Below are 56,859 nucleotides of genomic sequence, written 5' to 3'. Positions count from 1 at the left end.
TTTTTGGAACAATCGCCGATCATTTAAAAGCAGACGGTTTAACGGATACGGAAGGCTTTGGCCGTCTTGTGATTGAAAAGCCGTTTGGCCATGACCTTCCTTCTGCTCAAGAGCTGAATGCCCAAATTCGTCAATCATTTGATGAAAAAGACATTTACCGAATTGACCATTATCTTGGCAAGGAAATGGTGCAGAACATCGAAACGATCCGTTTTGCAAATGCACTATTTGAACCGCTTTGGAATAACCGATATATTTCAAATATTCAAATTACATCCAGCGAAACGCTTGGTGTGGAAGAGCGCGGCGGCTATTATGAAACAAGCGGCGCATTAAAAGACATGGTTCAAAACCATATGCTCCAAATGGTAGCCCTTCTTGCTATGGAGCCGCCAATCAGCCTTCAGGATGAAGAAATCCGGCTGGAAAAAGTTCGGGCCTTCCGTTCTATGCGTCCGTTAACGCCTGAAACGGTCAATGATTATTTTGTCCGCGGCCAGTACGGTCCGAATGAAGGTGAACTTCTTCTTGGTTACCGCCAGGAGAGCAATGTGGATCCCCAGTCCAATACAGAAACATATGTAGCTGGAAAAATCATGTTTGATAATTTCCGCTGGGCGGGTGTGCCATTTTATATCCGCACAGGAAAACGGATGCCGATGAAATCAACGAAAATCGTGGTTCAGTTTAAAGATATCCCAATGAACCTGTATTATCGTCCGGATGATCAGGAATTGGAGCCAAACCTGCTCGTTATTCATATTCAGCCGGAAGAGGGTATTACGCTTCACTTGAATGCAAAGCGTGCCGGCCATCAGCTGGAAACAACACCGGTTAAGCTTAGCTACGCAAACAACGGTGTTGATATTATGAATACGCCTGAAGCATATGAAAAGCTTATTCATGATGCTATGCGCGGCGATTCGACGAACTTCACGCATTGGGACGAAGTATCTCTTTCCTGGAGCTTTGTGGATGTCATTTCAAAAGCATGGCGTGAGGAAAAAGCTTCGTTTCCAAATTACGCGGCCAATACGAAAGGACCACAGGCAGCCGATGCACTCCTTGAGAAAGACGGCTTCTTCTGGTGGCCGCTGAACATGCTTGATGTAGATGTATGTAACTAATCTTGCTTATGAAGACGCCTTTTAAAAGGCGTCTTTTTTCATGCCCTATCAATGTCGGTCTTTACGGTCAAACAGCGCCCGTCATGGCGTTCATTTTCTTATAATATACTATAAAGGCACCGTAAAACTATTATATTTCTTTATTTTTTATGAATGAGCCCATGTATGAAGATGCTTATCCCTTTTGTAAGAGAGACATTTGCGTGCGATGAGTAAAAAATAAAGACGCGGCAAGGCTGCATTATCCATAACAGCGCGGCTCCTTTCCCGCTCTCATCCAACTATTTTACGAAAGCAGAATGAATTTGCCTCACTTTTCACCAGCAAAAAATTCAGCACCAATGAGTCCTCTGAAAGAAATTTAAGGAATGGTTGAAGAAGTTGATCCGGCTGTTTTTAGGGGCAGGCGTCATTACAGAGGTGTGCGGCGGCCGCTTTAAAAAAAGAGATATTCCCTAACCTTATCCATATGGCTCTTATAGAAGCAAAAAGCAGCTGCCCGTTTCGGCAGCTGCTTTTTTATTCTGCTGTAATTTCTACAATAGCGACTGCCATTTCGGCAAGCTTGACTAATTCCTTTACCGGCATTTTTTCGTTCACTGTATGAATGTCTTCGTATCCGACAGCCAGGTTGACAGTCGGAATGCCAAAACCGGCAATGACATTGGCGTCGCTTCCGCCGCCGCTTGTTAAAAGCTCGGATGGCCGGCCGATTTTTGTGGCAGCTTTCTGTGCTACTTGTACAACATGATCGTCAGCACCAAATTTAAAGCCTGGATACATGACTTCAATTTCTACTTCTGCACGACCGCCCATTTCGGCTGCCACTTTCTCAAAAGCGGCTTTCATTTTACCCGCCTGCTCCTCCATTTTATCCGGTACAAGCGAGCGGGCTTCCGCCAAAATTTTAACATAATCACAAACGATATTGGTTGCCTGTCCGCCTTCAAAGCGGCCAATATTCGCAGTCGTTTCCTCATCAATCCGGCCAAGAGGCATGCGCGCAATCGCTTTAGCAGCCATTGTGATCGCTGAGACACCTTTTTCAGGTGCTACACCGGCGTGCGCTGTTTTCCCGTATACATGCGCCGTAATTTTGGCCTGCGTCGGTGCGGCTATAATAATATTGCCGACATCCCCGTCACTATCAAGAGCAAACCCATATTTAGCTTTGATAAGAGATGGATCAAGCACTTTCGCTCCTACAAGCCCGGACTCTTCCCCGACGGTAATGATAAATTGAATGTCTCCGTGCTCGATATTACGCTCTTTGAGCTGACGGATCATTTCAAACATAGCCGCAAGCCCGGCTTTATCATCCGCTCCTAAAATGGTTGTGCCGTCTGTTTTGACGATGCCGTTCTCTACAACAGGCTTTACCCCGTTGGCCGGAACCACTGTATCCATATGAGAGGTAAAATAAATCGGATCAACACCCGGTTTATTTCCCGTCAGGGTACAAATTAAATTGCCGGCTCCATGTCCTGTTTTTGCCGCTGCCTCGTCCTCATGAACATCCAAGCCGAGATCTTCAAATTTCTTTTTAAGCAGCTGGGCAATCACCTGTTCATGCTTTGTTTCTGAATCTGTTTGTACAAGTTCTAAAAATTCATTTACTAAACGTTCTTCATTCATCGCGCAGCACCTCCACATTTTCTCACTTTTTCATTATAAACATTTCAAACGGAAAAATCAGCCAGCACGCGCTGCAGCACCGTTTATAAAGGCATGTTTCCATGTTTTTTCTTTGGCCGGTCCTCTTGTTTTGTCCGCATCATATCAAGCGCTTGAATCAACTTAATGCGTGTTTCGCGCGGATCAATGATATCATCCACGATCCCATGGGCAGCCGCCACATAAGGGTGGGCGAATTTTCTGCGATACTCTTCTATTTTCGCCTGACGGGCCGCTTCCGGATTTGGACTTTCGGCAATTTCACGGGCAAAAATAATATTTGCAGCGCCTTCAGGCCCCATAACGGCAATTTCCGCATTCGGCCAGGCAAATACGAGGTCAGCGCCAATAGACTTTGAATTAAGGGCAACATAAGCACCGCCATACGCTTTTCTTAAAATCACCGTAATTTTCGGTACGGTCGCTTCTGAATAAGCGTACAGAATTTTGGCACCGTGGCGGATAATTCCGCCCAGCTCCTGCTTCACACCCGGAAAAAAGCCTGAAACATCTTCAAAGGTAATCAGGGGAATATTAAACGAATCACAAAAGCGGATAAACCGGGCTGCTTTATCAGATGAATCAATATCGAGCCCTCCTGCCATACATTTTGGCTGGTTGCAGACAAGGCCGACCGCTTCTCCTTTTATTCTGGCAAAGCCGACTACAATGTTTTTGGCGAATTCTTTTTGAACTTCCATAAAAGAGCCTGTATCGACAACTTCGCTGACAACGAGGCGCACATCATATGGACGAAGCCCGTCAAATGGCACTATATCCGCCAAGTCGTCTCGGTAATCGCTTTCATCTTTTACTGCAGAAAGAGGTGTTTTTTGATGATTGTTCTGAGGAAAATAGGTTAGTAATGTGCGCACGCCTTCTATTACTTCTTCTTCTGTACGGCCGCGAAAATGGGCATTGCCGCTGACGGTGTTATGTACCTTTGCCCCGCCTAAATCTTCGGCCGAAATTTTTTCACCTGTTACCGTTTGGATCACTTTAGGGCCTGTAATAAACATCTGGCTCGTTTGGTCGACCATAAAAACAAAATCAGTAATGGCCGGCGAATACACCGCGCCGCCCGCACATGGGCCTAAAATAACTGAGATTTGCGGAATCACTCCTGAATAAATCGCATTCCGATAAAAAATTTGGCCGTATCCATCAAGCGAAAGGACTCCCTCTTGAATACGTGCTCCTCCTGAGTCGTTTAAACCGACAAAAGGAGCACCATTTTTAGCCGCTAAGTCCATGACGTGAACAATTTTCTGTGCGTGCATTTCACCGAGAGCGCCTCCGAAAACGGTAAAATCCTGTGAGAACAAATAAATCGGACGGCCGTTTACTTTCCCGTATCCTGTGACAACTCCGTCTCCAGGTCCCTCAATGCGGTCAAGTCCAAAATCTATGCTTCGGTGTTTGGCAAATGGATTTAGTTCGACGAATGTACCTTCATCTACAAGCAGGTCAATCCGCTCACGCGCTGTTTGTTTTCCTTTTTCATGCTGCTTGTCAATTCGCTCGTCGCCGCCGCCCAATTCCACTTCCCGCCGTTTATCCTGCAAATAATGAATAGCATCAAACATATCCTTCATGCTTCGCCCTCCCCTTTTTCACAGAGTTCCATCAGCACGCTGCCTGTTGACTTCGGATGCATAAAAGCAATTTTAGCTCCTCCTGCACCGGCGGCCGGCTCCTCTTGAATCATCTCAATTCCCCGGCTTTTCATCTCCGCTATTCTCGTCTCGATATCTTTCACGTTAAACGCGATATGGTGGATCCCAGGCCCCCGTTTTTGGATAAACCGGGCGATTGGGCTGTCAGGCGCAGCCGGCTCTAATAATTCCAACTTTACATTACCGGCATCAATAAAAGCGACGCGCACCTTCTGTGACGCAACAGTTTCTGTTTTGATATGAGTCATGCCAAGCTGCCCGGCATACAGTAAAAGTGCTGCTTCCAATGATGAAACGGCTATGCCAATATGATCGACTTTATTCATGTTCCCATCCCCTTTGATGAAAATAGATAAGCGGTTAAATGGCGTTTCTTCTGCAGTGAGCCTGTTGAAAATCCGCTTCATTGCCGGTACAATAATACTCAACAACCCTTAAAGGAGAGTTTCATGCGTAATAAAACATTTCAAAAGATTGTTGTGTATTTAATGTTGTTTGCAATGTTGATTTCAACACTTATGTTTGGCTTAACGATGTTTATGTAACAGAAGGGCGGCGCCTACGGGCTGCTCTTTTTTTCATGCCCCGGAACCGTGCTTTAATACGGAGATATCGTTCCATTTCCCTTACAAACTGCAAAAGGGCAGCACGTGCTTCGAACTCTTCGCGTGTTTTCGGCAAAGGCATTTCTTCAAACTCCCGTTTTAAATCATTTAAATGGCTTAAGTGCAGCTTGGCAGTATTGCCCGGGTGAATATTCCCTTTTACTTCTTCCATAAAAGAAGCGATCATTTCCGCCTGTTCCGGACGGTGAGAAATGGAAATCACAACTGAAATAAGCCGTTCAATAATTTCAAACTGCTTTTCACGCATCGTGAAGTACTGATAAAACAAGCTGTTGTGACGGGTAAAATGGTTTTGTACGTCTTTGTAGGAAAGCGATTTTGCCTGTTTAAGCAGTTCGGCCGTTTCCGTCAGTTCTTTTCCGTCCCAAGTGTGTTCATTCGTTCGTAAGTAAGAGATAATTTCTTTGAAAATACGCTCGAACAGTTCTTCTGTCTGCTGCTGCATTTTTACAAGCTCGTTTTCTACGCTCGGCATGTAGGAATTAAGCACAAGTGCTATGCCCACCCCTATGATGACAAGAGCCATTTCATTTAAGAGAAGCGCTGTAGAAACTTCTTTTGCAGCATACATATGCAAAATAAGAACGGTGCTTGAAACAATGCCTTCCTGTACTTTAAGCGCCACGGTTGTCGGAATAAAGACGATTACAATCAGGCCGATCACAACTGCATGATAAGCAAGCAATTCAAAAAAAACGGCGGAATAAAAAAGAGCAAGCATCCCGGCTACAAGACGGGTCCAGGAAGCTTTTAAAGACTGCTGCTTCGTGTTTTGAATACACAAAATGGCAATAATGCCGGCAGAAGCCGAGTTGTGAAGGCCGATCCATTCAGCAATTAAAATAGACACCGCTATACCAAGAGCCGTTTTGGACGTTCGGTACCCGATTTTGATCATTACATTCACCTCGAATTAAAGAAAGCCCTGCCGCACACGGCAGGGCTTCAGGTCATCCTTACACTTCTTCGCAGTGCTCATCGAAGAGTGATTGCAGATGTTCAACGACAGACATCGGGTGATGCCCTTCAATTTCATGGCGTTCCACCATTGCTTGAATCTGTCCATCTTTTAATAAAGCAAAAGATGGAGAAGACGGCGGATAACCCGTGAAAAAGCTGCGCGCCTGAGCTGTCGCTTCTTTATCCTGCCCTGCGAACACAGTCACTAAACGGTCAGGACGCTTGTCATAGTGAATCGCATGCGCTGCTGCTGGACGGGCAATTCCTCCGGCACAGCCGCATACAGAATTCACCATTACAAGTGTTGTTCCTTTTTCGTTTAAAACTGCATCGACTTCCTCGGGTGTTGTAAGCTCTGAATAGCCGGCCGCTTTGATTTCATCGCGCGCCTGGCGAACAACATCATTCATGAAAAAATTAAAATTCATTCCCATGTTTTTCTCTCCTTTGTGATTAGTAGCTTAATCATAAGGGAAAAAAACGTTTATTTCAATAAAGCGGCATCTCTCTTTTACATGCTTTTAAAAATAATGTTTACTTTTTTAAAACACGGGTAGAATAATAAGGCAACTGGATCCATACCCCTAAACTCCCTGTATTGACCGGCTGAGTACAACTCGGCCGGTCCTTTTTTATTTATAAGCTTGAAACACTTTTTTACAAAGCACCCGGGCAGCCTGGGCCGGCGTTACACTGCCCGCCATGGACTGCTTTTCCCAGGAGTCGAGATGTTCCTTCACGTATGGATGATGGTAAAAATAACGCTCCAGCTCATCTGCAATCAACGTATGCATCCATGCTTTTACCTGGGTATGGCGCCGCTTATCAAACGTATCTGATTTTTGTGTAACGGATTGAAAAGCTTGGATCGCCTGCCACAGCATATCTATGCCTTCGTTTTCCAAAGCGGAGCACGTATAAGCTTTGGATTTCCATCCTTCCGTATAGGGCTTTATCGCATGAAGAAGCTGTTCGTATTCCTTTCTTGTTTGTTCAGCCAGCGGCTTATTCGGACCATCTGCTTTGTTGATTACAATGGCATCTGCCAGTTCCATAATTCCTTTTTTGATTCCCTGTAGGTCATCTCCGGCCCCCGTTAACACAAGCATCATAAAAAAATCAACCATATTGCGAACAATACCTTCACTTTGGCCTACGCCAACTGTTTCTACGAGGATGACATCAAAGCCGGCGGCTTCGCATAAAAGAATGGTTTCACGTGTTTTCCCGTGTACACCGCCAAGCGTTCCTCCGGATGGCGAAGGACGGATAAAAGCATTTGAATGCTTCGCCAGCTCTTCCATTCTTGTTTTATCTCCTAAAATAGAACCTCCTGAAATGGAAGAGCTCGGATCAATGGCCAAAACAGCAACCCGGCGGCCCTGTTCACACAGCATAAGGCCAAATGATTCAATAAACGTGCTTTTTCCGGCTCCCGGCACCCCCGTTATTCCAATCCGAATCGAGTTTCCTGTATGCGGCAGCAGCAGCTGAAGCAGCTGCTCGCTATATTCAAAATGAGCCGGATTGCTGCTTTCTATACAAGTAATCGCCTTTGCCAAATCCGTTACCGATCCGCTCTTTACTGCAGCAGCGAGTGATGCCGGCTCAGGCAGCGGACGGTTCTTTTTGCGAAACCGTTTGGGCGGCGATGCTGTCATGCCATCATGAGACGCGTTGCTTTTTTCCTCTCCTTCTTTTTGTTTACCGCTCATTCCGCCACTTCCTCATACCCAAGCCGTTCATAAATTTTTTCTAAGATTACTTGAGCAGAAACCGGAATAATGGTTCCCGGCCCAAAAATGGCAGCAGCGCCATGGCTTTTTAAAAAAGTATAATCTTTTGGCGGAATCACGCCGCCGACAAATACTACAATGTCTTCCCGCCCGCGGTCTCTCAATTCCTCTACCAGCGCAGGCAGCAGAGTTTTATGAGCAGCAGCAAGAGAACTAAAGCCAATGGCATGAACATCATTTTCAACTGCTTGTTTGGCTGTTTCTTCTGGTGTTTGAAAAAGCGGTCCGATATCCACGTCAAAGCCTAGGTCTGCATAAGCAGAAGCAATCACCTTCGCTCCCCGGTCATGGCCGTCCTGCCCCATTTTAGCAACTAAAATCCGTGGACGCCGCCCTTCCTGTTCTTTAAATTCTGCCGTCATCTTCCGAACCGCTTCTATTTGTTCTGCATCTGAGTAATGTTCACTGTACACACCGCTCACTGTCCGGATCACCGCCTTATGCCTTCCGCTTGCTGCTTCTACAGAAGCAGAGATTTCACCGAGCGTTGCCCGCAGTCTTGCCGCTTGAACAGCCAATTCAAGCAGGTTTCCCTTACCTGATCTAACAGCTGTTGTAATCGCTTCTAGTGATTGTTTAACCTGGTGATTGTCACGGTTTTGCCGCACGTTTCTCAACCGGTCCGTTTGTTCTAAACGGACAGCAGTATTGTCAATGTCCAGAATGTCGATCGCTTCCTCCTGTGAAAGCCGGTCCCGGTTTACGCCAATAATCACTTCTTCACCTGAATCGATTCTTGCCTGGCGGCGGGCGGCCGCCTCCTCGATTTTAGACTTCGGAAGCCCTGTTTCTATCGCTTTTGTCATCCCGCCAAGCGTTTCAATTTCTCTAATATGGGCTCTTGCACGTGTCATCAGCTCATCGGTGAGTGTTTCTACATAATACGAACCGCCCCACGGATCAATTACATTGGTAATACCTGTTTCCTCCTGTAAAAACAGCTGTGTGTTACGGGCAATCCGCGCCGAAAAATCGGTTGGAAGAGCGATGGCTTCATCAAGGGCATTCGTATGAAGGGACTGTGTATGCCCCATCGCTGCGGCATGCGCTTCAATCAACGTTCTTGTCACATTATTAAACGGGTCCTGTTCGGTTAAGCTCCAGCCGGATGTTTGCGAGTGGGCCCGCAGCATGCGCGATTTTGGATTTTTGGAGCCAAATGGCTTCATCAGCTCTGCCCACATCCGCCGGGCGGCACGCATTTTCGCCACTTCCATAAAATAATTCATGCCGACTGCCCAGAAAAAGGATAGCCGGGGAGCAAAAGAATCAATGTCAATGCCGGCAGCAAGTCCTGTACGGACATACTCCAATCCGTCAGCAAGCGTATAAGCAAGCTCCAGGTCAGCCGGTGCACCGGCTTCCTGCATATGATAGCCGGAGATGGAAATCGAATTGAACTTTGGCATATGAGCTGATGTATAGCCCAAAATGTCGGTGATAATCCGCATGGAGGTTTCCGGCGGATAAATATACGTGTTGCGCACCATATATTCCTTTAAAATGTCATTTTGAATCGTGCCGGCCAGTTTTTCCTTCGCTACTCCCTGCTCTTCTGCCGAAATAATATAAAAAGCCATAATGGGCAGGACAGCGCCATTCATGGTCATAGAAACCGACATTTGATCAAGCGGTATGCCTTTGAACAATATGTTGGTATCTTCTACAGAGTCAATGGCAACGCCAGCTTTGCCCACGTCCCCGACCACACGCGGATGATCGGAGTCATACCCCCGATGGGTCGGCAGATCAAACGCAACGGAAAGTCCCTTTTGCCCCATTGCTAAATTGCGCCGGTAAAACGCATTGCTTTCCTCGGCTGTTGAAAAGCCGGCATATTGGCGAATGGTCCACGGACGCGTGATGTACATGGTTGGATAAGGCCCGCGGGTAAACGGGACAATACCCGGATAATCATTTGTATGAGCAAGTCCCTCAGTCTCTTTTTCTGTGTAAAGGGCACGCAGGCGAATGGATTCGTTTGTTTGGAAGGATAGTGTGTCATACAGCTGCTTGATGCTGGCTGATGCTTGTTCCTGCTCCCGTTTTGATGACGGTTTGGACGGCCGGTTAAACGGGTTTTGCTTTTTTAAATTCATGCTGGACGGCCTCCCTTAAACACGGCAAGGATTTGTGTGAGTTTTTTTACCATGTCGTCTCCAGCCGCAATCCGTCCGTCAGTCCCCTCCACTGCCTTGCTTCCGGCACTGTCAATCACCGCACCGTTTGCTGCTTTTTTCAGCGAAGACGCCAGAGAGGAGCCGAATTGTTCATAGGTCTCATCGGAGCCGCAAATGCAATAGTAGCTTGTTGAGTGGCTTTGGATAAACTGAACAGCTTCCTCTATTGTGCGGCATCCCTCAGAACAAATTGTTTTAATTCCTCCCGCAGACAGAACACCTGCCGCATAATCGGCACGCTTTTGATAAGTTATCCGTTCACCGAAACAAATCAATCCGGCTGTAAGAGACTGTCCAGTTTGTTGCAGCTTTATAGCTTCTAATCGAAGTGCTTCAAATGGCTCTGCCGTTCTTTTTGGCACAACAGGCTGGATGGGTTCTCCCCGTGCTGCTTTTTGTACAGCCGGCTTCTTCGGCTGCTGGACATGCCCTCCTGGATCAGCGTAGTGGTTAACCCCAATCATTTTAATCCGGAGCTTCGCTGTATCTTGTTCTTTTTTAGCGCGGACCGCTTCTATATTTTTTTGAACCGTTCCAGCCGTCAGGGCCTGCTTGATCCCGCCGGCTTCTTCGATTTCCGCAAATAAATCCCAGGCTTTTCGGCCAATTTCTTCGGTAAGTAACTCAATATAATAAGAGCCGCCTGCAGGGTCTATTACTTTGTCAAGCAGTGCCTCGTGCTTTAAAATGGACGGTATGTTGCGGGCCATCCGCTCGGCAAGCTCTGAGGAAGCTCCTTCTTTTGTTTGATCAAATGGGGATACTTTTACATAATCAACATTTCCAACGACAGCAGCAAACACGGCGCTGCTTGTACGTAACAGGTTTACATGAGGATCTATGACAGACAGCATTGATTCACTCGTTTCCATACTCAGCACCGGCTTTTGGTGGCCTTCAAGCTGATATATATCCACAAAGGCAGACCAAAGTGTGCGGAAAGCCCGGATTTTCGCTATTTCTGTAAAAAAGCTAGTGCCGGCGGCAAAATGAAACAGCCACTTTGAGACCGTCTCCCATTTTTTTCTTTCCGCATTTAAAAAGCAGGCCGCCTCTGAAAGCGCCAACGCGAGTTCCTGAACCGCATTCGCTCCGGCTGTATGGTAAGGAACCGTATTAACGGTAATCCTTTCTCCTTTTCGTACAGCTTGAAGAGCGGAATCTTCTGGAAAGAAGCCGGCTGCAGCACCGGAAGAAATAGGGTCGATCCCGAGCTCAGCATTTGTTTCCGGAAAAGACCACATCGGTCGAAATCCTCTTGTAAACGGCTTTTCACCTGGAAAAGGTAAAAGTACGCTGCGATCTTCCTTCACATACAACGGTTTCAACTGAAATCCTTCTGCAGTTTCTGTACACAATGCCGATAAAGAAGCGCCTTTTAATGCAGCTTCTGCAGCCGCTTTCCAATCTGCCTCTGATACCGGTGGAAATAGTTGATCAGCCAAGTTCCCACTCCTCTTCATTTTGTAATCGGTTACAAATAAAAAGTAAGCAATTGGATATTCTCTTTATTGTAATATAAGCATAGCTTTAGAAGCAATGCACTTTAGCCAAAACGTGAAAAAATATCAGCCGCATGCTATTCTATTACTAGCTCTACGGAGCCAATTTTAGAATTCAGGAGAGAGAGTATGAGAAAATTAATGGGTTTGCTTGGGGTTGCCGTTTTGAGTTTTGGTACTGCCGTTTCTGCAGATAGTACGCCCGGCGATACAATGGTCACGCTTGGCGAAAATTTAACACCTGCCCAAAAAGAAAAGGTGCTTGAAGAAATGAACGTACCAGCGGATGTTCAAACGATTACGGTATCCAATGCGGAGGAGCACAAATATTTGGGTGAATATATTCCAAAAGCCCAAATTGGGACAAAAGCCATCTCATCAAGCAAAATTACAACGACGGAATCTGGTTCCGGATTAAATGTAGAAACCCAAAACATTTCATGGGTATCGAAAGAAATGTACACCAACGCCTTATCTACTGCGAGTGTAAAAGATGCTGATATTTTCATTACAGCCCCGTTTGAGGTGTCCGGTACAGCTGCTCTAACCGGCATTATTAAAGCCTATGAAACGACGACTGGTGAAAAAATTCCCGAAGAACAAAAACAAGTAGCCAATGAAGAAATGGTGACAACGGCTAAGCTTGGCGAGGACATCGGACAGGAAGATGCCACTCAGCTGATTGAGCGAATTAAAGAAGAAGTGGCCGCTCAGAATCCACAATCGCTTCAGGAAATTAAAGTGATTGTCAATAATATCTCCAACGAGCTTAATATTACGCTGACCGACGCACAGACAGACCAGCTTGCTGGCTTATTCAATAAGATGAAAGATTTAAATATCAACTGGGATCAAGTAAACACCCAAATTGATAAAGCAAAAGAACAATGGGACAGCTTTAAAAATTCGGAAGAAGGACAAGGCTTCTTGCAGTCTATTATTGATTTCCTTCAATCGATCGTCGACAGCATTGCCGGCTTGTTTAAATAAAAAACAGCTTCTCCTATTTGGGAGAAGCTGTTTTTTTAATAAATCGGCATTGTATCTTCTGAAGCCGTCTCTAACAATTCTTTCACACGCTGCATAAACCGCCCGCATACAAGCCCGTCAAGCACGCGATGGTCGAGTGACAAGCACAGGTTCACCATATCGCGCACCGCGATCATACCATCAATAATTACAGGACGCTTTACAATCGATTCTACCTGTAAAATAGCCGCCTGCGGATAATTGATAATGCCCATTGACTGAACAGATCCGAACGAGCCTGTATTGTTTACCGTAAAAGTACCCGCGCTGACGTCTTCAGTTGTCAGTGTACCGCTGCGCGCTTTTTTGGCCAAGTCATTTACATCTCGGGCAATGCCTTTGACAGTTTTCTCATCCGCATGCTTCACAACCGGTACAAACAGCTTGTCGTCTGCTGCGACGGCAATCGAGATATTAATATCCTTTTTGCGGATAATGTGGTCGCCCGCCCACATGGCATTCATTTCCGGAAACTCTTTTAACGCACGCGCGACTGCTTTCACAAAAAAAGCAAAATATGTTACGTTATACCCTTCCGCTTCTTTGAATGACGTTTTAATGGAATCCCGGTAACGCACAAGGCTGGTAACGTCCACTTCTACCATCATCCATGCGTGAGGCACTTCCTGCTTTGTTTTCACCATATTGGCTGCAACCGTCTGCTTAATGCCATCGATTGGCACAATAATATCGCCTGTTTGCGTTTCAAATGATTTCTTTGTTTCAGCGGCCGGAGCGCCGGCAGCGGTGCTGGCCGCTGCCGTTGGCGGCACAACGCTTTTTACTCCGCTGTCGATGACTGCCTGCACATCTTTACGGGTAATACGGCCGCCTTTCCCGCTTCCTTTGATTTCTTTTAAATCGATGCCATGAAGCTGCGAAAGCTTTAGTACTGCCGGCGAATATCGGCTGCTTTGATCAGCGGCTGATGGATCAGGCCTTTCACCGTTTACAAATGTTTGTGCTTCGGGCTGCTTTTCCGGCTTCTTTGCGGCTGCTTCTGTTTCGATGGTACAGATCACTTCGCCAACAGCCATTTTTTCATCTTCTTTTGCTATAATTTCACTGATGACTCCGGCGAAAGAAGATGGAATATCAGCTGTTACTTTATCGGTCAGCACTTCGGCAATCGGGTCATATTTATTCACATAATCTCCCGGTGCAACAAGCCACTTGGTAATGGTCCCTTCTGTTACACTTTCGCCGAGTTTAGGCATTTTCACTTCTTGAATTGCCATGATGCGCCTCCTCTTTCTTATTAAAATTCAGCGAGATCACGCATTGCTTTCTCTACTTTTTGGGGATTGACTAAAAAATGCTTTTCTAAAGGTGCTGCATATGGCGTAGCCGGCACTTCAGGCCCGGCCAGGCGCGCAATTGGAGCATCCAGATCAAACAAGCAGTGTTCGGCAATAATCGCCGCTGCCTCACTGATTACACTGCCTTCTTTATTGTCTTCTGTGATCAAAAGTACTTTCCCTGTTTTAGAGGCGGAATGAATGATTGTTTCCTGGTCAAGGGGATAAACCGTCCGAAGATCGACTACTTCTGCACTGATGCCTTCCCCTGCCAGTTTCTCGGCCGCCTGCAGAGCATAGTGAACGCAAAGACCATACGTAATCACGGTAATGTCTTCTCCTTCGCGCTTAACGTCTGCTTTGCCGATTGGAAGTACATAGTCATCGTCTGGTACTTCCCCTTTAATGGAACGGTACGCTTTTTTATGCTCAAAAAACAATACCGGATCTTCATCACGGATAGCGGCTTTTAAAAGTCCTTTTGCGTCATACGGTGTAGAGGGAATCACAATTTTCAGCCCCGGCTGGTTCGCAAAAACAGCTTCTACCGACTGAGAATGATATAACCCCCCTTGAATGCCTGCTCCATACGGCGCCCGAATGACAATCGGACACTGCCAGTCGTTATTGGACCGATACCGGATCCGCGCAGCTTCTGAAATAATTTGGTTCACTGCCGGCATAATAAAATCGGCAAACTGCATTTCAGCGATGGGCCGTTTTCCAACCATGGCCGCACCGATCGCTACGCCGGCAATTGCCGATTCAGCAAGAGGCGTGTCAAGCACCCGGTCTTCTCCAAACTGTTCATAAAGCCCGGCTGTTGCTTTGAAAACACCGCCTTTTTTCCCGACATCCTCACCGAGGATAAATACGTTCGGATCGCGTTCCATTTCTTCGCGCATCGCCATGGTCACTGCTTCGATATACGAAATAACAGCCATTATTTTTCCGCCTCTCTTTCTTCTTCGGCGTAAACAAATTGAAGAACCGATTCTGGATTTGCAAAAGGTGCTTCTTCCGCATACTCCGTTGCCTCATTAATGACGGCAGCAATTTCTTTTTCAAGCTGCTCTTCATGCTCGTCACTTAAAAGACCTGCTTCTTTTACGTACAGCCGGAAGGAGTGAAGCGGATCTTCTTTTTTCGCGCTTTCCACTTCTTCTGCTGTCCGGTACGAACGGTCATCATCATCAGATGTGTGTGGCGTCAGCCGGTATGTGAGTGCTTCAATTAACGTCGGTCCCTCGCCACGCCGCGCACGGTCGGCGGCTTCTTTTACGCACTTGTACACTTCGATCGGATCATTCCCGTCAATCGTATAGCCCGGCATCCCATACCCTGCTGCCCGGTCTGATACGCGGGCTGCAATTTGCTTGTTTAACGGTACAGAAATAGCATACTGGTTGTTTTCACACATAAAAATAACCGGCAGCTTGTGCACGCCCGCAAAGTTTGCTCCTTCATGGAAATCGCCTTGATTGGAAGACCCCTCTCCGAACGTCACAAATGAAACGATCGGTTTTCGATCCATTTTCGCTGCAAGCGCGATGCCTACAGCATGCGGCACCTGGGTCGTTACGGGGGATGATCCTGTCACAATCCGGTTTTTCCGCTGTCCGAAGTGCCCTGGCAGCTGGCGCCCCCCGGAGTTTGGATCTTCCGCTTTCGCAAAAGCGGAAAGCATCAGGTCGCGAACCGTCATGCCAAAAGCAAGTACGACCCCGTAATCACGGTAATAAGGTAATATGTAGTCCTGTTTTCTATTTAACGCATAAGCAGCACCGACCTGCGCCGCTTCCTGGCCCTGGCCCGATACGACAAATGGAATTTTTCCTGACCGGTTTAAAAGCCACATTCTTTCATCGAGACGGCGTGTAAGGAGCATTGTTTCATACATGCCGATTACGTCCTGATCGGTTAATCCTGCTTGTTTATGTTTAGATTCCATTTTTTCCGCTCCCTTCAAAAGTGAATCGCTTTTCCATCCAGCATTAAAGCTGCTTCTCCTATCGCTTCCGATAAAGCAGGATGCGGATGAATGGCTGCGCCAAGCTCCCAGCCGGATGCATCGAGCAGCCGGGCCAATGCAGCTTCTGAAATCAGCTCGGTTGCATGCGGTCCAATTACATGAACTCCTAGTATATCATCCGTTTTAGCATCTGCCACTATTTTTACGAATCCTTCTGTTTCGCCATATACAAGAGCTTTCCCATTCGCTTGAAATGGAAATACACCTGTTTTAATTTTTGTTTTTTCAAGAGCAGCCTGCTCTTCCGTCATGCCGATACTGGCCGCTTCTGGATGTGAGTAAATACAACGCGGAACAGCCGAATAATCAACGGGGTCTGCCGCTTTTCCTGCCATATGTTCAACGGCTGTGATTCCTTCGTAAGAAGCTACATGTGCCAGCTGCAGCCCTCCCGTTACATCACCCACCGCATAAATATGCGATTCATTTGTCTGCATCCACTCATTCACTTGGATCACGCCGTTTTCAACCTTAATATCCGTGTTTTCAAGTCCAAGATGTTCCGTGTTTGCTGTACGGCCGGCCGCAACAAGTACTTTCTCTGCCGAAAAGGTTTCGCCTGCTTCTGTTTGAATCGAAACAGTACCCGAATTTTTTTGCAGCGTATCTGTTTTCACTTTTGCATTTACGATAACTTGAACGCCTCTTTTTGAAAGCTGGCGTGCCATTTCGGCCGAAACGGCTTTGTCCTCCGACGGCAAAATCCGGTCTCCGTATTCAAGAATGGTGACCCTGCTGCCAAAGTCAACAAGCATAGATGCCCATTCCACTCCAATCACACCGCCGCCCACAATGATAATTGACGCCGGGATCTCTTTCATCTCAAGTGCTTCGTCCGAAGACAAAACGATTTCGCCATCCGGCTGAAGGCCCGGAAGATGCTTTGGACGCGATCCTGTTGCGATAATGACGTTCCGCGGTACAAGCATTGCGTTTTCTGTTCCATCATTCATTTCAACCGATATTGTTCCGGCCATCGGTGAAAATAAAGATGGACCCAGCAGGCGCCCCGTCCCTTCATAAACGTCAATTTTTCCTCGTTTTAAAAGGGACTTTACACCGTTATATAATGTATGTACAATTTCTTCTTTTCTTTCCTGTACCCGCTCAAAATGAACAACTGGACTGCCGGCTTCTATACCAAATGATGCAGCCTCTTTTACCGTCCGCTGAACGTCTGCACTTCTCAGCAGCGCTTTTGTTGGAATACAGCCTTTATGCAGGCAAGTGCCGCCTACTTTCCCTTTTTCAACCAGGGCTGTTTTTAACCCAAGCTGAGCTGCACGAATGGCTGCCGTGTATCCACCGGTTCCTCCGCCTAGAATGACAAGATCATAGGTTATTGTCATGTACTTCGCTCCTTATTTATAATTCCTTTATCATTTTATACGGTTTTTAAAACTATGTCATGTAATAAACCAAATTTTATTTGTTTTTTCACTCATTATCCTGTTCTTGACAAATAAAGCGTTTGCGTTATGATGTGGAAAAGAAGAATCTTGAAAGAAGGGGTTCATATGATCCGGATTATTGCCCTGCTTATTTTAGTCATTCCCGGCTTTTTGGCCGGCGTCGGAATTAAATGGATGCGGGATATGCTTTTTGGCATTTTGCAGCCCCCTTTTCCTGCATTATGGATGCAATTTATGGCCGGTTTTCTTCTTTTTATTGGCGGTCTTGGCTTTGTTGCCGGATTTATTTTTAGACGGGACCGCAAATACAACAGGGTGCAGGCAAAATTCCAGGAGAAAAAATAAAAGCAGCTCCTTCCCGAGGACTGCTTTTGTCTGTTCACATTCTTTCTTCGTATTACCTGAGCCATTCTATAAACAAAGAAAACTGCACTCATAAAGAGTGCAGTTTCAATGGGAGACATTTACCTCTGTTGTTGAAAACAACCCTCCTGCTTCGCTAATTCGAACGCTTCTTCTGCTGTTTGAACACGGAGCCTGTTCCAGCGGGCGGCTATTTTATAAACGTCCTTATAATTTGTTTGTTTGCTCATTTTACATTTTGCACAGTATAACAGAACGTTTTTTACTTCTTCAGGCAAGCGGTACAACCGCAGCTTTCCAATCGCCCTCAGGTCCGTTCCTAATACTTTTCCGTCAGACAGCTCTTGAACTAATTGAGCTGTGCTGACTTCTCTTACATATGTGATGATTTTGCGTTCGTCTTCTGTCATTCGGCTGCATAACCCCTTTTGAAAGATACTGGAGGGTCTAACGGTCAGCGTCAGTTTTATTGGCAGAATTTCATTTCAGCCAAACAAGCCGGAGCTGTTCCCGAATTTGCAGCCTTTAATACGAGCGAATGGAGAAAAAATAAGTGAAGCTTCATGCCTCCCCAAAGGCATTTGCCAGCTTTGGTCGTTTTAATCCATCAGAGCGGCTTGTACTGCGTACCGGCTTGCTTGACGTTATTTGACCGAAAGCTCCATATATTACTGTTTCCATCATGCACTCATTTTAAACCTTTCATATGAAAGAGAGGCTTCTTCCGCTTATGCTTTGTCTCCTTTAACGTTTTTCCTGCCGGCCGTACTATCTTTTTTATATAAGTATTTTTATTATGAATTTTGCACAGTATGAAATATGTATAAACCAAGCTCTCCTATAGCGAAAAAAGCGCCTCTTTAAACAAAGTGAACGCTTTTTTGTAGACATTCCTATAGGTAACCAAGCTCTTTTGCCACAGTCTCGTTAAAGTTTTGATGAACAAATTGCTCTTCCTGAACAGGGCTCATGATTCCGTACGCTTTGCCTTCTGTTCCATCTTGAAGTGTCCATAAATAATTATGATCCTGGTCAATTTCTGTGAAATTGCCCGCCTGCCATTTTTTAAGCATGTCCAGAAGAGGCTTCTTTTCTTTATAATCCTCTTTTTCTACAATTGAAATAACTTCCCCGATAGTAGAAGGTGTCATGGGCACGGCTCCCCATTTCTCATTAGCTGCTACTTTTTGATGCGTCATTTTATGCATAACAGAAATAACTTTTTCTTCATCGTCACCCTTTTTTAAATGGGTTGTATTTTGTACACCGTCAATTTTCTCATCGTTCCCGCCATTCAGCTTTTCTTGTTGAGTTGCATTCGTTTTATTCATTTCTATTAATACATAAGTCCCCAGCCCGGCAATGAGAAGGGTGATACAAACAACGATGGTCCATCCGATGATCTTCTTCATTTTCCCAGCTCCAATCTGTATAACAACTTTACCATAAAACTGGAGCGTATTTACAGGGTGTTGGAAAAAGTTTCCCCAAGAGTTAATTTATCTTTTTAATCATCTGCCGATCTTCCTTTTCCCGCTTTAACTTAATAGGCAAAGTTCTTTCCTTTAAAGCTTTTTTGCCATAAAAAAGATCATGATTAAAAAATTCCCCGGTCCACGCTCTTGAATGAGCGTTTTTATTTTGTTTTTTTGGATAGTTCTCGCTTTCGTCGTCAAAAATAAAAAAAACAGGTTTAAAGGAGCTGGGACGATGTCAGGAAGGGGCCATAAAGGACTTGGGATTAGCAGCGATAAAATACTGATCTACATGCTGTATACTGTCGTTTTGATTGTTATGCTGCAGCATATCGAAGTGTTCATTGGCTATACAATACTCGTCGCCCTGTTAGCGATCCCGTATTTTTTGCTGCGCTGGTATACAAAAGATAAAGAAAAACAACAATTCCTTCAATCAGGATTAAATGAACTTAACAGTATGGATAGCGTTCAATTTAAAAAATATGTGGGTGCCTTGTTTGAAAGCAGTGGATACGCCATTGAGTATACGCCGAAATCAGGTGATTATGGGACTGATTTTATTTTACACAGGGGAAACTACAGTATCGCTGTGCAGGCAAAACGACACATTGGCTCAGCCGGTGTCAAAGCCGTGCAAGAAGCGAGCTCCAGCAAAGCGTACTATAAAACAAATGAAGTTTGGGCCGTCACCAATCATACATTTACTAAAAATGCGTATCATTGTGCAGAGAAACTGAACGTAAAACTAATCGACTGCAATGATTTGATTAGGATGCTCTCAGAAAACAATGTTATGGCTAAACCGCAGGAAACCCGGCCAACGTAACAAATAGCAAACGCCGAGATTTTCAATATATTGTGATTTTGTGCGCCAGATGGGGGCCTTTTAATATAGAAGAGGATGATGGAAACGAGGAAGCAGATAATAAGTAAAAAAGAAAAAAGCACCTTCTCGCGGCGCTCATTTGGCATTACTTATTTACCGTATCAGCTCTTTAAAAGTGGTTCTATCGCCGGGTGCGCCTCTAATTGCTGCTGTCTTTGCTCCGGCTGGCTGCCTTTATACACCCAGCCGCTCTCTTCTTTTTCCCATGTTTCAAGATAAAGTTCATAAGGCTCATACAGCTTGTTGCTTTCTTTTCTAAAGCCCGCTTTTGCTGTTATTTTATCATGCGAGTCGTTTAGTTTAGACCAGTATACTTTTTTCAGCATGATTTTTTCGCCTTCTTTCGGTCCTGATATTTTACCTCGGTTTTGCGAACCTTGCTTTACCCTAAATTTATGTTTTAAATTTGAACTCATACCCATCAGCTTCAAAACCCGTGTAATTTTTTGCTTATTCAGCTCTTTGACTCGCGATTTGTCAGCTTGAAAATCGGTTGGGCAGCACAAAAAAGCGCCCTCTTTTTATGGCAGAGGTACGCTTTTATAGCTGGAAAGCCGTTTTCGCCCTTATCGGCCTGCATCGGAAGCCTATCTGTAATCATTGTATCTTAACGTGTAAAGCAATATTATTTCGGCTTTCAAGAAGCCATGTATTCGATACGGAGCTTATCCGCCACCATGGCGATGAATTCTGAATTTGTCGGTTTGGCCTTGGATACAGATACTGTATACCCGAACAATGCCGCAATAGATTCCATATTGCCTCGGCTCCAAGCCACTTCGATCGCATGCCGGATCGCCCGTTCCACCCGGCTTGGTGTTGTGTTGTATTTCCGGGCAATTTCTGGATAAAGTACTTTTGTGATTGAGCCAAGCAGTTCAATGTCATTAAATACCATTGTAATTGCTTCGCGCAAATACAAATAGCCTTTTATATGCGCCGGTACACCGATTTCGTGAATCACTGCCGTAATGCTGGCGTCAATATTTTTCTTTTGCTTTTTCGGCTCTTCTTTTCGTTCTACATGTCGCATCGGCTGTTCCGCACCGGCCACCTGGCGGATTTGACTAATTAAACTTTCCATGTCAAATGGCTTCAGCATAAAATAGGAAGCCCCCAGATCAACCGCTTTTTTCGTTACATCTTCCTGGCCGAATGCGGTCAGCATAATCACATGAGGCTGCTTCTGGCCGCTTGCCCGGAGACGCTCAAGTACAGCCAGCCCATCCATATGCGGCATAATAATATCTAAAATTAACACATCTGCTTCTATTTCCGGCAGCATGCCGAGGCACTCCTGCCCATTAAATGCCGTTCCTGCAACTGTCATATCTTCCTGGCTTGTTATCACTTCTTCAAGCAGCTGTACGAGCTGCCGGTTATCGTCCGCAATTGCTACCTTTATTTTACTCAAATCATTTCCTCCTCACTTCTACCCTTAAGGCGATGCTCCATCCATAAGGTTATTCTAAAGGTTTTTTCGACAAAGCGAAATGGATTCCTTTAAAAAATTCAAAATATTTATTTTACACCGTTTTCTGTCATTTTTCGACTTTCTTTCCAGAAAAATTTCGCTAAAAAAAGAGCGCAGCTGCGCTCTACAATACTCCGGCATCTTTTAGCATCCAGTCAATATGGACACCGTATCCGGAAAGTGGATCGTTCACAAAAACGTGCGTAACAGCTCCAACCACCCGGCCATTTTGTAAGATAGGGCTGCCGCTCATTCCTTGAACGATACCGCCTGTTTTTTCAATTAAGCGGGGATCGGTCATTTTAATAATCATGCCTTTAATGGCTGGCTTTGACTGCTCAACCGTGCGAACAATGGAAATATCGAATGTTTCGATTTTATTGTCCTTTGTCACCGTCCAAATTTGCGCTGGTCCTTCTTTTACTTCATCCGGATGCGCCGCCGGATACAACTTTGTTCTACTCAGTTCGCGATCCAGCTGTCCAAACAAGCCGAATGGCGTATTAGATGTGACCGTTCCCCATCTCTCTTCTGTAGGAATCTCAGCCGCTTTCTCTCCCGGAATCCCTTCCGTTGCACGCTTGATTCCAGTTACGCGGGCAGGGTAAAGCGTGCCTTTAACAGGTGCAAACGGCTTTCCTGACTGCACGTCGCTGATGACGTGGCCAAGTGCGCCAAATTTTTTCGATTTTGGTTCATAAAACGTCAATGTCCCAATACCTGCGGTTTTATTTTTAATGTATAAGCCCAACTTTGAACTTTTTGTTTCTGCATCCTTGATCGGTTTTACTGAAAGACTCAGCGTTTTCTTGCCGCGTAACACTGTGAGCTTTACGGAGGTTTTTCCATCAGCCGCTTTTTGCACATACGGCCGAATGGCTTGAGGTTCTGTTACTTTGTGGCCATTTATACGTGTAATGACATCACCTGGCAGGAGACCTGCTTCTTCACCTGGAGAAATACGGTTTGTATCTGTTTGGATAAAATGAAAGCCGACTACATAAAGCCCTTTTGTTTCAAGCTGTACACCAACCGACTGTCCGCCGGGTACAACAAAAACACGTTCACGTTTTTCTTCTGCTTTTAAAAAGCCAGCCGATTGCAGCAGCTCTGTCTCTGTCTGCTCTGCCCTCGTGACGGCTCCATCTGCCGTCCAAAACGTAAACAGCAGTAAAAATGAAAAAAGACCCCGACTTACTACCGCCATCCCGCTCCCTCCTTTTCATCCTGCGTTGTTACTTTGTCCGGAGGTGCGTGTTCTTATAACGGTAATTAGGGGGCTAGATGGATGGCTTTTCAAACAGCCGATTGCTTTAATTTTGCAGATAGAGCCAGCAGCTCTTTCGCATGTTTTTTCGTTAAGTCGGTCATTTCTACACCAGAAATCATGCGGCCGATTTCTGCTGCTTTTTCTTCTTCATCCAGAGGTGTTACAGACGTGCTTGTCCGTTCTCCTTCCAGATTCTTTTGAATATATAAGTGTGTATCAGCCATCGCTGCTACTTGCGGTAAATGCGAAATACACATCACCTGCGAATGAATGGCAATTTTATAAATTTTTTCGCCAATGGCCTGGGCAACCCGCCCGCTTACACCTGTATCGACCTCATCAAAAATGATGGAGGTAATGCCCTGGTGTCTTGAAAAAATCGTTTTCATTGCCAGCATCACCCGGGACATTTCCCCGCCAGAAGCAATTTTCACAAGCGGCTTTAACGGTTCTCCCGGATTGGTGGTCATGTAAAATTCAACCTGATCCATTCCGTCTCTTTTAAATTGCCCGGATTCATTCAGTACATGTACCTTAAAAACGGTTTTTTCCATATAAAGTTCTTTTAGTTCTCTGTGAATCGCTTCTTCAAGCTTCATGGCTGCTTCGCGGCGAAGAGAGGAGAGCTTTTCCCCTTCTTTCTGTACAAGAACTTCCACTTCGGCCAATTCTTTTTGAAGGCGGTTTACATGCGTATCACGGTGAGTCAGCTGATCAATTTCTCCGGCAATGGATTCTCCGTATTGTAAAATTTCACCAATAGTGGATCCATATTTACGCTTGAGCTGGCTGATTTCATTTAAGCGGCTTTGAATTTCATTTAGTCGCTCTGGATTAAACTCAAGTGTATCAAGCAGTGAACTCACATCCCGCACGGTATCTTCAAGTACATAAAAGCTGTTTGCCGCAGATTCGTGAAGAGCTTTGTATTCTTCATGAATCTCGGCAGCGGATTCAAGCCCATTCACTCCCACTCCGAGCCAATCCAATGCTCTGCCTTCACCGGACAAGGCATTGTATGCTTCAGACAGCGCTCCGTATAATTTTTCAAAGTTCGCCAGCTGCTGGCGTTCCGCTTCCAGCTTTTCTTCTTCACCAGGTACCAGCGCTGCTTTTTCAATTTCATTGAGCTGAAACTGAATTAAATCGAGCCGGTGTGCCAGATGCTGGTCGTTTTCACTTAAACGGCGAATCTCAGCTTGTAAATGCGCATAGCGCTCATATACTTCCCCGTACTGCGCGCGCGCGCCTAAAACAGCTGAACCGCCAAAATCGTCCAGCAGCCGAATATGGCTTCCCGCATTCATTAGTTCCTGATGCTCGTGTTGTCCATGAATATCCATCAGGCGGGCGCCTATTTCCCGGAGAATAGACAGCGTCACCATTTTTCCATTGACCCGGCAGACGCTTTTACCCGCCGCGGAAATTTCCCGACGTAAAATGATGGTCTCTTCATCCACATCGATGCCGAACTCCCGGCAGACGTGGGCACATGGATGCTCACTATGAATCGTGAACATCCCTTCGATTTCCGCCTTTTTTTCTCCATGACGAACAAATTCGCCTGAACCTCTTCCGCCTGTTAAAAGCTGAAGGGCGTCAATTATAATCGATTTCCCTGCTCCTGTTTCACCAGTTAATACAGTGAGCCCCCTTTCAAATGAGAGCGCCAGGGAATCAATGATGGCGAAATGGCGAATGGATAATTCCTGAAGCACAATCGGTCACATCCTTATTAAAGCATTTCTAAAAAGCGAGCCGAGACAACCTCTGTATGCTCTGGCGCACGGCAAATAAGCAGGCATGTATCATCGCCGCATATCGTTCCCATAATTTCTTCCCAGTCCAGATTGTCAACAAGCGCCCCGACAGCCTGCGCATTGCCTGGCAGGGTTTTCATAACGACAAAATGACCGGCTGAGTCAATGCTGACAAAGCTGTCCACAAGCGTTCGTTTTAGTTTTTGCAGCGGATTAAAACGCTGGTCCGCAGGCAGGCTGTACTTATAACGCCCATCCATTAAAGGTACTTTAACAAGGTGAAGCTCTTTAATATCGCGCGATACCGTTGCCTGTGTTACATTATATCCTGATTCACGCAGCAAATCGACAAGCTCGTCCTGCGTTTCGATTTCATTATTGGCAATCATTTCTCTAATTTTTATATGTCGTTGTCCCTTATTCATATCGTTCACCTCATAATGTATAATTATACTTTCTTATACATTATCATACTGTATCTCATTTAAAAAGTATAGAAAAAGCGGCACGTTTCCATTTACACTTACGGAATCGGCCGCTTTTTTGGAGCTGAATCTGTTAGCTTTTTTGGTTAAATTCCTCATGTGCAGCTTTAACAGCTTGTTCAGGTGTAATAGGCAGCTTGATATTTCCGCTTTTCTCTTCACCTGTCCAGCGTATATGCAGTAGAAATTCGATATTTCCGTCGCCGCCTGTAATTGGTGAATGGGATAGGTTGATGATATCGTATCCCAGTGAAGAAGCCAGCTGTACGATTTTTTCAATAACCGCTTGATGCACTTTGCGATCACGAACAATCCCTTTTTTGCCTACTTCTTCACGCCCTGCTTCAAACTGGGGCTTTACAAGGGCCATTACATCAGCACCCGGCACAAGCAATGTTTTTAAAACAGGTAAAATGAGGGCCAGCGAGATGAATGATACATCAATAACGGCAAAATCTGGCATGCCCCTCTCCAAATCTGCCGGTGTTACATAGCGGAAATTTGTTCGTTCCATGACGACTACACGCTCATCCTGCCGAAGCTTCCACGCTAATTGATTGTACCCTACATCGAGTGCGTAAGACATTTTTGCGCCGTTTTGAAGCGCGCAGTCGGTAAAGCCGCCCGTTGAAGCACCAATATCAATTAACGTTTTGTCTTGAACGGTCAAATCAAACACCTGCAGTGCTTTTTCAAGTTTTAAGCCGCCCCGGCTTACATAAGGCATCGTTTTTCCTTTTATTTCAAGCGGAGCATCGACAGGAATTTTTTCACCAGGTTTATCGATCCGCTCCTCATTAGAATAAACAATCCCCGCCATAACAGCGCGTTTTGCTTTTTCTCGAGTTTCAATTAATCCTTTTTCTACAAGCAATACATCAATACGTTCTTTTTTTGCCATGTTTATGCACGTTCCTCTTGCTTTTCCCGAACAAAAGCAGCTACCCGGCGAACCGCTTCTTCTTTCGTTAAATCGATTTCTTCAAGCAGCTTACCCACACTGCCGTGTTCTATAAATTGATCCGGGATTCCCATTCGGTCAATGACCGCACCGTGATGGCCTGCCTCGTGTGCATACTCAAGCACAGCACTGCCAAATCCGCCTTCAAGCACTGCTTCTTCAATCGTTAAAACCGGCATCTTTTGCGCGAAAAGAACATTCAGCATGTTATGATCAAGCGGCTTGATAAAGCGTGCATTCACTACTTTTACGCTGATTCCGCGGGCTTGAAGCTCCTCTGCCGCTTCAAGCGCCATCGGAATGGTTGTCCCAAACGTTAAAATAGCTGCATCGCTGCCTTCCCTGATCACTTCCCACGAGCCGATTGGAATAACTCCAAGCTCTGGATCGATTTCCACGCCAAGCCCGTTGCCGCGCGGGAAGCGCATCGCAATAGGCCCACCGTCGTACTGAATGGCCGTATTTACCATATGGCGTCCTTCATTTTCATCTTTTGGCATCATTAGCACCATATTCGGCACATGACGGAGGAATGCAATATCAAACACTCCCTGATGTGTTTCTCCATCCGCTCCAACGAGACCGGCGCGGTCAATGCCAATAAATACATTTAAATTCGGCCGGCATATATCATGAACGACCTGATCATAGGCGCGCTGCAAAAATGTTGAGTAAATGGCGAGAAACGGCTTCATGCCCTGTGTGGCAAGGCCGGCTGCTACAGTTGCCGCGTGCTGTTCGGCAATCCCAACATCGAACATCCGATCCGGAAATTCGCCTGCGAAACCAAGCAGTTTTGACCCGACCGGCATAGCTGGTGTAATCGCCACAATACGCTCGTCTGTACGAGCAAGCTCCCGGACTGTCTCGCTGACAACCGCGCTCCAGGCAGGCGGTTCACCGCTTGCTTTAATCATATCGCCGGTGTCCATTTTATAAGGACCGGTGCCATGCCAGGAACCAACCGTATCCGTTTCGGCCGGCTTGTATCCCTTTCCTTTTTTTGTGATCACATGCACAAGGACTGGCCCTTCTGTCCGCTTCGCCTGCTCCAGGCTTTTAATCAAATCATCAAAATTGTGGCCGTCAATAGGGCCGAGATAAGTAAATCCAAATTCTTCAAAAAACATGCCCGGAACAAACATATATTTCAAGCTGTCTTTCATGCGCTCCGCTGTTGAGGCTACTTTCCCGCCTACAGCTGGAATTCGCTTGAGCAGCACTTCCAATTCATCTTTAAGCTTATTGTATTTGCCGCCAGTTCTCATTCGGCCAAGCATATTATGCATCGCTCCAACATTCGGCGCGATGGACATTTCGTTATCATTCAAAATAACAATCATATTGGTTTTTTCATGGCCAATATGGTTCAGCGCTTCGAGTGCCATCCCGCCTGTTAGAGCGCCGTCTCCAATAATAGGTACGATATGATCGCCTGACTTTTTTAAATCACGGGCAATTGCCATACCCATTGCCGCAGACAGCGATGTTGAACTGTGGCCGGTTTCCCATACGTCATGCTCGCTTTCAATCGTTTTCGGGAATCCGCATAGACCCTTGTATTGCCGCAGCGTATCAAATTTGTCGGCACGGCCGGTTAAGATTTTATGAACATAGGACTGATGTCCAACATCAAATAAAAATTTGTCTTTCGGGCTTGTAAAACAGTGATGAAGGGCAATCGTCAATTCAACAACTCCAAGGTTCGGGCCGATGTGTCCGCCTGTAACCGACAATTTTTCAATAAGAAATTTACGGATTTCTGAACTCAGCTGCTCCATTTCATGCACATTCATTTTTTTCACAAAAGATGGGTCTTTAATGGATAATAGATCCAAGTGGATCAGCTCACTTTCCTGACTGTTTCAGTTTTGGTTAAAATGTACCGCTATTATAGCACACGCTCAGAGTGCTAACAATTTTCGGCATTTTACGACGTGCGTTTGGCAATCAAATCCGCAAAGGCTTCGAGAAGAGGTGCTGGTCTTTTTAATGAGGCAAGGGCAGATTGCGCCCCCTGCAGCTCTTCCTCTAATTTCTTTTTGGCTCCTGCCATTGTCAGCAGGGACGGATACGTGCTTTTTTCATTCGACTCGTCACTGCCGACGGGCTTGCCGATCTCTTCTTCAGTGCCTTCAATATCCAAAATATCGTCCCGGATTTGAAAAGCAAGGCCAATATGGCGGGCGTAGGTCTCCAGCAGCGCTTTTTCCATTTCGTCCGCACCGCCGATCAACGCGCCGGCCATTACGCTAAAAGCAAGCAGACGGCCCGTTTTATGATGGTGAATATATTCAAGCTCTCCGAGAGACAGCTTTTTTTGTTCCCCTTCCATGTCCGCCACTTGCCCGCCGACCATTCCGGCCGGTCCTGCTGCAAATGACAGCATTCGAATCAGCTCAACCGCCTGCTCCGGCGAATACGCCTCGGAACGTGCAATCACTTCAAATGCGTACGTTAGGAGAGCATCTCCCGCTAAAATAGCGGTTGCTTCACCAAATACTTTATGATTGGTCGGCTTTCCACGCCGCAGATCATCATCATCCATTGCCGGCAGATCATCATGAATCAGCGAATACGTGTGAATCATTTCTAGCGCACAGGCTGCATCAAGGCCGGCGTCCGCTTTTTTACCGTACGTTTCAAGCGCTGCAAACAGGAGCATGGGACGGATTCGTTTGCCTCCCGCTTTGAGTGAATAGATCATTGCTTCTTTAAGCGAACCCGGTGCCTGCAGCGCGTCTATCCGTTCCATCATATGCGCTTCAAATAACGGCAGCTTTTCTTCGATGTATGTTTTAATATTCGTCATGCGTCTTCACCATCCAGCAAAAATGGCTGGTCGCCGTCATTGGTTACAAGCTTAGCCAGTTCTGTTTCCGCTTTTTTCAGCTTGCTGTGGCACAAAGCAGACAATTCCATTCCGCGTTTATACTCTTCAAGCGCTTCTTCAAGCGGGACATCCCCTTCTTCAAGGCGGGCTGTTATTTTTTCTAGTTGTTCCATTGCTTCTTCAAAACTGATGTCTTCACGTTTCATCTTTGTTCCTCCCAATTGAATCAACCTGTGCGTAAATGGTGCCATCTGCCATCTGCACATGGATTCGGTCTCCTTGTTGTACGTCTTGAACCGTTTTGATTAATTCTTTCTCTTCACTGTATACGAGGCTGTACCCTCTTTCCATCACTTTCAGCGGGCTAAGCGCTTCTAGCATGGCAATATGACGCCCAAATGTCGACTTTTTTTCGTTTACAACCGACTGCGTCAGCCGGTATAAGCTTTTTTTCAATTTCCCAAGCTGCTGTGTCTCATATGAAATGCGCGGGCCGGGTCCTGTTCTCGACAGGCGGAACGACGCATGCTGCACTGTCGTTTTCTTGCGGTCAATTAAAGCATTGGTGCTGCGGATAAGCTGCTCATGCAGCCGGTCTGCCCGCTCAAACTGCTGCCTGTAAAGCGCTTCTGGATTGCGCATCACGTATGAGTTCATTACGGCTTGATGACGATTCCGTGAAGAGCGGACCATTTCTGAAGCTGCCCGCATCAGACGGCTTTCTTTTGCCTTGATCCGTTCCGATACTTCCTCCACATGGGGAACCGCCATTTCCGCAGCGGCTGTCGGCGTTGGTGCGCGCAGATCTGCTGCAAAATCGGCAATAGTAAAGTCGGTTTCATGGCCAACAGCAGAAATAACCGGAACTTTTGAAGAGCGAATCGCCCGCGCAACGGCTTCTTCATTAAATGCCCAAAGCTCTTCGATAGAGCCGCCGCCGCGCCCGGCAATCACCACGTCCGCCCGTCCATCCTGGTTCACTTTCTGAAGCTGTCTGACGATCGACTCAGGTGCACGCTCTCCTTGAACAAGCGCAGGATAAACCAGCACTTCCGCTGATGGATAGCGCCGGTTAATGGTCGTTAAAATATCCCGAATCGCGGCACCGGTTGGAGATGTCACAACGGCGATAACGGATGGGTACGCCGGAACCCGACGCTTTGCCTCCGGACGAAAAAGCCCTTCCTGCTCAAGCTTTTTTTTCAACTGCTCAAAAGCCGCAAACAAATTTCCAGCGCCTTCCTGCTGCATCGTTTTTACATACAGCTGGTACTGCCCGCTTGATTCATAAACGGTGGCTTCCCCTGTTAAAATTACTTCCATCCCGTTTTCCGGCCGGAACGCCAAATGCCGGGCAGATGCGGCAAACATAACCGCCATGATACGCGCACTGTCGTCCTTTAATGTAAAGTATAAATGCCCGCTGGAGTGGTGCTTTACGTTTGAAAGCTCGCCTTTTACAGACACATTTTTCAAATGCGGATCCGCATCAAATTTTCGCTTTATGTATTTGGTTAATGCTTTAACAGTTAAATGCCGTCCTGGCTCCATTTCCGATCACCTTTTTCTGTCCATTAAAAAAACTGTCTTTCCGATTATAACATGATCGAAAAGACAGTTTCATTCATCTGCTATGAATTTATTTCGCAGCGAATGCTTTCGCTGATTTGACTGTATTGTAAAGAAGCATTGTAATTGTCATCGGGCCCACGCCGCCTGGCACTGGAGTAATCGCACCCGCTACCTCTTTCGCGCTGTTAAAATCTACATCGCCGCACAGCTTGCCTTCTTCATTGCGGTTAATGCCGACATCAATCACAACAGCACCTGGTTTTAAGTGGTCTGCTGTCACGTAATTCGGGATGCCGACAGCCGCGATTACAACATCAGCCTGACGGGTGATCGCCGCTAAATCTTTCGTGCGGGAATGGCAGATTGTGACGGTTGCGTTGTTCATTAAGGAAAGAAGAGCAGCCGGTTTGCCGACAATATTGCTGCGTCCAATGACCACTACATGCTTGCCTTCAAGCGAAATATGTTCTTTCTCGAGCATCTTCATAATTCCGTATGGTGTACATGAATAAAACGAGTCTTTACCGATGACCATTTTACCAACGTTTACAGGATGAAAGCCGTCCACGTCTTTTTCAGGTGAAATGGCGTCAATGACCTTATCCTCAGAAATATGTTTAGGAAGCGGCAGCTGTACAAGAATGCCATGGATATTTTTGTCGCGATTTAATTCATCCACTTTTTCTAAAAGTGCTTCCTCCGTGAAATCCGCTGGAAAACGGTGTACTTCCGAGTAAATGCCAATTTCTTTGCTGCTTTTTTCCTTGCTGTTTACATACGTATGGGATGCCGGATCATCTCCGACGATCACAACAGCGAGTCCCGGTGTGGTACCTGCTGCTTTCATTGCATCGATTTCTTCTTTTAATTCTGTACGAATGTCTTTTGCAATTGCTTTTCCGTCAATAATAGCTGCCATTGAAAATCCCTCACTTAGTCCATGGATTGATTAATTTTTGATAAAACGCCATTAATAAATTTACCGGCTCGTTCATCACTAAAATATTTCGCCAACTCAATTGCCTCGTTCACGGCTACTTTTGCTGGAACATCGTCTGAATATTGCATTTCATATACAGCGAGGCGTAAAATATTCCGGTCCACTTTTGCAAGGCGGTCAAACGACCACTTTTCCAGATTATTTTTAATAATTGTATCGATTTCCTCACGGTGCTGTTCCACTCCCGTGACGATTTCACGCAAGTAACTGCTGTCGCTGTCGCTGTCCTCTAATACGTTTGCAACTGCTTCCGCTGACTCCGCTCCACTTAAATCCATTTGATAAAGAGCCTGGATGCCCTTTTCCCGTGCCGTACGTCTGTTCATTCGATTGCTCCTTTTTGTTTAATGCCTTTTTGATCATAGCATAAAAAAGCGCCGTGGAAAACATACGAAAAACGCTCCGGCAATGCCAGAGCGCTTTTTCACTTATACTTCATCCTGATATTCAGGTTCCGGCTGTTTCGTTTCAAATTGTATCCCAACAATATGAATGTTAATCTCGTCAGCTTCGAGTGCCGTCATGTTGAGAAGTGTCTGGCGGATTCCTTCCTGCATCAATTTGGCAACACGCGGAATCGATACACCAAATTTCACCACACAATAAACATCTACTTTAATGCCGTCTTCCGTTAAATCAACCCGGACACCTTTGCCGTGGTTTTTCTTTCCAAGCCGTTCCACTACACCCGATGCAAAGCTTCCGCGCATTTTTTCAACGCCATCCACTTCTGATGCAGCGATACCGGCAATCACTTCTATCACTTCAGGAGCAATTTCAATCCGGCCATGGCCGCCCTCTCCATTGCTCATTTCAAGTACTTGATTTACAGATTGCTGTTCCGACATTTTAAGCACCTCCGGATTATGATTGAGTTTGCATTACATCATGGATTTCAAGAAATTTCGTATTGAAATCTCCGCCTACAAACACTTCATGCTCAAGCAGCTTCTGATGAAACGGAATGGTTGTATAAACACCTTCAATCACAAATTCTGAAAGCGCCCGCTTCATCCGTGCAATCGCTTCTTCCCGGGTTTTCCCGTGAACAATTAATTTTGCAACCATTGAATCATAATAAGGCGGAATCATATAGCCTGGATACACTGCAGAATCGATCCGCACCCCGAATCCGCCCGGCGGAAGGTATCCTTCTACCCTTCCTGCAGACGGCATAAAATTCTTTTCCGGGTTTTCTGCATTGATCCGGCATTCAATCGCCCAGCCGTCAAATGTGACGTCTTCCTGTGTCAGTGATAATGCTTCACCGGAAGCGACCCGGATTTGCTCCTTGATCAAATCAACGCCGGTGACCATTTCTGTGACAGGATGCTCTACTTGAATACGGGTATTCATTTCCATGAAATAAAATATGCCCGCATGCGCATCATAAATAAATTCTACCGTGCCTGCCCCTGTATAATCAACTGCTTTGGCTGCTTTAACAGCTGCTTCACCCATTTGGGCTCTTGTTTCTTCGCTTAAAGCCGGAGACGGCGTTTCTTCAAGCAGCTTTTGCATGCGGCGCTGAATCGTACAGTCACGCTCACCCAAATGAATGACGTTTCCGTGCGTATCAGCCAGCACCTGAATTTCAACATGACGGAAATCCTCGATGAATTTCTCTAAATACACACCTGGATTGCCGAAAGCAGTCGCTGCTTCCTGCTGGGTCATATTAATGCCTTTTTCCAGTTCCGCTTCATCACGGGCTACGCGGATCCCTTTTCCGCCTCCGCCGGCTGTCGCCTTGATAATCACCGGATATCCGATTTTGGCAGCAACCGTCAGTCCTTCCTCAATATCTTTAATGATCCCGTCTGAACCAGGAACAATTGGCACTCCTGCTTCTTCCATTGTATCGCGCGCTACGTCTTTTGTTCCCATTTGCGTAATCGCTTCTGGCGACGGACCGATAAAGGTAATATTCAACTCGCGGCATAATTCCGCAAAGCTCGCGTTTTCCGCTAAAAAGCCGTAACCGGGATGGATGGCATCTGACTCTGTTAGCTTCGCTACGCTGACAATATTGGTAAAGTTCAAGTAGCTGTCTTTTGAAGCAGTTGGACCGATGCAGTACGCTTCATCAGCCAGTTGTACATGCAGCGCTTCTCGGTCTGCTTCTGAATAAACCGCCACTGTGTCGATCCCAAGCTCCCTGCAGGCCCGGATAATTCGAACCGCAATTTCTCCACGATTGGCAATCAATACTTTTTTAATCATCGCAAATGCTCCTTTATTCCGGTTTCACCAAGAAAAGCGGCTGGCCATATTCAACAAGCTGGCCATCTTTTACAAGGATTTCAACAATTTCTCCGCTTACTTCTGCTTCGATTTCATTAAACAGCTTCATAGCTTCCACGATGCAGACAACGGAGTCCGGCTGAACCTTTGACCCTGTTTTTACATATGCTTCTTTATCCGGCGATGGCGATTGATAAAACGTTCCGACCATTGGTGAAGTAATTTTATGTAGGCTGGAATCATCCGCTGCTGATTTTGGCGCTTCTGGTGCCGGTGTTTCCTGCGTAACAGGCGCGGCTGGCGCTTCCGGTGTAACAGATACTTGCTGAACGTGTGATACCGGTGCTCCTGGTGCTGCAGCATATGTAGTCGTTCCTGTTGATTTTTTCATTTTCAGCTTACTTCCTGCTGATTCAAATACAAATTCATCAATTCCTGATTGATCAACCAGTTTGATTAGTTCTCTAATTTCTTGTACTTTCATGTACAGAGCACCCCTTTTAGGAAAAAAATAAACGAGCCGTTTTCACATAACAAAAAAGCTCCTTTTCTCATTTTATCTTTTTTTCGTCAATTAGCAAATATAGAATCCAAATGAAAGGAACCCGCTTTACGAAAAGCGGGAGGCTTTTTTTATTTTAAGGGTTCAAATTCTACCGAAACAGGCATTTTGTCGCCCATTTCCTCTTTGGCAAGCCGAATCAGCTCATTGGCGGCTTCAGTGGAATGGCTGTCCGCTTTGACGGTAACCCGAACTTCTCCGTCCATTGTTCGTACGAGTGCGTCTTCATACCCTTTTGATTTAATTACCGTTTCAAGCATCCGCTCGCTTGCAGCCTGCTCATCGAGCTCCTGTATCGTTGTATAAGCTTCATCTTTTGCTTCTGCTGACAGGTCCGCAGAAGCTACTTTAGCGGTTAATTCTTCTTTTAAGCGGCTGCGCTCTTCTTCCGCTTCAAGCCGGATCATTTCAAACACTTCATCCGTTGGGGTTTCTTCGACGGCTACATCTACTTCTTTTTCCGGTTCTGACACTTTTTCCTCAAGGGTAGAGGCTGGCAGCAGCTTCTCCGGACCGGTCATATAATACACACCAAGCACAGCTGTTAAGCTAACCATCGTAAACAGCCAAACCGTTTGTTTTTTCGGCATTAGTTTTTCCCTCCTGATTTTCCAGGCATGACGGCTACGCGGTGCACCGGAACACCGAGCACCCGTGTGACCGCCTCTACCACCCTTTTTTTGACTTGGGCCCGTTCTGTCCCTCCGGCAACAATGAGCACTCCTTGAATATCCGGCCTGCGCGTTTCAATCATGACGGGACTTTCTACATCGCCATCCCGCACAAGAGCAATTTGTTCATCCTTCGTGCTTTCACTTTCTCCATCGGAGGAAACAATGTTTTTTTCGTATACCTTTCGTTCAGAAGAAGCCAGGTTCACGACTACCGAAACATCCGAGACACCTTCAATTTTATTTAATACGTCCGTTAATTCTGTTTCGTAGCTTTTTTTCCAATCCGCTTCTGGATTTGTAGCAGCAGGCTTGCTTTCTTCTTTCTCAGGCGGTTGTTCCGGTCCGGTTAAATCACTAAGCGCCATCAGTGCGATGCCGGCGCCCAGCATGATTGCTGCCCACTTCAGCGGCTTGTCCGCTTTTCCATTTTTCCACCATGTTAAAAGCGATTGCCGGTCAGCCACCTCCTGTTTCCTCCTTTTCCATCACCATATTCACCTGATGAGCCCCAATATTCCATTTTTCCGTTAAACGGCGCTCAATTTCTTGTTCCGGGCACTGCCCTTTCATCTTTATGTCCACCTGTTTTACCTGCTCTTCCGCCACTTCTGCTTCAACAGCAGTTAGTTCACAGGAAGAAAAAGCGGAAACAGCCGCCTGTGCCTCCTGCTGCAGCGCTTGGTTGACATAGGTATCAGAAGCCAGTTCAGAAACACCGGACAACTGCTCGACCTGCTGTTTCGTTTCCTGCTCAAACGAAGAAACGGTACGTTCATTCGAAAAAGAAAAGGACCAATCAGCAGAAAAGAGCGGCTTGACCAGGGCGGCCATGATTACAAGTCCTGCCGCCAGCCTGACGTATTTTTTCATCGGTGATTCGGACAAAAACATGTCTACGATAGAAGCGCATAAAAGAAGTGCCAGCACTGATGCAAGCCAGTCAAAAAGCCCCTGCATTTCCTCACCTCATCATGTAAGCGGCATTTCCAGCCGCTACAACAGCGGCCATGAATAGAAAATACATAAAAGACACGAGTGCAAGTGCAGCCAGCATAAACGACATTGTTTTACCGATTATATCCAGAAGTGACGCAGCCGCTGAGTCACCAAGCGGCTGCAGCACGGCGGCAGATGCCTTATACAAGATGACGAGCACCATTAGTTTTACGACGGGAAAAAGGGCCGTCAGCGCCAAAAGCCCAACGCCGGCCACACCGGCTGTATTGTGAATCATTAAAGCGGCCCCAGAAGCCGTGTCCGCGGCATCCGCCATCATGCGCCCCACAACCGGCACAAACGTACCGCTTATAAATTTTGCTGTTTTGACGGTTAAACCGTCCGCCGCCGCAGCAGTCACGCCCCTTAAAGTCAAAATGGTCAGAAACACCGTCATAAACGCACTGAGAAGCCAGATACTGACCGTTCTAAGGAGTGCAGCAATCCGATCGGCATTGTAGTGATCGGAAAGCAAACTGACCAAGCTGAAAACAACCGAGAAGATCAAGCACGGCAAAATAATCTGGTCAATTAAAATGCCGGACGCATTCATCATAAAAAGAAGCAGCGGCGGGAATAAAGCAGCAGAGGCTACAGCGCCGCTTATCGTCAATAAGGCGATCAAGACCGGCATAAAGGCCATCATGAAAACGGTCATTTGCTCTACCGCTCCCGAAATAGACTCGACAGCGAGCCGGAATGTGCCCATAGCCAGTATAAAAATCGGAATCAATACGGCTGCTTCTGCTGTCTTCGTTACCGTCTGCGTTTCCAATGCTTGTCCTACTGTTTTAAGCACAGCTGCCAAAATGGACAGCAAAAAAATAATGGCTAAGCTCTGCGCGTGTGTGGTAACCTCAAAAAGCACGTAAGACTTCAATGCCGACATCCAGCTTTCGGGAGAAAACAAAGCGGCTAAATCAATATTTCCGGAATCAAACTCCATTTTTCTTGGCAAAAAAGGGCCGTACAGCTGCTTTAATTCGCTCCACCTTTTTTCAAGCGCCGATAAATCTGCTTGCTCCATTATCGGCTGCCATATAGATCCCATGGATCACCGCCCTGGAAGCATGTTTAACACTGTTTCAATCAAAATGGTCAAAATCGGCAGGATAAGCGCCATAATAATGATTTTCCCGGCTATCTCCATTTTTGCTGCAAGAGCCTGCTGACCGGCATCTTTCGCAATATTGGCGATAAATTCCGATATAAAGGCTACGCCGACCGCTTTTAAAACGGTCTCAATATAAAGGGCTTCCACTCCTGCATAAGCAGCCATTTTCCGGACGGCCGCGATCAATTTGGCCATTTCGTCTGCAAATTGAAATAGAAGAATGCTGCACGTAAACAGAACAAACAGCAATGAAAAACCTGGATTATATTCATGAAGCAGAATGGCTAAAAAAACAGCGACGAGTATAATAGCGGCAATATGAGTAATGGCAATGATTCACCGCTCCTGTCATTGAAATAAAAATACGGATTTGATTTTTTCAAACAGCTGGCCAACAATAGTAGCCGCCATAAATAAAATGTAAACAAAGCCAAATAACGTGACCCACTGGGCATATTCTTTTTTTCCAAGCTGGTCTAAAATGGTGTGCAGAAAAGCAGCGACAATGCCAATGCCTGCAATTTTAAACAGTAAATCCACGTCCATATCCATCTATCGACCCACCCTATAGGAGCAAAATGGCTGTCATAAGTCCACACAGCAGGCTGACGGACCGTGTCATGCCGGAAAGCCTTTTTTCTTCGACCGCTGCTTCCTCCCGCTGCTTTTCAAGCTGCTTTAAAACAAGCTGGAGCTTTCTCGCTTCTGCCGTCTGGTTTACAGTCCCCAGCATACAGCCTGCCTGTTCTACAACCTGTAAGTCCCTTTTTTTCAATGCCAGCCCGGTTCCCTGCTTTTTTAAAACAGCGGACCAAAGATCACCAGCACTTTTTTCTGAGACGGCCAGCGCTTCAGCAAATTCTGCAAAAGCCAGATTGGCAGGCTTTTCAATCGTTTGGGAAATAGAGCGCGCAGCCGTTTCCATCGATTCAGCACCATAAGCAATAGAAGACTCAAGCATCATTAGGGCTGTTTCAAACTGGCGAATTTGACGAACACGCTCCCCGTATGACCTGGACTTGTGCCAGCCGATAAACAAGCTCGCTGCGATAATAAAAAGAGCCCCTGCCCACTTCATCCGGCCGCTTGCCTTTCCTTTTTTAAAATCGTAAAGCCATGCTCCCGGTTTACTTCAATATAGGTATCAAACAAGCCGCTTTCTTTAATATGACGAATAACGGGACGGCGAAGCGCTTCTTCTAGGGAACGTGCATGAACAGTGGCAATTACCGCAATGCCTGCATGCAGGGCTTCAGAAAGCGCCTGTGCATCCTCTGGCCGTCCAATCTCATCCACAATCAAAACTTCCGGGCTCATCGAACGGATCATCATCATCATGCCTTCCGATTTAGGACATGCATCGAGTACATCTGTTTTCATGCCAACGTCGAGCTGGGGAACCCCATAGAGACAGCCGGCAATTTCAGATCTTTCATCGACGATGCATGTTTTCACCGGCTTTATATTCCGCTTGTCCTCCCCCGTACCCGCAATGCGGGCAATATCCCGCAGCAGCGTTGTTTTGCCGGACCTTGGGGGACCAATCAGCAGCGTACTTTTCCATCCGCCTTCACATAAAGATGCCAGCAACGGAAGAGCTGCTCCTTTTTTTTGCTTGGCGATCCTAATATTGAAGAATGATAAGTTTGTCATCGAAGACACCGTTCCGTCTTTTAAAACAGCTTGTCCCGCCAGACCGATTCGGTGTCCTCCTTCGATCGTTAAATAACCGCGCTTTAATTGCTCCTCAAGCCGGTATACAGAATGTTTGGTGATTTTATGAACAAACGCGGCACGGTCTTGCTCAGAAAAACAAGTAGACAGCACGTACGGCTTTGGTCCTGACAGCTCTATACGCTGCCCGGTTCGCAGCCGGATTTCTTCAATCGCCGGATCGCTTTTCAAAAGAGGACTGACAGCTTGTAGCGTCGATTCGGGTAAATAAGGGATAATGGTTTTATAGGGCAATCCGCCGCCTCCTTCCGCTCTTTCCACATTGTATGACTGAGGAAGGCATATTATCCATGAAAAAAACCGCCAAGAGATTGGCGGTTTAATATTTACGAGCGAAATTGCGACAGCGCACTTTGGGCAAGCGTCCGGTAAGCAATATCGTCCATTGGCGGATTATGAAGGCCTGCACGAACGTTTTGCCAATACCGGTGAAGCGGGTTTTTCGCAGACAAGCTTCTGGCACCGACAATCCGCATGGCTATATCGGTTACTTCAATAGCCGTGTTGGTTACAAACACTTTTGCCGCGGCCATTTGCGGACCGATTGGATTCTCTGGTTCCCGGTCATACAGTTCTGCTGTTCGGTACAAAAATTGACGGGCAGCCAACAGCTTGGTTTCCATTTCACCAATAGACTGCTCCATAACCGGCAATTCGCCGATCGGGTGATCAAGTGCAGCCGGCGTATAAGAGGCCGCAAACTTAAGCGCATAATCACGGGCGGCACCGGCAATGCCAATGTAACAAGCCGGGATGTGAAGAAGAGACCCTTTTCGGCGAAGCCGCTGGGACTGATCAAGCTTCTCCACAATATAATCAGCCGGAATTCTCACATTCTCGAGAATTAAATCATGGCTCGCTGTTCCACGCATGGCTACACTGTCCCACGTTTCCCGTATGGAAACTCCTTCGGCAGACATCGGTACAAGAAACACAGCTGCCTCTTTTGTTTCGCCAATCGATGCAGAAACAAATACGTAATCCAAGACGGGCGCTGCAGAGGTAAATGTTTTTTCCCCGTTGATTACATATTCCTGGCCGTCACGAACGGCATTTGTTTTAAATCGTGCCCCCCGAAGCGGGCTTCCTGCATTGCGCTCACTTGCTGCCGCATTGACCAGTTTGCCGTTTTGGATTTCTTCTATAAGAAAGTCAGTAATCGCCGGGTTCCAGTGCCGGTACTCTGCATATTCCATCAGGATGCCTGTGTGCCACCCAATCGAAAGACCCGTTGCCCCGCATCCTTTTGCGATCAACTCCTGATGCTGGATAAAATCAACGAGTGACATTCCTCCGTTTTGCGGAAGCATTGCTTTTGTATAGCCGATCTTCTTTAAATCTTTTATATTTTCAAATGGAAAAGAATTCAGCTCATCTAATGCCGGTTCTCTAGATTGAAAGGCTGGAATCAGCGGCTCGATTTTTTCTTTCATATTCAATACGATCGACCTTCTTTCTCTTTATCTTCTTTCATCGTACGAATAAGCAGGACAGAACGCAAATAAAAAGGGCATACCTGTCAGGTACGCCCTAAAAAATCATTATGCACGCGATACATATGATCCGTCCGTTGTATTTACGATCAGTACGTCACCTTCGTTTACGAAGAACGGCACGTTTACAGTAAGTCCTGTTTCTACAGTTGCCGGCTTTGTACCGCCTGATGCTGTATCGCCTTTGATGCCTGGTTCTGTTTCTGTTACTTTTAATTCTACTGTGTTCGGAAGCTCTACACCAAGTGTTTCTGTTCCAAACATCATAATGGATACTTCCATGTTCTCTTTCAGGAACTTTAACTCATAGTCAATTTGAGATGCTGGAATTTCGATTTGTTCATATGATTCGTTATCCATGAACACGTGCTGGTCGCCGTTTGCATACAAGTATTGCATACGACGGTTGTCGATTTGTGCTTTTCCTACTTTTTCACCGGCACGGAATGTTTTTTCCTGAATGGCACCCGTACGAAGGTTGCGCAGCTTTGAACGAACAAACGCTGCTCCTTTTCCTGGTTTTACGTGCTGGAAATCTACAACGCGCCAAATGCCGTTGTCTACTTCAATTGTTAAGCCTGTACGAAAATCGTTTACTGAAATCATGTGTGTTCCTCCTGGGGTTTTTACAAAATAATAAGTTCTTTAGCAGAATGTGTGAGCCGTTCATTCCCGCTGTCTGTAAGCAGGATATCGTCCTCGATCCGGACGCCGCCGATACCCGGCAAATAAATGCCCGGTTCCACTGTTACAACCATACCAGATTCGAGCGGTTTATCACTTTTTACCGAGAGTCTCGGACTTTCATGCACTTCAAGGCCAAGGCCGTGTCCAGTGGAGTGGCCAAATGCATCTCCATATCCTTTTGATGAAATAATATCGCGTGCTACAGCATCTGCCTCGGCACCTGTCATTCCAGGCTTGATTTGATCTACCGCAGCCATTTGCGCTTCCAATACAATCGCATAAATTTCCTTTAGCTGCTCGGATGGTTCTCCAACCGCTACTGTACGGGTGATGTCCGATGCATATCCTTTGTAGTATGCGCCAAAATCAAGCGTAACGAAGTCGCCTGACTGGATTTCCTTTTCACTCGCTACACCGTGCGGCAAAGCTGAGCGGGCACCTGAGGCAACAATAATATCAAAAGAGGAAGAATCTGCACCGCATTTTCTCATGAAAAATTCAAGTTCATTCGATACATCAATTTCTCTTACTCCCGGCTTCAGAAAATCCAAAATATGCTTGAACGCTGCATCTGCGATGTCACACGCTTCCTTTAATATCTTAATCTCTGGTTCGGTCTTAATCAAGCGCAAGTTTTCCACGATTCCTGCCACCGGCTTGAGTGTCCCGTTGAAATACTTTTGAAGTAATTCAAACTCCTGATAAGAAACGTATTCTTTTTCAAAACCAAGCGTCTGTACACCAAGTGCTTCTGCTTTCTGCATAGCTTCTTCGAAAATTGATTTTGTATGCTGGACGATCGTAAATCCAGCTGCCTGCTTTGCTGCCTGCTCTGTATAACGAAAATCGGTCATAAAAACGGCTTCTTCGCTTGTGACGAGTACAGCACCTGATGTACCGGTAAACCCGCTCACATAGCGCCGGTTGTACGGACTCATAATAAATAAACCATCCAGGCCCTGCTCAGCTATTTTTGAGCGCAGCTTTTCAATCTGTCCCATTTTCTCAGCCCTCCCTGTTTACCAAAAAGTCGAGTGCCATTTCGTAGCCGTACAGCCCAAAGCCGCACAGCTGTCCTATCGCGTGAGGTGCCGTAACTGAATGATGCCGGAAAGCTTCTCTCTTATGAATATTTGAAATATGTACTTCTACAATCGGTACGTTAATCCCTGCTGCTGCATCAGCAATAGCATAGCTGTAGTGGGTGAATGCACCGGGATTGAAAATAATCCCATCCATTCTCTCATCCTCTGCTAGATGAAGCCGTTCCACGATTTCTCCTTCAAAATTCGAGTGAAAGGTTACCACTTCCACGCCTGCCTGCGCCCCGCGTTTGATCAGCCGTTCCTCAAGCTCGGCAAGCGTCGTCGTTCCGTAAATATGCGGTTCACGCTTTCCAAGCCGGTTCAGGTTTACCCCATTAATAAGCAAAATTTTCTTCATTTCTTATCCCCCGGCTATTCATTTTCCCGACTAGTTTACCATATTTGCCCGTCTTCTGACTACTTGGCTCTTTCGTAATGCCAGGAAATTGTGAGGCTGATAAACAGGAAATAACCGAGTAAAAGAGAAAAAATGGTGACCAGGTGCAGAAGCGACCGGTCAGCACCGAAAAAAACAAACAAAAAAAAGAAAACAGTTATGGAAATTCCAACGGGGAAGGGCTTTCTTTTACGGAACAGCGCATAGTATAATAAAGAGAGTACAATAGAAATAAGTACACTTACCACTAAGGCAATTCCGTATTTTACAAGCAGCGGCAGCGGGAAAGCAGCAAGCATAAAAACAGGGTTCCAGTTCATAAAATGAAAGGTATAAGAAAGCCAGCTGAATAGCAGCAGCAGCAGGCCTGCCATCACGCCGGTCTCACTTATCATACGCCTTGAATAATCAGAATGTTTAGAATTGTTAGTTCGAATCATTTCTTTCCTCCTTCAAGCAGGTTCCGCTTTTATTTTAGCCGGATTATCGCTAAAATATGATTACTATACGTCCTTGCTAAAGGATGAACGAAAGAAGGAACGAACACATGAGTAATGAAAAGCCGGTGTATGGCGGGCAGGCCGTTGTTGAAGGTGTTATGTTCGGTGGAAAAAATCATACGGTTACCGCCGTACGGCGCAACGATGGATCAATTGAATATTTCCATCTGCCCCGCACGATTCGCCCCGCCCTCCAGACAATGAAGAAAATTCCTCTTCTTCGCGGTATCGTTGCCATTTTAGAAGCTGCTGCCACAGGGTCTAAACATTTAAACTTTGCCAATGACCGGTATGACGTCCTGCCGGGTGAAGAAGAAGCAAAAGCAGAAGAGCCGTCAAAGTTTACCCTTATGTTTGGGGTTGCGCTTGTAGGGATTTTATCATTCCTGTTCGGAAAATTTGTTTTTACCCTTGTACCGGTTGGCCTGGCTGAACTAACAAGGCCTGTTTTTCAAAGTGATATGGCCCAGATCCTGGTAGAAGGGCTGTTTAAATTACTCCTGCTGCTTGTTTACATTTGGGCCATTTCGATGACGCCGCTTATTAAACGTGTATTCCAATATCACGGAGCGGAGCATAAAGTAATAAATGCTTATGAAAATGGGCTTTCGCTGACTGTGCAGAATGTGCAGGCCTCTTCCCGGCTTCACTATCGCTGCGGATCCAGCTTTATTTTATTTACGGTTATTGTTGGTGTTTTTGTGTATATGCTTGTACCGACTGAGCCATTTTATGTACGAGTGCTTAACCGGCTTGCTCTTATTCCTGTTGTGCTTGGCCTTTCTTTTGAGGTTCTGCAGCTCACAAACAAAGTTCGTGATGTTCCCGGCTTAAAATGGCTTGGGTATCCTGGACTTTGCCTTCAGCTTTTAACCACAAAGGATCCATCAGATGATCAAGTGGAAGTGGCGATCGCCTCTTTCAAGAAATTAATTTCCATTGAAGAAAGTACTGAAAAAGGATTAAAAGCAGACGAAATTGTCTAATATGTAAGTAACTCTATTTTTCCGGGAGGTGGCTTTAATGAATGTTCGCACTGTTGTCGTTTCCGTCATTACTGCACTCGCTGCCATTGGTCTTGTGTCAATGATGATCACCTCTCCCGGGCAGCTCGTGCAGCAAATTGCTTTTGCTGTAATCACTGTTGCGATTGTGATGTTCTTGCTCCGGCTGTTTATGCGTAACCGGACTGGAGGAAACCGCAGCGAAGACCGCGCTTACTCTAAAGCTGTGAAACAATCCAAAAAACGTTACGCCACAAAAACAGGTTTTAAACCGAAAGCATCTGTTGCTTTCACAACAGGAAAACCGAAAAAGAAAGCAGTACGCCGCAAGAAAGCCTCACATTTAACTCTTATTCAAGGAAATAAAGGAAAGCGAAGCTCCCGAGCTTCTTCTGAATGACTCTGCCGGATATCCGTGCAGGGTTTTTTATTGCCGGCAATATATAAAAAGCCGCCCTTTTTATTCAAGGGCGGCTTTTTGGAGGCCTTTTTTTCTTATAATCCACATTTCAGCTGGGCGCCGCAGTTCGTACATGTATTGCAGCCGCCGAGCTCTTCTACTGTTCCTTTGCGGCAGACCGGGCAAGTATTGCCGACTTCACTGCCAATTGTCACATTTGTTGAACGAAGATCCTGAATCGTATCAATTAAAACAACATGGTGTTCATGTTGTTTCGGTTCCGTTTTCCCTTCCTCATCCCATGTGTTTTCTTCTGCTTTCAGCGTAAGCACCTGGGAATCACGGCTTCCGTCTACATAAACCGTGCCGCCTTTTGCCCCGCCTTTGTAAAGACGCTCATACACGCTTTCTACCTGCTCAACTGTATAGCCGCGCGGCGCGTTCACGGTTTTGGAGATAGAGCTGTCAATCCATCGTTGAATCACACACTGAACATCTGCATGCGCTTCTGGTGCCAGGCTCATCGCTGTTACAAAGTAATCCGGTAATTGATCCGGATCTGCTTCCGGATTGCGCTCCAGATAGTCTTTTACAATATCCGCTTTGACCTCAATAAATTTACCAAGACGTCCGCTGCGGTAGTACGTAAAGGAGAAATATGGCTCCAATCCCGTTGATACACCCACCATCGTTCCAGTGGAACCCGTTGGTGCCACAGTTAACAAATGTGAATTGCGAATACCGTTTTGAAGAATAGCTTCCCTTACATGCTCCGGCATCTTTTTCATGTAGCCTGTATGAATAAATGCCTCACGAAGACGATTGGTTTCATCTTGTGTTTCTCCCTCAAGGAATGGGAAACTGCCTTTTTCTTTTGCCAGCTCTACAGACGTTTCGTACGCTGTTACAGCAATCGCTTCGAACACCTGGTCAACAAGGGTATTTCCTTCTGGAGAACCATATTCTTTTTCGCAATAAATAAGCAGGTCCGCCAGTCCCATTACGCCAAGGCCGACCCGTCGTTCACCGAGCGCCTGTTTTTTGTTTTCCTCAAGGAAATACGGTGTCGCATCGATAACGTTATCCTGCATACGGACACCTGTGCGAACCGTTTGTTTTAATTTATCAAAATTCACCGTTTTCGAATCCTTGTCCGCCATTTCGGCAAGGTTAACGGCTGCTAAGTTGCAGACTGAAAATGGTGCAAGGGGCTGCTCACCACATGGGTTTGTTGCAACAACCTGCTGGCCATATGCTTTTGCATTGGTCATTTCATTGGCATTGTCGATAAAGAAAATGCCCGGTTCTGCTGAATAAGTCGCACAGACATTAATTAAATTCCATAGCTCGCGTGCTTTAATTTTGCGGTACGTGCGAACTTTATGTCCCTCGCGCTCCCATTCACGGACATCGCCGACCTTGTGCCAATTTTCGTTGTAGTATGCCATTTCTTCTTTGTTGTATGTTTCTACTGCCGGAAAACGCAGCTCATAATCTGCATTTTTTTCCACTGCATCCATAAATTCATTCGTCAGGCAGATCGAGATATTGGCACCTGTTAAAAATTCAGCGTTATGAACGCTGTATGTTCCGCCAGTGTGAAGTTTCTCTTCCGCTTCTTTGATAATTTCAGGACTGAAGCCGCCATAGCCAGGAATGTTTTTATAATTCACCACACCCTGGTACATTTGTTCTTCGCGTTCCGTCAGCGGCTTAAAGTTTAATTTATCCTTTGCCGCTTTTTGAATTTGCTCATCTTCTGTATTTTCAAGAAGATAGCGCAAAATACGCGGGTTTTGCATTTTTGAAATAATAAATTCAACAATATCCGGGTGCCAGTCTGCTAGCATAATCATTTGAGCCAATATGTTACGTTGGTTCGTTACACCAACTCTCTAAGTCACCTTAGAGCTCAGACCATATCTTATACCTATTTTGGTATCCCCGCACTTCGGAAGCACTTGCTTCCTACTCTACTTCCTTCCGCTTACTAAGCGTGGTTTCGATGGTCGTTGAACCTTCTTCCTTTAAGAAGCTTGGCTGCTGATTGTCTTTATCCCCTTGCTGTTTTTAAGCATTCACGCTTACCGTTTCCAGTTACGTTGTAGCCAGCAAGTCATCTATGATGCTTTTGACATATTGAAAGTTATTTAGTATGTCATCTTCCCAAAAACGAACAATTCGGTATCCATTCCTTTTTGCTATCTCATTTTTTTCCTGGTCGATTTTTATCCTTTCGACTTGCCCATCCGATGGTTCTGGATAAAACTTAGGATTGGCGTGCCAATAATCTCCATCGCATTCAATAATAAGGTTATACTTCTTTTAGAAAAAAATCATATTGTCTCTTTTGAAGGATAGAGGAGTACTTATATCCGGTATTCAATTCCTTCAGATGGTTTTCTAAATTTTTTTCTATATTGGTCTTTCTGAAGACCTGTTCCTTCATCTGCTTTAATGCCGCTTGCCGGATTTTTTCGATAGTTCCTTCACTGTAGATACCTGTCTTACCGCTGTTCCAAGAAGGTGTTTGATTCCCTCTTCTTGTCTTGGCTGTCTTGGATATAATATTTTTGAAATGCTTTTCTTTCTCCTCTTCGGACATAGAACCATGCCAGGCTTTTGCGCGAATCGATCTAAGGTACCTTTCACAGCCTTCACTGCATGTTTTCGTTTGCCTGTGAGGCCGGGTGCTCATATCAAACTTGCCACTACATACGACACACTTAAGCGGTTTTCCTTTGTTTCCACAAGACGGCGAGCAGTATTTTTTAGGATTTCCTCTACGAAGTCCCACAGTATTTTCACAAAGCTCGTAGGAGCATCTCAAATCCAATGTACGATAATAATGCTGTTTTAGGTATTCCTCCAGAGTTAAACCATGTTCATATTGAATATGCGATGTGAATCGACCTTGTTTGTTATAAGATAGTTGAAATCCGCAAATGTTACATTCTTGAGAATCTTTTGCATCATATGGTCTCATGATTATCACCTCAAGCAGGGTATATAACAATTGTATAATACCTGGTGCTGATCACCATTCATGACCATAAAGAGTTCCCAGCAATTCACGGGGTTTATTTATAGACGAGGCACTTAAGCTGTTTTACCACGTCTTGACCCGCCCTGCTCAACAAGATGTGTCAGCTTGGCAATATCATCAAGCCACGAAACTGATCCAGACGACTTCCCGTTTACGCCGCGGGCAAGGGTATTGCGCGGCCGAAGAGTGGAGCCGTTCGTTCCGACACCACCGCCGCGGCTCATAATTTCCATTACCTGCTTACGATGCTCGGATATGCCTTCACGTGAATCAGCTACAAATGGCATCACATAACAGTTAAAATACGTTACGTCTGTGTCTGCCCCCGCCCCGTATAATACACGGCCCGCCGGAATAAAGTTTAAGCTTACAAGTTCGTTATAAAATTTGTCGAACCATTCTTTTTTCTTTTCATCTGTTTTTTCAACAGATGAAAGCCCTGCTGCATTGCGTTTAGCAATCTGCTCGTAAAAAACTTCAAGCGGCTTTTCAATCACATCAAGACTGCGGTGAATAATACCTGTTTCTGCTTCTTCTGAATCATCGATCGCACTACGGTATTCTTCATCAATCAAAATCGATGCTCTTTTCGCTTCTCGGTCGAGCGATACGACAAAGCCTGTCCCACGAGCTGGAAATTTAGGATCTTCTTTAATTGTCAAAACAACAAAGTCGCCTTCAGACAGGGTAATTTTTTCAGTATCTTTAAATGAATATCGGTCAATCATAACCAGGCGGGAAACGCCTTTGTGTGTAATGTTCATTTCCGGCGTGATCGGGAAAACCTGCGGGAAAATGCTGATGTCCTTGTTTAACTGGTCTACGTTCAATGACATAACCTTAGCGGACGTAGCAGACATGGAAACAACTCCTTTTGTATTCTGTTGAAAAAACGCGAAAACAAACACAATATATTGTGTTTGTTTTCAATTTTATATTCTATATATTGATTTAGATCTTGCGGTTTGTCAAGCGGCCACCTTTCTGCCCATCCTCTGGCAGGCCTTGAAATCCAAGAGAAAAAAGCAAAAAAAATAATTTTGCCGAACCTCTTTTTATCTGCGAAAATTCCAATCCGGATTTTCATACCGATCCCTTTGAATGGTTTCAATTTGACGTTTTTGGTCATCTGTTAAAACGAGCGGTTCAAGATGAATATTGAGCCCTTCTTCAAACCCTTGTTTGAACGCAACACGTGCTTCATCGAGCGTTACCGGTTCAGCCCGCAGCGCATTAATCGCAACTGCTTTGTTTCCAAACGCCTTCTTCATCCGCTCTTTTACCCGGTCGTTTGGATAGTGAAACAAGCTGAACAGCTTGTCTTCATCTAAATCAAGCAGGATAGAACCATGCTGCAGGATTACCCCTTTTTGCCGGGTCTGCGCGCTTCCCGCCACTTTTCTTCCTTCAACGACAAGCTCATACCAGCTTGGCGCATCAAAACAAACACTTGAACGCGGATTTTTTAAACTTGCTTTTTCCTCCTCTGTCCGCGGGACAGCAAACTCTGCAGCAAGTCCAAGCTTACGGAATCCTTGAAGCACGCCCTCAGAAATGACCCGGTATGCTTCTGTTACACCTGTTGGCATGTCTGGATGCTCTTCACTCACAATCACGCTGTACGTTAACTCATGCTCATGAAGCACGCCTCTTCCGCCAGTCGGACGGCGTACGAAGCCAAGCCCATAATTTCGGACAGCGTCAAAATCCACTTCTTTTTCCGCTTTTTGAAAATACCCAATGGAGAGCGCCGCCGGCTCCCAGCCATAAAAGCGGACGACGGGCGGGATCAGGCCCTTGCTGTGCCAATCAAGCAGTGCCTCATCCACAGCCATATTATAAGCTGCACCTTGATTTCCAGTATCAAGAAAAGCCCATGTTTCTTTTGCCATCATATACGCCTTCTTTTCTTAGTAAATTTCCTCACTCAGTCTATCAAATTGACCCTGAAATTCAAAGGCGAACACGCTTCTTTTTTTAAAGAGAATTTTCTTTTCTTCTTATAACCATATCGATATAATAAAGGGAGCAGTTTATTCGAAAGGGGAACACAACGTTGCTTTATTCTATTGCCGCGGTACTCGGTGCCATTATTTTGTACGCGATCTTTATGTACTTTTCCCAAAAGCGTGCAGTAAAACCGCTTAGTCAGGAAGAATTTGTAAAAGGATACCGGAAAGCGCAGCTGATTGATGTGCGCGAACCGAATGAATACAATGGCGGCCACATTTTAGGAGCCCGGAACATTCCTGTTACGCAAATGAAGCAGCGAATGAAAGAAATTCGCCCGGACAAGCCTGTTTATTTGTATTGCCAGAGCGGCCTTCGCAGCGGCCGTGCTGCACAAATGCTCTACAGAAAAGGCTACCGCGACATTTATCATCTGCAAGGCGGATTTAAAAAATGGACTGGAAAAATTAAAACAAAATAAAAACAGCCCTGTTTAAACAGGGCTGTTTTTGTTTGTCCGCTTGTGTATGTTCTCCCCTTTTTACGGGCAGGCTAGGGACAGCTCATGAAATCGAAAGGAGACTTCGAGATAAATGAAGCCTGCTATTATGTATGATGATACTTGGGCAGATGCACTCGAGCAAAACTTAAAAACCGCCTCAACACCCGGCGGCTGGGCACTTTTTAATTTAACAGCCGAGATGAAGAAGCAAATTTTGCCTTCCCGCTTTGATGGGCTGCTGGCGCCTGATTTTCTGCCGCATATGCAGTTTCTTCCCCACCAGCTGAAAACGGCCCAGACCGTAATGGAAGAAATGAGCGGAACCGCTATTTTAGCAGATGAAGTGGGCCTCGGAAAAACCATTGAAGCCGGACTTATTTTAAAGGAATATATGCTGCGGGGCCTTGCTTCCCGCATCCTTATATTAGCACCTGCTTCCCTGGTCAGCCAGTGGGCCAAAGAACTGCGTGAAAAATTTCAAATTTTTGCGCTCGTCCAGCGGAAAAATCCTGACTGGTCTTGGAACGGTGTTCAGATTGCATCGATTGATTCGGCCAAACAGCCGAAGTTTGCCGATGCATTTGCGGATACGTTATTTGATATGATTATCATCGATGAAGCACACCGATTGAAAAACCCTGCTACAAAAAATCACCAGTTTGTCAGCCGCTTAAATAAAACATACTGCCTGCTGCTGACAGCCACACCGGTTCAGAACAACGCAGATGAATTGTTTCACTTGGTTTCTCTTTTAAGACCGGGGCTTTTTGGCAGCAACGGGTTCTTCCAGTCTGAATTTAAAGATGGAAAGCGCTCCGTTCAAAACCATGATGCTTTTCACGCCCTGCTCAGGCAGGTCATGATACGCAATACCCGGACAGATGTGGAAAGCGAGCCTATAAAACGCTTTATTCAAACTATCCGGATCGACCCGTCAAAAGAAGAAAAAGCGTTTTATGACTCGCTGTCCGAATGCTTGCCAAGCTCCATTACACTTCTGACGCTGCAGCGGGAAGCATGCAGCAGCAAGTATGCGGCCCTGGCGACTCTGCAAAAGCAGGAAGGGTTTGATAAAACAAAAGTTGCCGCGCTCGCTCAGGCCGTTGACCGAAATTCCAAGGCTGAAAAAGCATTAGAAATTGTGAATGGCCTGGAAAATGAAAAGGTGCTTATTTTTACTCAGTACCGGGCAACGCAGGAATATTTAGAGCTGTTTTTTCGTTATCATCAAATTCCGGCTGTTTCTTTCCAAGGAAAGTTCAAAAAAGGAAAAAAAGATTGGATGATTGAACTTTTCAAAGGTCCAGCGCGGGTGCTGATTGCCACGGAAGCGGGCAGTGAAGGATTGAACCTTCAATTTTGCCGCCATGTAATCAATTTTGATCTTCCGTGGAATCCGATGAAACTCGAACAGCGGATTGGGCGTGTGCACCGTTACGGCCAGACTGAGAACGTCCACATTTATCATCTTGCCTATAAACAATCAGTGGAAGACCGCATGCTCTCTTTACTTTACGAAAAGATCGCTCTTTTTCAAACGGCTATCGGAAAGCTGGACAATATTTTGGATCAAAACTGGGTTGAAGAACACTTGCATGATACATTCCACTCATCCAAAAGCATTAGAGAGTGGGAAATAAAAATGCAAAACCTTGCAGCTGCATTGGAGTGAACAACATTGATGTCTTTTCTTCGTTCCTTTTTTACTGCCTGTGAATGTCCTATTCTTGAAGAATCTGAACATTCGTTAAAGGTTCAGTTAACCGAAGAAGCAGATCGTTCCCTGATGAACCGCCCTTTTTATTGGCACTACAAAGACCGCCTCGGCCAGGCAGGCGATCCGATGAGCATCACCTTTTTTACAAAAGACCCTGGCCGGCCGCTCAAACACCAGGAAGAATATATTACATTCGGGTCCCCCCGTTTTCATCAGCTTCTTTCCTATGCTCAAAAAAAAGCATCGTTTGTCAAATTGTATGAAACAACAAACGGAGCGGGAACCATTCAGCTTGATCCTTGGCTGTTTGTTCATTTTCACCTTTCCTATGAAGCAAACAGCAAAAAAGAAAAGCTCGTTCCGCTTGCTCTTCATTTAATCAACGGAGCTTTTTCGGATCAATTTTTGGAACAAGCTGGCTCTCTGTCTCTCAGTCACTCGATCAGTCCTTACCATTATGTGCTCTCGCCTCTTATTACACCCGCAAGCGGCTTGAACCGGCTAAAGCAAAAAATATGGAGAGACTTGATGGAAGAGGAGCATAGCTGGGCTCAAACGGCTCTTAAAAAACAAAAAGCAGAGCTTAAGCTTCTTCAGTCTTTTTTTGACCAGGAGGAAGAGGATAATACGCATTATGAACGGGAAAAAGCAGCCATTATGCGCCGTTTTGAACCAGTAATCCGTGTTTCCGTTTTGAATGGCGGGCTTTTCTATCTGGCTCAGACAAAATAATTAATGGTATTCAACCCGGCTGAGAAACGATTCCAAGCGGGGATCGTATACATAAGTGGCACGGAAAAAACCGTCAGTATGAGTTGTTGTGATTCGAATCTGCCAGTTTTGTTCAGCTGTTTCCGTTACTGCAGTGTTTGTTGTGCCCAGATTTGTTTCTATATCAAAAGAAGCAGGCTCTGACAGGGTTAAAACACGCCGCAGCGCCATCAGCTCAGCCACACGAAACTCATAATAGTTTGTTAAATAATCCGCTGTTTTCCATTTGGTCACGGCAGCATCTGCAGCTGACACAGATGCTGCCATAATCAGTACTAAAATAAGCAAAACATGCGGAAAAATCATTCCCTGCTGACGTTTGATGTGCCTTCTAATAGAAAGGATACATGACCGCTCCTTCCTGTTCACCATTTGAAAATGTAACATGTATGTACATTTTCCCTCCTTTTTCTGAAAACGAAGCCGTTTTTACATCTTGCAGCATCACTTCATGTCCTTGCCCGTTGATCTGCCTTCTAATTTTGTCACGATATTGACTAACCGTGACTAGCATGTCACCAGAAGCTGCTGCTTGGTACGCGAGTCTGGTCCCAGACACATGCCAATTCGAAGATCCCTGCATTTCATTGCGCAGCTGAATGATAAAAAGCTCCCATTCCGTGTTTTTCTCGGCTTTTCCAGCTTCCATAGCCCGATAAGCGCCATCATAAAGCAGCGGAACCGAAGCAGCACACGCACAAAAGACTATTAATGCAATAAGAGACTCAATGAGTGTAAAGCCGTTACTGCTCCTCCACACATCTCTTTTTCCCTTGAATGAATACACACGCTTTCGCCCTTCCTCCGTCTTCTTCCCAAACCAATTTTCCCCTGGCAGCCGGCCCATCCAATTCATAAGAAAAGGAAGCATCCAAAAAAATCCGGGATTCGGCTTCTTCATACAGCTTTCTCATTCCTTCCTGCTTCTCCCAGCGCCAGGAGGTGCCCTCCATTAGTTTTAAACTAAAAGGCAGCAAAACACCTGCCGCTATAAAAAGAGCGGTTAAAGCCAGCAGACTTTCCGCTAATGTCATCCCTCTTTCATTCCTCCGAAAAATAAAAACGGCCCCTTCCAATTAAAAAAATCAGTTTAGTGGTGTTTTCATTTGTTGTAAAATAAAACGTGCCGAATCGGCTGGTCGTACCCGTTTTTAAAAAAGTAATCGTATCTAACCCCCTCTCATCAAATGTGAAATGCTCGGGGATCTCACGCTTGATAATCGTTTTTCTCGGTATTTCAAATGTATAGATATGGTAATACCGGTCTTTATTTTCAAAAAAGTCTACAACAATATTTGCGTTTTTCGAAACAGCATATGCCTGGGCTGCAAACAGATCCCTTTCTACCTGGTGAAAAAACTGACGGTTGCGCACGTCTTCCGCAATCGTCCGAAGCGGAATAAGGGCTGCTCCGAAGCAGACGGTAAAAACCGTCAGCACAATCATTATTTCCAGAAGTGTAAAGCCTTCTTCTTTATGACCCACCGGCTGACACAATTCCTTCCGCATCGATTGTAAGAGCCCCTCCACCCGGGCAGGCCGTTTCATCATCTCTTAAGTACCCATCTGTAACGAGTGTACTGACAGAGGAAGGCAGTGTTCCATTATCAATCCGGTACGCCTGTACCTGCCCCTGCACCATATGTAAATAAGCGGAACAGCCTTTTTTATTGATATTTTTACTTTGCTTTGCCACGTTTGGAATAGCGATGGAAGGCAAAACGGTAATCACCAATAAGACGATCATCATTTCTATCAGATTAAATGCTCGTTCATTCTTCCAGAATCACTTCATTCTTTTTTTCCTCCTTTTTTAAACTGAGCCAATCATCTTAAACATTGGTTTATAACACAACTTAAGCAAGCACTATAAAAAGACCCCATTAAATTTTATCCAAAAAAATGAATTTAAAGACAGAAAGTAGATAAAATGAACTAATTACGATGTTATAATATATCTACAAAGGGAACTATTGGTTTTTTTTTGATGAAATCATCACATTTTGTTGATTCAAATTGACTATCTTACTATTTGCAAAGATGAACCAGATTTGTAGTAGCAGATAGTCGTGTGTATGAAATTGAAAAGCAGGAGGAAAATGATGAAGAAACTATTGTTTGCTTTGATGGCCCTGTTTCTTTTAGGAAGCAGCGTGCTCTTTGCACCGAAAACCACACCAGCTGCCGGTAAGTTTAAGGATGTGAGTGATAGTCACTGGGCATCGCGAGAAATCTTTTATTTGTCAGGACGCGGTATTATTTCTGGGTATCCGGACGGATCGTTTAAGCCTACTGAAAAGCTTACCCGTATTCAAATTGCTATGATGGTACAGCGCGAACGTAAGTATAACACTGCAAACCAGCCAGACCCAGGCCTTCGTGATGTTCCAAAAGGGAGCAAGTATCACGCATTGGTCGCTGCAATGATGAATAATGGATTGTTTACGGACATCGTAAAAAATGGCGAATTTAAATTGAATCAGCCGGTAACACGTTCAGAAATGGCGGCTATTCTCGCAAAGGCATACAAACTTGATGGAGTATCTGGAAAAACGTTCTCAGATGTACCAACAGGCTCATGGAGCTATCCATACATACAGGCGCTAGCAAAAAATCAGATTACGGTTGGCTATAATGATGGAACCTTTAAGCCAAATGACACGCTCACACGAGCGCAGTTTTCAGCAATGATGGCACGGGTGCTAAATAGTGCATTTAAAGATTCATCGGTTACAGGCAAAGTATATCCCGATGGATGGATAGCGCCGGTATTAAAATCATCTTGGAATGCTGACCCTGCTGTAAACTATAAAACACTTCAAAATGAACTTGGCTTTACAAATGGTGGTAGTCGATATGATATTCAAGGTCTGCAAGGAGCTATTCAAGTTATTAGCCAATCTCCTACTTCCTCTTATGAAGTAGGTATTAAATTCAATGTTTGGCAGGATAGCAGTCTTACACAATCTTATCGTGTGCCAGTTGTAGCAAAAGAATTATTGAAGTTGTATTTCAGCGGAGATGCAACTCGTGTTTTGGGTTATCTAAACAGTGGAAATATTCCGGACGATTTTACTGCAAATGGCAGAAAGGTGCATGCTTCTGTTTCCGGAAGTGGTCTTTACCTTGAAGTCGGTAAGTTATCAAACCAACCGACTGGAAAAGTATACCCAGATGGATGGGTAGCGCCAGTGTTGAAGTCGTCTTGGAGTTCTGACCCTACTAAAAATTACAAGACACTTCAAAATGAACTTGGATTTACAGACGGTGGTAAACTTTACTCTATTCCTGGTAAAACTGGAGCTATTCAAGTAATTAGTCAAGGAACAGGCGGTTCATATGAAGTAGCATTACAATTCTACGTATGGAAAGAAAGTGCTCTTCCACAATCATATCGTACCCCTGTTGTTGCCAAAGAACTATTTAAATTTTACTTTGACGGAGAGGCTACTCGTGTTTGGAACTACCTAAACAGTGGCAATATCCCTGATAGCTTTACTGCCAACGGCAGAAGTGTACAAGCATCTGTTTCTTCTGGAAGGGGTGCTTTAACACTGAAATTAGGTCATAAAAAGTAAAAATGAAATGCCAAGGAAATTTTTCGTTTCCTTGGTTTTTTTATAGCTTTTTTGAATTCAACTTACCTTCCAACTGTGCTACGAACTATCTCCTTACTAAGCTACCCCCCCCCTTAGCTCAATAAGAAAGATACTTGTGTTTGTAAGCATTTATATGGATAATGATTTCACATTCTTCATTGATTTTCTCATCAGTTCCGTAAAATAAAAACAGGAAGAGCCTAAGCCCTTCCGTTTTCATCATTGATTACTCGCAATCGTAAACTGCATCTTTACAGGCTGCTTTAACTCTTTGCCTGAAGCTGATTTTACTGCTTTCTCTACATAAATAACATACGTTTCTCCTACTTTGTATCCTTCCTCTGGTGCCTCGACTTTAATTGATTTCTTATCAGCATTTAAGGAAACTTTTACTCCATCTACAAGTATTGAATTGGTTTTCACGTAGATGTTGCTGCTAGTGACTGTTGCCATATCTAAATTGTTATTCAACTTGACAGTGAAATTATAGTGCGGATCGACATTTGTTTTTGTTTCTAACTGTTTATAAACAGTCTCTTTCTTCACTATCACTGTTGCTGCTTCACTTACATTCCCTGCTTTATCGGTGGCTGTTACAGTGATTTCTGTTCCAGCTGCCTGCTTCGGAATACTAACGCTGAACTTCCCATCTGTTCCGGCTTCCACTGTACCTAGTTCGGTTGTTCCTGCTTTAACCAATACAGTTGATCCTGCTTCCGCTTCACCTGTGACTTCTGTTGATTGATCTGTTACTTCATTCACAGTTGGTGATACTGGTGCACTTGTATCTTTTACTGTTACCGTTACTGCTTCACTTACATTGCCCGCTTCATCAGTTGCCGTTACAGTGATTTCTGTTCCAGCTGCCTGCTTCGGAATACTAATGCTAAACTTCCCATCTGTCCCGGCTTCTACTGTACCTAGTTCGGTTGTTCCTGCTTTAACCAATACAGTTGATCCTGCTTCCGCTTCACCTGTGACTTCTGTTGA

General features: G+C 45.4%; 61 protein-coding genes and 3 pseudogenes (1 of these 64 only partly in view). 11 read left to right on the top strand and 53 right to left on the bottom strand.

Going from position 1 to position 56,859, the window contains the following annotated elements; genetic code table 11:
• Positions 1–1,127, top strand: the 3' portion of a protein-coding gene (gene zwf / locus L2D08_RS09610; protein WP_242233552.1) for a glucose-6-phosphate dehydrogenase. 373 nt of this gene lie to the left of the window's left edge; only the last 1,127 of its 1,500 coding nucleotides appear in the window; the start codon falls outside the window, past its left edge; it ends in the stop codon at positions 1,125–1,127.
• A 519-nt stretch (positions 1,128–1,646) separates the two neighbouring features.
• Here the strand turns inward: zwf and L2D08_RS09605 are convergent.
• From L2D08_RS09605 to mce, 3 genes are all read right to left on the bottom strand, one after another.
• Positions 1,647–2,762, bottom strand: a complete 1,116-nt coding sequence (locus tag L2D08_RS09605) for a M20/M25/M40 family metallo-hydrolase (RefSeq protein ID WP_242233551.1) — start codon at positions 2,760–2,762, stop codon at positions 1,647–1,649.
• A gap of 83 nt (positions 2,763–2,845) precedes the next feature.
• Positions 2,846–4,396: an acyl-CoA carboxylase subunit beta gene (locus tag L2D08_RS09600; protein ID WP_242233550.1), complete on the bottom strand. Its 1,551-nt coding sequence runs from the start codon at positions 4,394–4,396 to the stop codon at positions 2,846–2,848.
• Entirely contained in the window at positions 4,393–4,803 is a 411-nt protein-coding gene (gene mce, locus L2D08_RS09595) for a methylmalonyl-CoA epimerase (RefSeq protein WP_242233549.1), read from the bottom strand. Before mce ends, L2D08_RS09600 begins: the two co-directional genes overlap by 4 nt.
• Positions 4,804–4,926: 123 nt before the next feature.
• Between mce and prli42 the strand changes: the two genes are divergently transcribed.
• On the top strand, positions 4,927–5,022 hold the full coding sequence (prli42, locus tag L2D08_RS24460; RefSeq protein ID WP_242233548.1) for a stressosome-associated protein Prli42: 96 nt from the start codon (positions 4,927–4,929) through the stop codon (positions 5,020–5,022).
• Here the strand turns inward: prli42 and L2D08_RS09585 are convergent.
• The 5 genes from L2D08_RS09585 to L2D08_RS09565 all read right to left on the bottom strand — a co-directional run bounded on the left by L2D08_RS09585 (position 5,015) and on the right by L2D08_RS09565 (position 11,484).
• Positions 5,015–6,001 (bottom strand): aromatic acid exporter family protein, encoded by a 987-nt coding sequence (locus tag L2D08_RS09585; protein ID WP_242233547.1) that lies wholly within the window; start codon positions 5,999–6,001, stop codon positions 5,015–5,017. The genes prli42 and L2D08_RS09585 overlap by 8 nt on opposite strands.
• Positions 6,002–6,059: 58 nt before the next feature.
• Complete coding sequence (locus tag L2D08_RS09580) at positions 6,060–6,497, bottom strand: BrxA/BrxB family bacilliredoxin (RefSeq protein ID WP_242233546.1); 438 nt, start codon at positions 6,495–6,497, stop codon at positions 6,060–6,062.
• Between the two features lie 198 nt (positions 6,498–6,695).
• Positions 6,696–7,778 (bottom strand): methylmalonyl Co-A mutase-associated GTPase MeaB, encoded by a 1,083-nt coding sequence (meaB, locus tag L2D08_RS09575; RefSeq protein ID WP_242233545.1) that lies wholly within the window; start codon positions 7,776–7,778, stop codon positions 6,696–6,698.
• Complete coding sequence (scpA, locus tag L2D08_RS09570) at positions 7,775–9,958, bottom strand: methylmalonyl-CoA mutase (protein ID WP_242233544.1); 2,184 nt, start codon at positions 9,956–9,958, stop codon at positions 7,775–7,777. Before scpA ends, meaB begins: the two co-directional genes overlap by 4 nt.
• Positions 9,955–11,484, bottom strand: a complete 1,530-nt coding sequence (locus L2D08_RS09565) for a methylmalonyl-CoA mutase family protein (RefSeq protein WP_242233543.1) — start codon at positions 11,482–11,484, stop codon at positions 9,955–9,957. Before L2D08_RS09565 ends, scpA begins: the two co-directional genes overlap by 4 nt.
• A 186-nt stretch (positions 11,485–11,670) precedes the next feature.
• Between L2D08_RS09565 and L2D08_RS09560 the strand changes: the two genes are divergently transcribed.
• The gene (locus L2D08_RS09560; protein WP_242233542.1) at positions 11,671–12,531 is read left to right on the top strand and encodes a DUF1002 domain-containing protein; all 861 of its coding nucleotides are present in this window, start codon (positions 11,671–11,673) and stop codon (positions 12,529–12,531) included.
• A 35-nt stretch (positions 12,532–12,566) separates the two neighbouring features.
• Here the strand turns inward: L2D08_RS09560 and L2D08_RS09555 are convergent, their stop codons facing one another.
• The 4 genes from L2D08_RS09555 to lpdA are packed head-to-tail and all read right to left on the bottom strand — an operon-like array spanning position 12,567 to position 17,249.
• Entirely contained in the window at positions 12,567–13,808 is a 1,242-nt protein-coding gene (locus tag L2D08_RS09555) for a dihydrolipoamide acetyltransferase family protein (protein ID WP_242233541.1), read from the bottom strand.
• Between the two features lie 20 nt (positions 13,809–13,828).
• Positions 13,829–14,812: an alpha-ketoacid dehydrogenase subunit beta gene (locus L2D08_RS09550; RefSeq protein WP_242233540.1), complete on the bottom strand. Its 984-nt coding sequence runs from the start codon at positions 14,810–14,812 to the stop codon at positions 13,829–13,831.
• A complete protein-coding gene (locus L2D08_RS09545; protein ID WP_242233539.1) occupies positions 14,812–15,819 on the bottom strand; it encodes a thiamine pyrophosphate-dependent dehydrogenase E1 component subunit alpha in 1,008 nt (335 codons plus the stop codon). The genes L2D08_RS09550 and L2D08_RS09545 overlap by 1 nt, the downstream gene beginning before the upstream one ends.
• 14 nt (positions 15,820–15,833) lie before the next feature.
• Complete coding sequence (lpdA, locus tag L2D08_RS09540; RefSeq protein WP_242233538.1) at positions 15,834–17,249, bottom strand: dihydrolipoyl dehydrogenase; 1,416 nt, start codon at positions 17,247–17,249, stop codon at positions 15,834–15,836.
• Between the two features lie 168 nt (positions 17,250–17,417).
• Between lpdA and L2D08_RS09535 the strand changes: the two genes are divergently transcribed.
• Positions 17,418–17,657, top strand: coding sequence for a DUF2627 domain-containing protein (locus L2D08_RS09535; protein WP_242233537.1), 240 nt, complete (start codon positions 17,418–17,420; stop codon positions 17,655–17,657).
• A gap of 119 nt (positions 17,658–17,776) precedes the next feature.
• Here the strand turns inward: L2D08_RS09535 and L2D08_RS09530 are convergent, their stop codons facing one another.
• Both L2D08_RS09530 and L2D08_RS09525 read right to left on the bottom strand, forming a co-directional pair.
• Positions 17,777–18,085: a replication initiation and membrane attachment family protein gene (locus tag L2D08_RS09530; protein WP_242233536.1), complete on the bottom strand. Its 309-nt coding sequence runs from the start codon at positions 18,083–18,085 to the stop codon at positions 17,777–17,779.
• A gap of 483 nt (positions 18,086–18,568) precedes the next feature.
• A complete protein-coding gene (locus L2D08_RS09525) occupies positions 18,569–19,087 on the bottom strand; it encodes a DUF6241 domain-containing protein (protein ID WP_242233535.1) in 519 nt (172 codons plus the stop codon).
• A gap of 298 nt (positions 19,088–19,385) precedes the next feature.
• Between L2D08_RS09525 and L2D08_RS09520 the strand changes: the two genes are divergently transcribed.
• Complete coding sequence (locus L2D08_RS09520) at positions 19,386–19,979, top strand: restriction endonuclease (protein WP_242233534.1); 594 nt, start codon at positions 19,386–19,388, stop codon at positions 19,977–19,979.
• A gap of 161 nt (positions 19,980–20,140) precedes the next feature.
• Here the strand turns inward: L2D08_RS09520 and L2D08_RS09515 are convergent, their stop codons facing one another.
• The 28 genes from L2D08_RS09515 to L2D08_RS09380 all read right to left on the bottom strand — a co-directional run bounded on the left by L2D08_RS09515 (position 20,141) and on the right by L2D08_RS09380 (position 42,820).
• Complete coding sequence (locus L2D08_RS09515; RefSeq protein WP_242233533.1) at positions 20,141–20,365, bottom strand: hypothetical protein; 225 nt, start codon at positions 20,363–20,365, stop codon at positions 20,141–20,143.
• Positions 20,366–20,676: 311 nt separating this feature from the next.
• A complete protein-coding gene (gene spo0A, locus L2D08_RS09510; RefSeq protein WP_242233532.1) occupies positions 20,677–21,453 on the bottom strand; it encodes a sporulation transcription factor Spo0A in 777 nt (258 codons plus the stop codon).
• 184 nt (positions 21,454–21,637) lie between these two features.
• A complete protein-coding gene (gene spoIVB, locus L2D08_RS09505) occupies positions 21,638–22,720 on the bottom strand; it encodes a SpoIVB peptidase (protein WP_242233531.1) in 1,083 nt (360 codons plus the stop codon).
• 89 nt (positions 22,721–22,809) lie between these two features.
• Positions 22,810–24,501, bottom strand: a complete 1,692-nt coding sequence (recN, locus tag L2D08_RS09500; RefSeq protein ID WP_242233530.1) for a DNA repair protein RecN — start codon at positions 24,499–24,501, stop codon at positions 22,810–22,812.
• A 17-nt stretch (positions 24,502–24,518) separates the two neighbouring features.
• Positions 24,519–24,968, bottom strand: a complete 450-nt coding sequence (gene ahrC, locus L2D08_RS09495) for a transcriptional regulator AhrC/ArgR (protein WP_242233529.1) — start codon at positions 24,966–24,968, stop codon at positions 24,519–24,521.
• 133 nt (positions 24,969–25,101) lie between these two features.
• Positions 25,102–25,929 carry a TlyA family RNA methyltransferase gene (locus tag L2D08_RS09490; RefSeq protein WP_242233528.1) on the bottom strand — a complete coding sequence of 276 codons (828 nt, stop codon included), beginning with the start codon at positions 25,927–25,929 and terminating at the stop codon, positions 25,102–25,104.
• 2 nt (positions 25,930–25,931) lie between these two features.
• Positions 25,932–27,827: a 1-deoxy-D-xylulose-5-phosphate synthase gene (dxs, locus tag L2D08_RS09485; protein WP_242233527.1), complete on the bottom strand. Its 1,896-nt coding sequence runs from the start codon at positions 27,825–27,827 to the stop codon at positions 25,932–25,934.
• Between the two features lie 92 nt (positions 27,828–27,919).
• The gene (locus L2D08_RS09480) at positions 27,920–28,801 is read right to left on the bottom strand and encodes a polyprenyl synthetase family protein (RefSeq protein ID WP_242233526.1); all 882 of its coding nucleotides are present in this window, start codon (positions 28,799–28,801) and stop codon (positions 27,920–27,922) included.
• Positions 28,798–29,028: an exodeoxyribonuclease VII small subunit gene (gene xseB, locus L2D08_RS09475; protein ID WP_242233525.1), complete on the bottom strand. Its 231-nt coding sequence runs from the start codon at positions 29,026–29,028 to the stop codon at positions 28,798–28,800. The genes L2D08_RS09480 and xseB overlap by 4 nt, the downstream gene beginning before the upstream one ends.
• Positions 29,018–30,373: an exodeoxyribonuclease VII large subunit gene (gene xseA, locus L2D08_RS09470; protein ID WP_242233524.1), complete on the bottom strand. Its 1,356-nt coding sequence runs from the start codon at positions 30,371–30,373 to the stop codon at positions 29,018–29,020. The genes xseB and xseA overlap by 11 nt, the downstream gene beginning before the upstream one ends.
• A gap of 88 nt (positions 30,374–30,461) precedes the next feature.
• Entirely contained in the window at positions 30,462–31,313 is an 852-nt protein-coding gene (gene folD / locus L2D08_RS09465; protein ID WP_242233523.1) for a bifunctional methylenetetrahydrofolate dehydrogenase/methenyltetrahydrofolate cyclohydrolase FolD, read from the bottom strand.
• Positions 31,314–31,327: 14 nt separating this feature from the next.
• The gene (gene nusB / locus L2D08_RS09460; RefSeq protein WP_242233522.1) at positions 31,328–31,720 is read right to left on the bottom strand and encodes a transcription antitermination factor NusB; all 393 of its coding nucleotides are present in this window, start codon (positions 31,718–31,720) and stop codon (positions 31,328–31,330) included.
• Between the two features lie 102 nt (positions 31,721–31,822).
• On the bottom strand, positions 31,823–32,242 hold the full coding sequence (locus L2D08_RS09455) for an Asp23/Gls24 family envelope stress response protein (protein ID WP_242233521.1): 420 nt from the start codon (positions 32,240–32,242) through the stop codon (positions 31,823–31,825).
• A gap of 16 nt (positions 32,243–32,258) precedes the next feature.
• Positions 32,259–33,617, bottom strand: coding sequence for an acetyl-CoA carboxylase biotin carboxylase subunit (gene accC, locus L2D08_RS09450; RefSeq protein ID WP_242233520.1), 1,359 nt, complete (start codon positions 33,615–33,617; stop codon positions 32,259–32,261).
• 13 nt (positions 33,618–33,630) lie between these two features.
• Complete coding sequence (accB, locus tag L2D08_RS09445) at positions 33,631–34,122, bottom strand: acetyl-CoA carboxylase biotin carboxyl carrier protein (RefSeq protein WP_242233519.1); 492 nt, start codon at positions 34,120–34,122, stop codon at positions 33,631–33,633.
• Positions 34,123–34,271: 149 nt separating this feature from the next.
• Positions 34,272–34,790 (bottom strand): SpoIIIAH-like family protein, encoded by a 519-nt coding sequence (locus L2D08_RS09440; RefSeq protein ID WP_242233518.1) that lies wholly within the window; start codon positions 34,788–34,790, stop codon positions 34,272–34,274.
• The gene (locus tag L2D08_RS09435; RefSeq protein ID WP_242233517.1) at positions 34,790–35,338 is read right to left on the bottom strand and encodes a stage III sporulation protein AG; all 549 of its coding nucleotides are present in this window, start codon (positions 35,336–35,338) and stop codon (positions 34,790–34,792) included. The genes L2D08_RS09440 and L2D08_RS09435 overlap by 1 nt, the downstream gene beginning before the upstream one ends.
• Positions 35,331–35,831: a stage III sporulation protein AF gene (locus L2D08_RS09430; RefSeq protein ID WP_242233516.1), complete on the bottom strand. Its 501-nt coding sequence runs from the start codon at positions 35,829–35,831 to the stop codon at positions 35,331–35,333. Before L2D08_RS09430 ends, L2D08_RS09435 begins: the two co-directional genes overlap by 8 nt.
• Before the next feature lie 4 nt (positions 35,832–35,835).
• Positions 35,836–36,921 carry a stage III sporulation protein AE gene (gene spoIIIAE / locus L2D08_RS09425; protein WP_242233515.1) on the bottom strand — a complete coding sequence of 362 codons (1,086 nt, stop codon included), beginning with the start codon at positions 36,919–36,921 and terminating at the stop codon, positions 35,836–35,838.
• A 3-nt stretch (positions 36,922–36,924) separates the two neighbouring features.
• The gene (locus L2D08_RS09420) at positions 36,925–37,233 is read right to left on the bottom strand and encodes a SpoIIIAC/SpoIIIAD family protein (protein ID WP_242233514.1); all 309 of its coding nucleotides are present in this window, start codon (positions 37,231–37,233) and stop codon (positions 36,925–36,927) included.
• Between the two features lie 99 nt (positions 37,234–37,332).
• Positions 37,333–37,536, bottom strand: coding sequence for a stage III sporulation protein AC (spoIIIAC, locus tag L2D08_RS09415; RefSeq protein WP_242233513.1), 204 nt, complete (start codon positions 37,534–37,536; stop codon positions 37,333–37,335).
• 13 nt (positions 37,537–37,549) lie between these two features.
• Positions 37,550–38,062 (bottom strand): hypothetical protein, encoded by a 513-nt coding sequence (locus tag L2D08_RS09410; protein ID WP_242233512.1) that lies wholly within the window; start codon positions 38,060–38,062, stop codon positions 37,550–37,552.
• Positions 38,059–38,952 (bottom strand): stage III sporulation protein AA, encoded by an 894-nt coding sequence (gene spoIIIAA / locus L2D08_RS09405; RefSeq protein ID WP_242233511.1) that lies wholly within the window; start codon positions 38,950–38,952, stop codon positions 38,059–38,061. The genes L2D08_RS09410 and spoIIIAA overlap by 4 nt, the downstream gene beginning before the upstream one ends.
• Positions 38,953–39,044: 92 nt before the next feature.
• On the bottom strand, positions 39,045–40,151 hold the full coding sequence (locus L2D08_RS09400; protein WP_242233757.1) for an acyl-CoA dehydrogenase family protein: 1,107 nt from the start codon (positions 40,149–40,151) through the stop codon (positions 39,045–39,047).
• 108 nt (positions 40,152–40,259) lie between these two features.
• Positions 40,260–40,817: an elongation factor P gene (efp, locus tag L2D08_RS09395; protein WP_242233510.1), complete on the bottom strand. Its 558-nt coding sequence runs from the start codon at positions 40,815–40,817 to the stop codon at positions 40,260–40,262.
• 20 nt (positions 40,818–40,837) lie between these two features.
• Positions 40,838–41,899 (bottom strand): M24 family metallopeptidase, encoded by a 1,062-nt coding sequence (locus L2D08_RS09390; RefSeq protein WP_242233509.1) that lies wholly within the window; start codon positions 41,897–41,899, stop codon positions 40,838–40,840.
• Between the two features lie 4 nt (positions 41,900–41,903).
• Positions 41,904–42,341 carry a type II 3-dehydroquinate dehydratase gene (aroQ, locus tag L2D08_RS09385; protein ID WP_242233508.1) on the bottom strand — a complete coding sequence of 146 codons (438 nt, stop codon included), beginning with the start codon at positions 42,339–42,341 and terminating at the stop codon, positions 41,904–41,906.
• Between the two features lie 59 nt (positions 42,342–42,400).
• Positions 42,401–42,820, bottom strand: a complete 420-nt coding sequence (locus L2D08_RS09380; RefSeq protein WP_242233507.1) for a hypothetical protein — start codon at positions 42,818–42,820, stop codon at positions 42,401–42,403.
• Positions 42,821–42,927: 107 nt separating this feature from the next.
• Between L2D08_RS09380 and L2D08_RS09375 the strand changes: the two genes are divergently transcribed.
• Together L2D08_RS09375 and L2D08_RS09370 are read left to right on the top strand one after the other, a co-directional pair.
• Positions 42,928–43,866, top strand: coding sequence for a DUF1385 domain-containing protein (locus L2D08_RS09375; RefSeq protein ID WP_242233506.1), 939 nt, complete (start codon positions 42,928–42,930; stop codon positions 43,864–43,866).
• A 37-nt stretch (positions 43,867–43,903) separates the two neighbouring features.
• A complete protein-coding gene (locus tag L2D08_RS09370) occupies positions 43,904–44,284 on the top strand; it encodes an SA1362 family protein (protein ID WP_242233505.1) in 381 nt (126 codons plus the stop codon).
• 95 nt (positions 44,285–44,379) lie between these two features.
• On the opposite strand, the pseudogene L2D08_RS09365 reads toward L2D08_RS09370, so the two are convergent.
• From L2D08_RS09365 to L2D08_RS09350, 5 genes and pseudogenes are all read right to left on the bottom strand, one after another.
• Positions 44,380–46,146 (bottom strand): annotated as a pseudogene (locus L2D08_RS09365) (vitamin B12-dependent ribonucleotide reductase); the annotation flags it as partial.
• Positions 46,147–46,381: 235 nt separating this feature from the next.
• Positions 46,382–46,510: a DUF559 domain-containing protein gene (locus tag L2D08_RS24455; protein ID WP_375337575.1), complete on the bottom strand. Its 129-nt coding sequence runs from the start codon at positions 46,508–46,510 to the stop codon at positions 46,382–46,384.
• A gap of 88 nt (positions 46,511–46,598) precedes the next feature.
• Complete coding sequence (locus tag L2D08_RS09360; RefSeq protein WP_242233504.1) at positions 46,599–47,270, bottom strand: hypothetical protein; 672 nt, start codon at positions 47,268–47,270, stop codon at positions 46,599–46,601.
• Between the two features lie 125 nt (positions 47,271–47,395).
• A pseudogene (locus L2D08_RS09355) lies at positions 47,396–48,190 on the bottom strand (ribonucleotide reductase N-terminal alpha domain-containing protein); the annotation flags it as partial.
• A gap of 195 nt (positions 48,191–48,385) precedes the next feature.
• Complete coding sequence (locus tag L2D08_RS09350) at positions 48,386–49,222, bottom strand: lipoate--protein ligase family protein (protein WP_242233503.1); 837 nt, start codon at positions 49,220–49,222, stop codon at positions 48,386–48,388.
• Between the two features lie 218 nt (positions 49,223–49,440).
• Between L2D08_RS09350 and L2D08_RS09345 the strand changes: the two genes are divergently transcribed.
• The 3 genes from L2D08_RS09345 (at position 49,441) to L2D08_RS09335 (ending at position 52,231) form a co-directional block, all read left to right on the top strand.
• Positions 49,441–49,761 carry a rhodanese-like domain-containing protein gene (locus tag L2D08_RS09345; protein WP_242233756.1) on the top strand — a complete coding sequence of 107 codons (321 nt, stop codon included), beginning with the start codon at positions 49,441–49,443 and terminating at the stop codon, positions 49,759–49,761.
• 112 nt (positions 49,762–49,873) lie between these two features.
• A complete protein-coding gene (locus tag L2D08_RS09340; RefSeq protein ID WP_242233502.1) occupies positions 49,874–51,454 on the top strand; it encodes a DEAD/DEAH box helicase in 1,581 nt (526 codons plus the stop codon).
• A 9-nt stretch (positions 51,455–51,463) separates the two neighbouring features.
• Positions 51,464–52,231: a YqhG family protein gene (locus tag L2D08_RS09335; RefSeq protein ID WP_242233755.1), complete on the top strand. Its 768-nt coding sequence runs from the start codon at positions 51,464–51,466 to the stop codon at positions 52,229–52,231.
• Here the strand turns inward: L2D08_RS09335 and L2D08_RS09330 are convergent, their stop codons facing one another.
• The 5 genes and pseudogenes from L2D08_RS09330 to comGC all read right to left on the bottom strand — a co-directional run.
• Positions 52,232–52,576, bottom strand: coding sequence for a hypothetical protein (locus tag L2D08_RS09330; RefSeq protein WP_242233501.1), 345 nt, complete (start codon positions 52,574–52,576; stop codon positions 52,232–52,234). It lies immediately after the preceding gene.
• A 25-nt stretch (positions 52,577–52,601) separates the two neighbouring features.
• Entirely contained in the window at positions 52,602–53,030 is a 429-nt protein-coding gene (comGF, locus tag L2D08_RS09325; RefSeq protein ID WP_242233500.1) for a competence type IV pilus minor pilin ComGF, read from the bottom strand.
• A complete protein-coding gene (locus L2D08_RS09320; RefSeq protein ID WP_242233499.1) occupies positions 53,014–53,304 on the bottom strand; it encodes a hypothetical protein in 291 nt (96 codons plus the stop codon). Before L2D08_RS09320 ends, comGF begins: the two co-directional genes overlap by 17 nt.
• A 7-nt stretch (positions 53,305–53,311) precedes the next feature.
• On the bottom strand, positions 53,312–53,779 hold the full coding sequence (gene comGD / locus L2D08_RS09315) for a competence type IV pilus minor pilin ComGD (RefSeq protein WP_242233498.1): 468 nt from the start codon (positions 53,777–53,779) through the stop codon (positions 53,312–53,314).
• Positions 53,745–54,053 (bottom strand): annotated as a pseudogene (gene comGC, locus L2D08_RS09310) (competence type IV pilus major pilin ComGC); the annotation flags it as partial. The pseudogene comGC and the gene comGD, both read right to left, overlap by 35 nt.
• Positions 54,054–54,372: 319 nt before the next feature.
• Between comGC and L2D08_RS09305 the strand changes: the two are divergent.
• A complete protein-coding gene (locus L2D08_RS09305; RefSeq protein WP_242233496.1) occupies positions 54,373–55,848 on the top strand; it encodes an S-layer homology domain-containing protein in 1,476 nt (491 codons plus the stop codon).
• A 240-nt stretch (positions 55,849–56,088) separates the two neighbouring features.
• On the opposite strand, the gene L2D08_RS09300 is transcribed toward L2D08_RS09305, so the two are convergent.
• On the bottom strand, positions 56,089–56,859 hold a 771-nt coding region (locus L2D08_RS09300; protein WP_242233495.1), incomplete at its 5' end, for an Ig-like domain-containing protein.

The organism is Domibacillus sp. PGB-M46, from assembly GCF_022668875.1.
Lineage (GTDB): Bacteria > Bacillota > Bacilli > Bacillales > Domibacillaceae > Domibacillus.
This window is presented reverse-complemented; position numbering and strand designations above follow the sequence as displayed.

Bases quoted from the DNA above. Each gene is read 5' to 3' on its own strand.
- meaB (WP_242233545.1), bottom strand. From the start codon at position 7,778: ATGAGCGGTAAACAAAAAGAAGGAGAGGAAAAAAGCAACGCGTCTCAT.
- L2D08_RS09305 (WP_242233496.1), top strand. From the start codon at position 54,373: ATGAAGAAACTATTGTTTGCTTTGATGGCCCTGTTTCTTTTAGGAAGC.
- L2D08_RS09605 (WP_242233551.1), bottom strand. From the start codon at position 2,762: ATGAATGAAGAACGTTTAGTAAATGAATTTTTAGAACTTGTACAAACA.
- scpA (WP_242233544.1), bottom strand. From the start codon at position 9,958: ATGAATTTAAAAAAGCAAAACCCGTTTAACCGGCCGTCCAAACCGTCA.
- L2D08_RS09330 (WP_242233501.1), bottom strand. From the start codon at position 52,576: ATGATTTTTCCGCATGTTTTGCTTATTTTAGTACTGATTATGGCAGCA.
- comGD (WP_242233498.1), bottom strand. From the start codon at position 53,779: ATGCGGAAGGAATTGTGTCAGCCGGTGGGTCATAAAGAAGAAGGCTTT.
- L2D08_RS09410 (WP_242233512.1), bottom strand. From the start codon at position 38,062: ATGAAGTGGGCAGGGGCTCTTTTTATTATCGCAGCGAGCTTGTTTATC.
- L2D08_RS09340 (WP_242233502.1), top strand. From the start codon at position 49,874: ATGAAGCCTGCTATTATGTATGATGATACTTGGGCAGATGCACTCGAG.
- spoIVB (WP_242233531.1), bottom strand. From the start codon at position 22,720: ATGGCGGTAGTAAGTCGGGGTCTTTTTTCATTTTTACTGCTGTTTACG.
- L2D08_RS09520 (WP_242233534.1), top strand. From the start codon at position 19,386: ATGTCAGGAAGGGGCCATAAAGGACTTGGGATTAGCAGCGATAAAATA.
- L2D08_RS09545 (WP_242233539.1), bottom strand. From the start codon at position 15,819: ATGGAATCTAAACATAAACAAGCAGGATTAACCGATCAGGACGTAATC.
- L2D08_RS09560 (WP_242233542.1), top strand. From the start codon at position 11,671: ATGAGAAAATTAATGGGTTTGCTTGGGGTTGCCGTTTTGAGTTTTGGT.
- L2D08_RS09530 (WP_242233536.1), bottom strand. From the start codon at position 18,085: ATGACAGAAGACGAACGCAAAATCATCACATATGTAAGAGAAGTCAGC.
- nusB (WP_242233522.1), bottom strand. From the start codon at position 31,720: ATGAACAGACGTACGGCACGGGAAAAGGGCATCCAGGCTCTTTATCAA.
- L2D08_RS09380 (WP_242233507.1), bottom strand. From the start codon at position 42,820: ATGATTCGAACTAACAATTCTAAACATTCTGATTATTCAAGGCGTATG.
- folD (WP_242233523.1), bottom strand. From the start codon at position 31,313: ATGGCAGCTATTATTGACGGAAAAGCAATTGCAAAAGACATTCGTACA.
- L2D08_RS09600 (WP_242233550.1), bottom strand. From the start codon at position 4,396: ATGAAGGATATGTTTGATGCTATTCATTATTTGCAGGATAAACGGCGG.
- L2D08_RS09370 (WP_242233505.1), top strand. From the start codon at position 43,904: ATGAATGTTCGCACTGTTGTCGTTTCCGTCATTACTGCACTCGCTGCC.
- xseA (WP_242233524.1), bottom strand. From the start codon at position 30,373: ATGGAGCCAGGACGGCATTTAACTGTTAAAGCATTAACCAAATACATA.
- L2D08_RS09550 (WP_242233540.1), bottom strand. From the start codon at position 14,812: ATGGCTGTTATTTCGTATATCGAAGCAGTGACCATGGCGATGCGCGAA.
- L2D08_RS09525 (WP_242233535.1), bottom strand. From the start codon at position 19,087: ATGAAGAAGATCATCGGATGGACCATCGTTGTTTGTATCACCCTTCTC.
- L2D08_RS09430 (WP_242233516.1), bottom strand. From the start codon at position 35,831: ATGCAGGGGCTTTTTGACTGGCTTGCATCAGTGCTGGCACTTCTTTTA.
- L2D08_RS09580 (WP_242233546.1), bottom strand. From the start codon at position 6,497: ATGGGAATGAATTTTAATTTTTTCATGAATGATGTTGTTCGCCAGGCG.
- L2D08_RS09320 (WP_242233499.1), bottom strand. From the start codon at position 53,304: ATGACATTAGCGGAAAGTCTGCTGGCTTTAACCGCTCTTTTTATAGCG.
- lpdA (WP_242233538.1), bottom strand. From the start codon at position 17,249: ATGACAATAACCTATGATCTTGTCATTCTAGGCGGAGGAACCGGTGGA.
- L2D08_RS09335 (WP_242233755.1), top strand. From the start codon at position 51,464: ATGTCTTTTCTTCGTTCCTTTTTTACTGCCTGTGAATGTCCTATTCTT.
- L2D08_RS09535 (WP_242233537.1), top strand. From the start codon at position 17,418: ATGATCCGGATTATTGCCCTGCTTATTTTAGTCATTCCCGGCTTTTTG.
- L2D08_RS09390 (WP_242233509.1), bottom strand. From the start codon at position 41,899: ATGGGACAGATTGAAAAGCTGCGCTCAAAAATAGCTGAGCAGGGCCTG.
- L2D08_RS09350 (WP_242233503.1), bottom strand. From the start codon at position 49,222: ATGGCAAAAGAAACATGGGCTTTTCTTGATACTGGAAATCAAGGTGCA.
- accB (WP_242233519.1), bottom strand. From the start codon at position 34,122: ATGAAAGTACAAGAAATTAGAGAACTAATCAAACTGGTTGATCAATCA.
- efp (WP_242233510.1), bottom strand. From the start codon at position 40,817: ATGATTTCAGTAAACGATTTTCGTACAGGCTTAACAATTGAAGTAGAC.
- L2D08_RS09490 (WP_242233528.1), bottom strand. From the start codon at position 25,929: ATGGCAAAAAAAGAACGTATTGATGTATTGCTTGTAGAAAAAGGATTA.
- L2D08_RS09480 (WP_242233526.1), bottom strand. From the start codon at position 28,801: ATGACGAATATTAAAACATACATCGAAGAAAAGCTGCCGTTATTTGAA.
- aroQ (WP_242233508.1), bottom strand. From the start codon at position 42,341: ATGAAGAAAATTTTGCTTATTAATGGGGTAAACCTGAACCGGCTTGGA.
- spoIIIAE (WP_242233515.1), bottom strand. From the start codon at position 36,921: ATGGGATCTATATGGCAGCCGATAATGGAGCAAGCAGATTTATCGGCG.
- L2D08_RS09555 (WP_242233541.1), bottom strand. From the start codon at position 13,808: ATGGCAATTCAAGAAGTGAAAATGCCTAAACTCGGCGAAAGTGTAACA.
- L2D08_RS09375 (WP_242233506.1), top strand. From the start codon at position 42,928: ATGAGTAATGAAAAGCCGGTGTATGGCGGGCAGGCCGTTGTTGAAGGT.
- prli42 (WP_242233548.1), top strand. From the start codon at position 4,927: ATGCGTAATAAAACATTTCAAAAGATTGTTGTGTATTTAATGTTGTTT.
- L2D08_RS09400 (WP_242233757.1), bottom strand. From the start codon at position 40,151: ATGAAAGAAAAAATCGAGCCGCTGATTCCAGCCTTTCAATCTAGAGAA.
- spoIIIAC (WP_242233513.1), bottom strand. From the start codon at position 37,536: ATGGATATGGACGTGGATTTACTGTTTAAAATTGCAGGCATTGGCATT.
- accC (WP_242233520.1), bottom strand. From the start codon at position 33,617: ATGATTAAAAAAGTATTGATTGCCAATCGTGGAGAAATTGCGGTTCGA.
- L2D08_RS09585 (WP_242233547.1), bottom strand. From the start codon at position 6,001: ATGATCAAAATCGGGTACCGAACGTCCAAAACGGCTCTTGGTATAGCG.
- ahrC (WP_242233529.1), bottom strand. From the start codon at position 24,968: ATGAATAAGGGACAACGACATATAAAAATTAGAGAAATGATTGCCAAT.
- L2D08_RS09360 (WP_242233504.1), bottom strand. From the start codon at position 47,270: ATGAGACCATATGATGCAAAAGATTCTCAAGAATGTAACATTTGCGGA.
- L2D08_RS09515 (WP_242233533.1), bottom strand. From the start codon at position 20,365: ATGCTGAAAAAAGTATACTGGTCTAAACTAAACGACTCGCATGATAAA.
- L2D08_RS09455 (WP_242233521.1), bottom strand. From the start codon at position 32,242: ATGTCGGAACAGCAATCTGTAAATCAAGTACTTGAAATGAGCAATGGA.
- mce (WP_242233549.1), bottom strand. From the start codon at position 4,803: ATGAATAAAGTCGATCATATTGGCATAGCCGTTTCATCATTGGAAGCA.
- L2D08_RS09345 (WP_242233756.1), top strand. From the start codon at position 49,441: ATGTACTTTTCCCAAAAGCGTGCAGTAAAACCGCTTAGTCAGGAAGAA.
- xseB (WP_242233525.1), bottom strand. From the start codon at position 29,028: ATGAAACGTGAAGACATCAGTTTTGAAGAAGCAATGGAACAACTAGAA.
- L2D08_RS09440 (WP_242233518.1), bottom strand. From the start codon at position 34,790: ATGCCGAAAAAACAAACGGTTTGGCTGTTTACGATGGTTAGCTTAACA.